The 57,671-nt window shown below is 68.4% G+C and carries 40 protein-coding genes (1 of these 40 only partly in view); 22 read left to right on the top strand and 18 right to left on the bottom strand.

The genetic code is table 11. The features are described from left to right. The first annotated feature begins 13 nt into the window (after positions 1-13). From rplJ to rpoC, 4 genes are all read left to right on the top strand, one after another. Positions 14-532, top strand: coding sequence for a 50S ribosomal protein L10 (gene rplJ / locus FBQ73_RS19235; protein ID WP_138401091.1), 519 nt, complete (start codon positions 14-16; stop codon positions 530-532). Between the two features lie 69 nt (positions 533-601). Then, complete coding sequence (gene rplL, locus FBQ73_RS19230; protein ID WP_138401090.1) at positions 602-973, top strand: 50S ribosomal protein L7/L12; 372 nt, start codon at positions 602-604, stop codon at positions 971-973. 284 nt (positions 974-1,257) lie between these two features. Continuing rightward, positions 1,258-5,334 carry a DNA-directed RNA polymerase subunit beta gene (gene rpoB / locus FBQ73_RS19225; protein ID WP_138401089.1) on the top strand — a complete coding sequence of 1,359 codons (4,077 nt, stop codon included), beginning with the start codon at positions 1,258-1,260 and terminating at the stop codon, positions 5,332-5,334. A gap of 136 nt (positions 5,335-5,470) precedes the next feature. After that, positions 5,471-9,655 (top strand): DNA-directed RNA polymerase subunit beta', encoded by a 4,185-nt coding sequence (gene rpoC, locus FBQ73_RS19220; protein WP_138401088.1) that lies wholly within the window; start codon positions 5,471-5,473, stop codon positions 9,653-9,655. A 126-nt stretch (positions 9,656-9,781) separates the two neighbouring features. On the opposite strand, the gene FBQ73_RS19215 is transcribed toward rpoC, so the two are convergent. The 7 genes from FBQ73_RS19215 to FBQ73_RS19185 all read right to left on the bottom strand — a co-directional run bounded on the left by FBQ73_RS19215 (position 9,782) and on the right by FBQ73_RS19185 (position 17,219). After that, a complete protein-coding gene (locus FBQ73_RS19215; RefSeq protein WP_170218974.1) occupies positions 9,782-10,285 on the bottom strand; it encodes an ureidoglycolate lyase in 504 nt (167 codons plus the stop codon). Between the two features lie 10 nt (positions 10,286-10,295). Next, positions 10,296-11,552, bottom strand: a complete 1,257-nt coding sequence (locus FBQ73_RS19210; RefSeq protein ID WP_138401120.1) for a Zn-dependent hydrolase — start codon at positions 11,550-11,552, stop codon at positions 10,296-10,298. 11 nt (positions 11,553-11,563) lie between these two features. Beyond that, positions 11,564-12,544 carry an ABC transporter ATP-binding protein gene (locus FBQ73_RS19205; protein WP_138401086.1) on the bottom strand — a complete coding sequence of 327 codons (981 nt, stop codon included), beginning with the start codon at positions 12,542-12,544 and terminating at the stop codon, positions 11,564-11,566. After that, positions 12,541-13,635 (bottom strand): ABC transporter ATP-binding protein, encoded by a 1,095-nt coding sequence (locus tag FBQ73_RS19200; protein WP_210236830.1) that lies wholly within the window; start codon positions 13,633-13,635, stop codon positions 12,541-12,543. Before FBQ73_RS19200 ends, FBQ73_RS19205 begins: the two co-directional genes overlap by 4 nt. Further along, entirely contained in the window at positions 13,632-14,519 is an 888-nt protein-coding gene (locus FBQ73_RS19195; protein ID WP_138401085.1) for an ABC transporter permease, read from the bottom strand. Before FBQ73_RS19195 ends, FBQ73_RS19200 begins: the two co-directional genes overlap by 4 nt. 4 nt (positions 14,520-14,523) lie before the next feature. Then, positions 14,524-15,468, bottom strand: a complete 945-nt coding sequence (locus tag FBQ73_RS19190; protein ID WP_138401084.1) for an ABC transporter permease — start codon at positions 15,466-15,468, stop codon at positions 14,524-14,526. A gap of 68 nt (positions 15,469-15,536) precedes the next feature. Continuing rightward, entirely contained in the window at positions 15,537-17,219 is a 1,683-nt protein-coding gene (locus FBQ73_RS19185) for an ABC transporter substrate-binding protein (RefSeq protein ID WP_138401083.1), read from the bottom strand. A 388-nt stretch (positions 17,220-17,607) separates the two neighbouring features. Here FBQ73_RS19185 and FBQ73_RS19180 point away from each other — a divergent pair, with 388 nt between their 5' ends. After that, positions 17,608-18,297 carry an aspartate/glutamate racemase family protein gene (locus FBQ73_RS19180; protein WP_210236829.1) on the top strand — a complete coding sequence of 230 codons (690 nt, stop codon included), beginning with the start codon at positions 17,608-17,610 and terminating at the stop codon, positions 18,295-18,297. A gap of 24 nt (positions 18,298-18,321) precedes the next feature. On the opposite strand, the gene uppP is transcribed toward FBQ73_RS19180, so the two are convergent. Then, positions 18,322-19,194, bottom strand: a complete 873-nt coding sequence (uppP, locus tag FBQ73_RS19175; RefSeq protein WP_138401081.1) for an undecaprenyl-diphosphatase UppP — start codon at positions 19,192-19,194, stop codon at positions 18,322-18,324. 468 nt (positions 19,195-19,662) lie between these two features. Between uppP and FBQ73_RS19170 the strand changes: the two genes are divergently transcribed. The 3 genes from FBQ73_RS19170 to FBQ73_RS19160 all read left to right on the top strand — a co-directional run bounded on the left by FBQ73_RS19170 (position 19,663) and on the right by FBQ73_RS19160 (position 24,724). Then, positions 19,663-20,691 (top strand): TerC family protein, encoded by a 1,029-nt coding sequence (locus FBQ73_RS19170; RefSeq protein WP_138401080.1) that lies wholly within the window; start codon positions 19,663-19,665, stop codon positions 20,689-20,691. A 211-nt stretch (positions 20,692-20,902) separates the two neighbouring features. Beyond that, positions 20,903-23,272 (top strand): tetratricopeptide repeat protein, encoded by a 2,370-nt coding sequence (locus FBQ73_RS19165; protein ID WP_170218973.1) that lies wholly within the window; start codon positions 20,903-20,905, stop codon positions 23,270-23,272. 177 nt (positions 23,273-23,449) lie between these two features. Then, the gene (locus tag FBQ73_RS19160) at positions 23,450-24,724 is read left to right on the top strand and encodes an MFS transporter (protein WP_246089780.1); all 1,275 of its coding nucleotides are present in this window, start codon (positions 23,450-23,452) and stop codon (positions 24,722-24,724) included. A gap of 30 nt (positions 24,725-24,754) precedes the next feature. On the opposite strand, the gene FBQ73_RS19155 is transcribed toward FBQ73_RS19160, so the two are convergent. The 7 genes from FBQ73_RS19155 to FBQ73_RS19130 form a co-directional block, all read right to left on the bottom strand. Beyond that, positions 24,755-25,441, bottom strand: a complete 687-nt coding sequence (locus FBQ73_RS19155; RefSeq protein WP_138401077.1) for a response regulator transcription factor — start codon at positions 25,439-25,441, stop codon at positions 24,755-24,757. A 52-nt stretch (positions 25,442-25,493) separates the two neighbouring features. After that, a complete protein-coding gene (locus tag FBQ73_RS19150) occupies positions 25,494-28,196 on the bottom strand; it encodes a sensor histidine kinase (RefSeq protein WP_138401076.1) in 2,703 nt (900 codons plus the stop codon). 152 nt (positions 28,197-28,348) lie between these two features. After that, the gene (locus FBQ73_RS19145) at positions 28,349-28,954 is read right to left on the bottom strand and encodes a K(+)-transporting ATPase subunit C (RefSeq protein WP_138401075.1); all 606 of its coding nucleotides are present in this window, start codon (positions 28,952-28,954) and stop codon (positions 28,349-28,351) included. A gap of 12 nt (positions 28,955-28,966) precedes the next feature. Beyond that, positions 28,967-31,081, bottom strand: coding sequence for a potassium-transporting ATPase subunit KdpB (gene kdpB, locus FBQ73_RS19140; protein WP_138401074.1), 2,115 nt, complete (start codon positions 31,079-31,081; stop codon positions 28,967-28,969). Positions 31,082-31,106: 25 nt separating this feature from the next. Then, positions 31,107-31,277: a hypothetical protein gene (locus FBQ73_RS22855; RefSeq protein ID WP_170218972.1), complete on the bottom strand. Its 171-nt coding sequence runs from the start codon at positions 31,275-31,277 to the stop codon at positions 31,107-31,109. 1 nt (position 31,278) lies between these two features. Further along, complete coding sequence (kdpA, locus tag FBQ73_RS19135; RefSeq protein WP_138401073.1) at positions 31,279-32,994, bottom strand: potassium-transporting ATPase subunit KdpA; 1,716 nt, start codon at positions 32,992-32,994, stop codon at positions 31,279-31,281. A gap of 11 nt (positions 32,995-33,005) precedes the next feature. Next, positions 33,006-33,095, bottom strand: a complete 90-nt coding sequence (locus FBQ73_RS19130) for a K(+)-transporting ATPase subunit F (RefSeq protein WP_041575709.1) — start codon at positions 33,093-33,095, stop codon at positions 33,006-33,008. 650 nt (positions 33,096-33,745) lie between these two features. Between FBQ73_RS19130 and FBQ73_RS19125 the strand changes: the two genes are divergently transcribed. The 3 genes from FBQ73_RS19125 (at position 33,746) to FBQ73_RS19115 (ending at position 37,087) form a co-directional block, all read left to right on the top strand. Next, positions 33,746-33,979 carry a hypothetical protein gene (locus tag FBQ73_RS19125; RefSeq protein WP_138401072.1) on the top strand — a complete coding sequence of 78 codons (234 nt, stop codon included), beginning with the start codon at positions 33,746-33,748 and terminating at the stop codon, positions 33,977-33,979. Next, a complete protein-coding gene (locus tag FBQ73_RS19120; RefSeq protein WP_138401071.1) occupies positions 33,976-35,400 on the top strand; it encodes an amidase in 1,425 nt (474 codons plus the stop codon). The genes FBQ73_RS19125 and FBQ73_RS19120 overlap by 4 nt, the downstream gene beginning before the upstream one ends. A 178-nt stretch (positions 35,401-35,578) precedes the next feature. Then, positions 35,579-37,087: an acyl-CoA synthetase gene (locus FBQ73_RS19115; protein ID WP_138401070.1), complete on the top strand. Its 1,509-nt coding sequence runs from the start codon at positions 35,579-35,581 to the stop codon at positions 37,085-37,087. Between the two features lie 21 nt (positions 37,088-37,108). Here FBQ73_RS19115 and FBQ73_RS19110 read toward each other — a convergent pair whose 3' ends face one another. Continuing rightward, positions 37,109-38,779 carry a GMC family oxidoreductase gene (locus FBQ73_RS19110; protein WP_138401069.1) on the bottom strand — a complete coding sequence of 557 codons (1,671 nt, stop codon included), beginning with the start codon at positions 38,777-38,779 and terminating at the stop codon, positions 37,109-37,111. 119 nt (positions 38,780-38,898) lie between these two features. Between FBQ73_RS19110 and FBQ73_RS19105 the strand changes: the two genes are divergently transcribed. Beyond that, positions 38,899-39,792 (top strand): LysR family transcriptional regulator, encoded by an 894-nt coding sequence (locus FBQ73_RS19105; protein ID WP_138401068.1) that lies wholly within the window; start codon positions 38,899-38,901, stop codon positions 39,790-39,792. Here the strand turns inward: FBQ73_RS19105 and FBQ73_RS19100 are convergent. Next, positions 39,779-40,684 (bottom strand): LysR family transcriptional regulator, encoded by a 906-nt coding sequence (locus tag FBQ73_RS19100; RefSeq protein WP_138401067.1) that lies wholly within the window; start codon positions 40,682-40,684, stop codon positions 39,779-39,781. The two genes, FBQ73_RS19105 and FBQ73_RS19100, sit on opposite strands and share 14 nt — an antisense overlap. 102 nt (positions 40,685-40,786) lie before the next feature. On the opposite strand from FBQ73_RS19100, the gene FBQ73_RS19095 reads away from it, so the two are divergent. Further along, complete coding sequence (locus tag FBQ73_RS19095; RefSeq protein ID WP_138401066.1) at positions 40,787-42,316, top strand: CoA-acylating methylmalonate-semialdehyde dehydrogenase; 1,530 nt, start codon at positions 40,787-40,789, stop codon at positions 42,314-42,316. Between the two features lie 46 nt (positions 42,317-42,362). Here the strand turns inward: FBQ73_RS19095 and FBQ73_RS19090 are convergent, their stop codons facing one another. Continuing rightward, a complete protein-coding gene (locus FBQ73_RS19090; protein ID WP_138401065.1) occupies positions 42,363-42,764 on the bottom strand; it encodes a VanZ family protein in 402 nt (133 codons plus the stop codon). A 475-nt stretch (positions 42,765-43,239) separates the two neighbouring features. Between FBQ73_RS19090 and FBQ73_RS19085 the strand changes: the two genes are divergently transcribed. The 9 genes from FBQ73_RS19085 to pbpC all read left to right on the top strand — a co-directional run. Next, entirely contained in the window at positions 43,240-44,958 is a 1,719-nt protein-coding gene (locus FBQ73_RS19085; RefSeq protein ID WP_138401064.1) for a SulP family inorganic anion transporter, read from the top strand. Between the two features lie 174 nt (positions 44,959-45,132). Then, entirely contained in the window at positions 45,133-46,116 is a 984-nt protein-coding gene (locus FBQ73_RS19080; RefSeq protein WP_138401063.1) for a phosphate acetyltransferase, read from the top strand. A gap of 2 nt (positions 46,117-46,118) precedes the next feature. Then, positions 46,119-47,330, top strand: a complete 1,212-nt coding sequence (locus tag FBQ73_RS19075; RefSeq protein ID WP_138401062.1) for an acetate/propionate family kinase — start codon at positions 46,119-46,121, stop codon at positions 47,328-47,330. 71 nt (positions 47,331-47,401) lie between these two features. Next, a complete protein-coding gene (locus tag FBQ73_RS19070; protein ID WP_246089779.1) occupies positions 47,402-49,687 on the top strand; it encodes a DUF3141 domain-containing protein in 2,286 nt (761 codons plus the stop codon). A 26-nt stretch (positions 49,688-49,713) separates the two neighbouring features. Next, positions 49,714-50,505 (top strand): enoyl-ACP reductase FabI, encoded by a 792-nt coding sequence (gene fabI, locus FBQ73_RS19065; RefSeq protein WP_138401118.1) that lies wholly within the window; start codon positions 49,714-49,716, stop codon positions 50,503-50,505. A 107-nt stretch (positions 50,506-50,612) separates the two neighbouring features. Then, positions 50,613-50,801, top strand: coding sequence for a hypothetical protein (locus FBQ73_RS19060; protein ID WP_138401061.1), 189 nt, complete (start codon positions 50,613-50,615; stop codon positions 50,799-50,801). A gap of 184 nt (positions 50,802-50,985) precedes the next feature. Further along, positions 50,986-51,591, top strand: a complete 606-nt coding sequence (locus tag FBQ73_RS19055) for a glycosyltransferase (RefSeq protein WP_246089778.1) — start codon at positions 50,986-50,988, stop codon at positions 51,589-51,591. A 386-nt stretch (positions 51,592-51,977) separates the two neighbouring features. Further along, positions 51,978-57,326: an alpha-2-macroglobulin gene (locus FBQ73_RS19050; protein WP_138401059.1), complete on the top strand. Its 5,349-nt coding sequence runs from the start codon at positions 51,978-51,980 to the stop codon at positions 57,324-57,326. Further along, positions 57,323-57,671: the beginning of a penicillin-binding protein 1C gene (gene pbpC, locus FBQ73_RS19045; protein ID WP_210236828.1), read on the top strand. 1,742 nt of this gene lie beyond the right edge of the window; only the first 349 of its 2,091 coding nucleotides appear in the window; its start codon is at positions 57,323-57,325; the stop codon falls past the right edge of the window. Before FBQ73_RS19050 ends, pbpC begins: the two co-directional genes overlap by 4 nt.

Raw genomic sequence — 57,671 nt, 5'->3', positions numbered from 1 at the left:
AAGAGAGCCAGACGTGGATCGAGCGCAAAAACAAGAGCTCGTCACGACGCTTACGGATGTGTTCAAGAGCACCTCCGTCGTCGTGGTCGCCCACTATTCCGGCCTCACCGTTGCCCAGCTGTCGCGCCTGCGCCGGCAGATGAAGGCAAGCGGTGCGACCGTGAAGGTGGCCAAGAACCGCCTCGCCAAGATCGCTCTGGAAGGCTCCGACGTCGCCCATGTGGCGTCCCTGCTCAAGGGACCGACCCTGATCGCCTATTCCAGCGATCCGGTGGCGGCGCCGAAGGTGGCTGTCGAATTCGCCAAGACGAATGACAAGTTCGTGATCCTTGGCGGAGCGATGGGCACTACGGCCCTGAACGTGGACGGAGTGAAGGCGCTTGCGACCCTTCCGTCCCTGGACGAACTGCGTGCCAAGCTCGTCGGCCTTATCCAGGCCCCGGCGACCAAGATCGCGCAGATCACCACCGCGCCGGCAGCCAAGCTCGCCCGCGTGTTCGGGGCCTATGCCAAGCAGGACGAAGCTGCGTGAGGATCGGGCCGCAGCTGGCGGCCTGGTCTCGCAAATCCAAAATCCGAACCTATCTTAAGGACTATTCCCATGGCTGACCTGACCAAGCTCGTCGACGAGCTCTCCTCCCTGACCGTTCTCGAGGCCGCCGAGCTGGCGAAGCTCCTCGAGGAGAAGTGGGGCGTTTCCGCCGCCGCCGCCGTGGCTGTTGCCGCTGCCCCGGCCGCTGCCGCTGCCGCCGTCGAGGAGCAGACCGAGTTCAATGTGATCCTCGTCGCCGCTGGCGAGAAGAAGATCGAAGTCATCAAGGAAGTGCGCGCCATCACCGGTCTCGGCCTCAAGGAAGCCAAGGACCTGGTGGAAGGCGCTCCCAAGCCCGTCAAGGAGGCTGTTGCCAAGGACGAGGCCGAGAAGCTCAAGGCCCAGCTCGAGAAGGCTGGCGCCAAGGTCGAGCTCAAGTGAGCTTTTGACGTTCGAGGGCCCGGTTTCGACCGGGACCCCGTCCATAGCATCGCTCCCGGACCTTTTGGGGGCGATGCATCGGAGACGACGGTTCTCCCGGCAGCCGCTGCGGGCAATGCCCCACGACTGCCGGGAGAGCCGTCATAGTGCTGAAGGGGGATGGCTTTTGCCCCCACCTCTTCGGGTTTGACGGTGGTGAGGTTCCGGTGCCGGCGCGGCGTGCCCTTGTCTCTACTGAGGCGAAGGGTGCCGGCCCGAGGGGACCAGGACGGACGAGGATCGAGATGGCGCAAACGTTCACCGGTCGCAAGCGGATCCGCAAGTTCTTCGGCAAGATCAAGGAAGTGGCCGAGATGCCGAACCTCATCGAGGTTCAGAAGGCATCCTACGACCAGTTCCTCCAGATCGAGGAACCCAAGGGCGGACGCGACGACGACGGCCTTCAGGCGGTGTTCAAGTCGGTGTTCCCCATCTCCGACTTTTCCGGCGCCTCCATGCTGGAGTTCGTGCGCTACGAGTTCGAGCCCCCCAAGTATGATGTGGACGAGTGCCGCCAGCGCGGCATGACGTTCGCTGCCCCGTTGAAGGTCACGCTGCGCCTCATCGTGTTCGATGTGGATCCCGAAACCGGTGCCAAGTCGGTGAAGGACATCAAGGAGCAGGACGTCTACACCGGCGATATCCCGCTCATGACCATGAACGGCACGTTCATCGTGAACGGCACCGAGCGCGTCATCGTTTCCCAGATGCACCGTTCGCCGGGCGTGTTCTTCGACCACGACAAGGGCAAGACCCACTCCTCGGGCAAGCTCCTGTTCGCCGCCCGCATCATCCCGTACCGCGGCTCCTGGCTCGACATCGAGTTCGATGCCAAGGACATCGTGTTCGCGCGCATCGACCGGCGCCGGAAGATTCCGGTGACGAGCCTGCTCTATGCCCTCGGCCTCGACAACGAGGAAATCCTCGCGACCTTCTACGAGAAGATCCCCTTCACGCGGGAGAAGGGCGGCTGGCGCATGCCGTTCGATCCCAAGCGCATGAAGGGCTATAAGGCCGTCGCCGACCTCGTCGACGCCGACACCGGCGAAGTCGTGCTCGAGGCCGGCAAGAAGCTGACCGTGCGCGCCGGTCGCCAGCTCGCCGAGAAGGGCCTCAAGGCCCTCAAGATCTCCAATGAGGAGATGATCGGCCAGTACATCGCCGAAGATCTGGTGGACCTTGCCTCGGGCGAGATCCACGCCGAGGCGGGGGAGGAAATCACCGAGAAGACGCTGAAGCTGCTCGAAGAGACCGGCTACAACGAAATTCCGGTGCTGGACATCGACCACGTCAACACCGGCGCCTATATCCGCAACACGCTGACGGCCGACAAGAACGTGACCCGCGAGGACGCGCTCTTCGACATCTACCGCGTGATGCGCCCGGGCGAGCCGCCGACCATCGATTCGGCGCAGGCCATGTTCCACTCGCTGTTCTTCGACAGCGAGCGCTACGACCTTTCCGCGGTCGGCCGCGTGAAGATGAACATGCGCCTCGACCTCGACTGCCCCGACACCGTTCGGGTGCTGCGCCGCGACGACATCCTCTCCGTCATCAGGACGCTGGTGGAGCTGCGCGACGGCAAGGGCGAGATCGACGACATCGACCACCTGGGCAACCGCCGCGTGCGCTCGGTGGGCGAGCTGATGGAGAACCAGTACCGCGTCGGCCTGCTGCGCATGGAGCGCGCCATCAAGGAACGCATGTCCTCCGTGGACATCGATACCGTGATGCCGCAGGACCTCATCAACGCCAAGCCGGTGGCGGCGGCGGTGCGCGAGTTCTTCGGCTCGTCCCAGCTCTCGCAGTTCATGGACCAGACCAACCCGCTGTCGGAGATCACCCACAAGCGCCGTCTCTCGGCGCTTGGCCCGGGCGGCCTGACCCGCGAGCGTGCCGGCTTCGAGGTGCGCGACGTGCACCCGACCCACTACGGCCGCATCTGCCCCATCGAGACGCCGGAAGGCCCGAACATCGGCCTCATCAACTCGCTGGCGACGTTTGCCCGCGTGAACAAGTACGGCTTCATCGAGGCACCCTACCGCCGCGTGGTGGACAGCAAGGTCACCGATGAGGTGGTCTATCTCTCCGCCATGGAGGAGGGGAAGTATTACGTCGCGCAGGCCAACATCCCGCTCGACGCCGACGGCCGCTTCGAGGAAGACCTGATCGTCTGCCGCCATGCGGGCGACGTGCTCCTGGTCGCCCCCGACCGGGTGGACTTCATGGACGTGTCCCCCAAGCAGCTGGTCTCGGTGGCCGCGGCGCTGATCCCGTTCCTTGAGAACGACGACGCCAACCGCGCGCTTATGGGCTCCAACATGCAGCGCCAGGCGGTGCCGTTGGTGCGCTCCCAGGCGCCGCTGGTGGGCACCGGCATGGAAGCCGTGGTGGCCCGGGATTCGGGCGCTGCCATCGCCGCCCGCCGCACCGGCGTCATCGACCAGGTGGACGCCACCCGTATCGTCATCCGCGCCACGGAAGAGGCCGATCCGTCCAAGTCGGGCGTCGACATCTACCGGCTGATGAAGTTCCAGCGTTCCAACCAGTCCACCTGCATCAACCAGCGTCCGCTGGTGCGCGTGGGTGACCAGGTGAAGAAGGGCGACATCATCGCCGACGGTCCCTCGACCGAACTCGGTGAGCTGGCGCTCGGCCGGAACGTGCTCGTCGCGTTCATGCCGTGGAACGGCTACAACTTCGAAGATTCCATCCTGCTCTCGGAGAACATCGCCAAGGAGGACGTGTTCACCTCGATCCACATCGAGGAATTCGAGGCGATGGCCCGCGACACCAAGCTCGGGCCGGAGGAAATCACCCGCGACATTCCCAACGTTTCGGAAGAGGCGCTGAAGAATCTCGACGAGGCCGGCATCGTCTACATCGGCGCGGAAGTGCGCGCCGGCGACATCCTCGTGGGCAAGATCACGCCCAAGGGCGAAAGCCCGATGACGCCGGAAGAAAAGCTGCTGCGCGCCATCTTCGGCGAGAAGGCCGCCGACGTGCGCGACACCTCGCTGCGCCTGCCGCCCGGCACCACCGGTACCATCGTGGAAGTGCGCGTGTTCAACCGCCACGGCGTGGACAAGGACGAGCGCGCCCTGGCCATCGAGCGCGAGGAAATCGAGCGCCTCGCCAAGGACCGCGACGACGAGCAGGCGATCCTGGACCGCAACGTCTACGGCCGCCTGATCGAGATCCTCGACGGCAAGACCGCCATCGCCGGGCCCAAGGGCTTCCGGAAGGAGACCGTGGTCACCCGCGAGATCCTCACCGAGTATCCCCGCTCGCAGTGGTGGCTGTTCGCGGTGGCCGACGACGCCATCATGGCGGAGCTGGAAGCCATCCGCGCCCAGTACGACGACTCTAAGAAGCGTCTGGAGCAGCGGTTCCTCGACAAGGTCGAGAAGCTGCAGCGCGGCGACGAGCTGCCCCCCGGCGTGATGAAGATGGTCAAGGTCTTCGTCGCGGTGAAGCGCAAGATCCAGCCCGGCGACAAGATGGCCGGCCGCCACGGCAACAAGGGCGTGGTCTCGCGCATCGTGCCCGTGGAGGACATGCCGTTCCTTGAGGACGGCACCAACGTGGACATCGTGCTGAACCCGCTGGGCGTGCCTTCGCGCATGAATGTCGGCCAGATCCTGGAGACCCATCTGGGCTGGGCCTGCGCGGGCCTCGGCCGGCAGGTGGCCGCGGCGATGGAAGCCTATTACGGCAAGCAGGACCTCAAGCCCCTGCGCGATCGCCTCGAAACCATCTACGGCAAGGAGGAGATCGACCAGCTCAAGGACGGGGAACTGCCCGAGCTGGGCGAGAACCTGCGCAAGGGCGTGCCCATGGCTACCCCGGTGTTCGACGGGGCGCACGAGGCCGACATCGAGCAGCAGCTGGAGAAGGCGGGCTTGGACGCCTCCGGCCAGTCCACGCTCTATGACGGGCGCACCGGCGAGCCGTTCGATCGTAAGGTCACGGTGGGCTACATCTACATGCTGAAGCTCCACCATCTGGTCGACGACAAGATCCACGCCCGCTCCATCGGCCCCTACTCGCTGGTTACCCAGCAGCCCCTGGGCGGCAAGGCGCAGTTCGGTGGACAGCGCTTCGGCGAAATGGAGGTGTGGGCCCTCGAAGCCTACGGCGCGGCCTACACCCTGCAGGAGATGCTGACGGTGAAGTCCGACGACGTGGCCGGCCGCACCAAGGTCTACGAGGCCATCGTGCGCGGCGAGGACACGTTCGAGAGCGGCATTCCCGAGAGCTTCAACGTGCTCGTGAAGGAAATGCGCTCGCTCGGCCTCAACGTCGACCTCGAAAACAGCTGACGGGATCGCGCGGCCCGCTCCGGCCGCGCCTGCCGCCCGTCCTTAAGGACTACATCCGCGCATCGCGGACCGCCTGACCGGCGCATCGGCCGGTCAGGGTCGAAGATAAAGGCCCACTTCGTTTGGGAGCCAGCTCATGAACCAGGAAGTCCTGAACGTCTTCAATCCGACCGTTCCGGCCCCGGCCTTCAACCAGATCCGCATCACCATTGCGAGCCCGGACAAGATCAAGTCCTGGTCGTATGGCGAGATCAAGAAGCCGGAAACCATCAACTACCGCACGTTCAAGCCCGAGCGTGACGGCTTGTTCTGCGCGCGCATCTTCGGTCCCATCAAGGACTACGAGTGCCTGTGCGGCAAGTACAAGCGGATGAAGTACAAGGGCATCATCTGCGAGAAGTGCGGCGTCGAGGTCACCTTGTCGCGCGTGCGCCGCGAGCGCATGGGCCACATCGAGCTTGCGGCCCCGGTGGCGCACATCTGGTTCCTGAAGTCCCTGCCGAGCCGCATCGGCCTGCTGCTCGACATGACGCTGAAGGACCTCGAGCGGATCCTGTACTTCGAATATTTCGTCGTCATCGAGCCGGGCACCACCAAGCTCAAGTACCGTCAGCTCCTCTCGGAGGACGAGTACCTGCGCGCCCAGGACGAGTTCGGCGAGACCAACTTCACCGCCATGATCGGCGCCGAGGCCATCCGCGAGATCCTGCGCGGCATGGACCTCGACAAGATCGCCGCCGACCTGCGCGTGGAGATCGCCGAGGCCACCACCGAGCTGAAGCCCAAGAAGCTCGCCAAGCGCCTGAAGATCGTGGAGGCCTTCCAGCTCTCCGGCAACAAGCCGGAGTGGATGATCCTCACCCACGTCCCGGTCATCCCGCCGGACCTGCGTCCGCTGGTGCCCCTCGACGGCGGCCGCTTCGCGACCTCGGACCTCAACGACCTCTACCGCCGCGTCATCAACCGCAACAACCGCCTGAAGCGGCTGATCGAGCTGCGCGCGCCGGACATCATCATCCGCAACGAGAAGCGCATGCTTCAGGAAGCGGTTGACGCGCTGTTCGACAACGGCCGTCGCGGCCGCGTCATCACCGGCGCCAACAAGCGCCCGCTGAAGTCGCTTGCCGACATGCTGAAGGGCAAGCAGGGCCGGTTCCGCCAGAACCTGCTCGGCAAGCGCGTGGACTATTCCGGCCGTTCGGTGATCGTGGTGGGTCCCGAGCTGAAGCTGCACCAGTGCGGCCTGCCCAAGAAGATGGCGCTGGAGCTGTTCAAGCCCTTCATCTATTCGCGGCTCGACGCCAAGGGCCACTCGGCCACGGTGAAGCAGGCCAAGAAGCTGGTGGAGAAGGAGCGTCCCGAGGTGTGGGACATCCTCGACGAGGTGATCCGCGAGCACCCGGTGATGCTGAACCGCGCGCCGACGCTCCACCGCCTCGGCATCCAGGCGTTCGAGCCGGTGCTCATCGAGGGCAAGGCGATCCAGCTTCACCCGCTGGTCTGCTCGGCCTTCAACGCCGACTTCGACGGCGACCAGATGGCCGTCCACGTCCCGCTCTCGCTGGAAGCCCAGCTGGAAGCGCGCGTGCTGATGATGTCCACCAACAACATCCTGCACCCGGCGAACGGCCAGCCCATCATCGTGCCGTCGCAGGACATCGTGCTTGGCCTCTACTACCTCTCCATCATGAAGGAGAAGGAGCCGGGCGAGGGGATGATGTTCGCCAACATGGCGGAGATCGACCACGCGCTGAACGCCAAGGCGATCACGCTCGCCACCAAGATCCGCGGCCGCTACATCGGCGTGGATGCCGAGGGCAAGCAGTATTCCAAGATCTATGAGACCTCGCCCGGTCGCATGAAGATCGGCGAGCTGCTGCCCAAGCACCCGAAGCTGTCCTACGACGTCGTCAACAAGCTGATGACGAAGAAGGAAATCTCCAACATGATCGATGCCGTGTACCGGCACTGCGGTCAGAAGGAGAGCGTGATCTTCTGCGACCGCATCATGGCGCTCGGCTTCTACAACGCGTTCCGCGCCGGCATCTCGTTCGGCAAGGACGACATGGTGGTGCCGAAGAAGAAGTGGGACCTGGTCGAGGAGACCCGCACCCTCACCAAGGAATACGAGCAGCAGTATAATGACGGCCTGATTACCCAGGGCGAGAAGTACAACAAGGTCGTGGACGCCTGGGGCAAGTGCTCCGATCGCGTCGCCGAGGAGATGATGAAGGAAATCTCTTCGGTCAAGAAGGACCCGAAGACCGGCCGCGAGAAGCAGATCAACTCGATCTACATGATGAGCCACTCCGGAGCGCGTGGGTCGCCCGCCCAGATGAAGCAGCTTGCCGGCATGCGCGGCCTCATGGCCAAGCCGTCGGGCGAGATCATCGAGAGCCCGATCATCTCGAACTTCAAGGAAGGCCTGACCGTGATGGAGTACTTCAACTCCACCCACGGCGCGCGTAAGGGCCTGGCCGACACCGCTCTGAAGACCGCCAACTCGGGTTACCTCACCCGCCGCCTCGTGGACGTGGCGCAGGATTCCATCATCACCGAGCGCGATTGCGGCTCGGAGAAGGGGATCCACATGCGCGCCATCATCGACGCGGGCCAGGTGGTGGCCTCGCTCGCCTCGCGCGTCCTCGGCCGCACCGCGGCGGAAGACATCGTGGAGCCGGCCACCGGCAACGTCATCGTGCCCCGCGGCACCATGATCGAGGAGTGGCACGTCGAGCGGATCAACAAGTCCGGCATCCAGGAGATCAAGATCCGCTCGGTCTTGACCTGCGAGACCCGGAACGGCGTGTGCGGCACCTGCTACGGGCGTGACCTGGCCCGCGGCACCCCGGTGAACATGGGCGAGGCGGTGGGCGTCATCGCCGCCCAGTCCATCGGCGAGCCGGGCACCCAGCTGACCATGCGCACCTTCCACATCGGCGGCGCGGCGACCCTCGCCGACTCGTCTTATGTGGAAAGCAACTTCGAGGGCGTCGTCCGCATCCGCAACCGCAACGTGGCGCGGAACTCGGAAGGCGATCTCGTGGTGATGGCCCGCAACCTCGCGGTGGTCATCGTCGACCATGACGGCACCGAGCGCGCGGTCAACCGCGTGCAGTACGGCGCCCGCCTCAAGGTGGACGAGGGCGACACCATCAAGCGCGGCCAGCGCATCGCCGAGTGGGACCCCTACACCCGCCCCATCCTCTCCGAGGTGGACGGCATCGTGGCGTTCGAGGACCTGACGGAAGGCTCCTCCATGAACGAGACGGTCGACGAGTCGACCGGCATCGCCAAGCGCGTGGTGACGGATTCGCGTTCCGGCCGTGGGCCGGAGCTGCGCCCCGCCATCCTGATCAAGGGCAAGGACGGCAAGATCATCAAGCTGCCGCGCGGCGGCGACGCCCGCTATGCCCTGCCGGTGGAGGCCATCATCTCGGTGGACCCCAACCAGACCATCAGTGCCGGCGACGCGGTGGCCCGCGTGCCCATGGAGAGCGCCAAGACCCGCGACATCACGGGCGGTCTGCCGCGCGTGGCGGAGCTGTTCGAGGCGCGTCGTCCCAAGGATGCGGCCATCATCGCCGAAATCTCCGGCACCATCCGGTTCGGCCGTGACTACAAGAACAAGCGCCGGCTCTCCATCGAGCCGGCGGATGGCGGGGATGCGGTGGAATACCTGATCCCCAAGGGCAAGCACATCCATCTCCAGGACGGCGACGTGGTGGAGAAGGGCGACTTCATCGTCGACGGCAACCCAGCGCCGCACGACATCCTGGCGATCAAGGGCGTGGAAGAGCTTGCCGCCTTCCTCGTCAACGAGATCCAGGAGGTCTACCGGCTTCAGGGCGTGCACATCAACGACAAGCACATCGAGGTGATTGTCCGGAACATGCTCCAGAAGGTCGAGATCGACGACAGCGGCGAGACCGACTTCCTGGACGGCGAGCAGGTGGACCGCATCGAGTTCATCGAGGCGAACGAGAAGGCCGCGGAAGAGGCGAAGAAGCCCGCCACCGGCCATCCCGTGCTGCTGGGCATCACCAAGGCGTCGCTCCAGACGCGCTCCTTCTTCTCGGCGGCCTCCTTCCAGGAGACCACCCGCGTCCTCACCGAGGCGGCGGTCAACGGCAAGGTGGATCCGCTGGAAGGCCTGAAGGAGAATGTCATCGTCGGCCGCCTCATCCCGGCCGGCACCGGCGCCCAGATGTCCCGCCTGCGCACCATCGCCAACAGCCGCGACGACCTCATCGTTGCGACCCGCGACGAGCAGAGCGAGGGCCATCCCCTGGTGGAAGGCCCCGTCGACGCGGCGGAGTGATCGGCGGGCCTGTGTGGCTTCGACGGAAAATGGAAAGGCCGCCCCTCGGGCGGCCTTTTCTTTTGGGTGCGGTGAGGCGGATGTTTCGCGCGTCGGCCTCGCCGTCGTGAACCGGGTCTTTTGGCCTCAGAGCGCGACGGTGAACGGGGCGATGTCGGCGAAGTCCTCGTCGTCCGGGCCGAAGTCGCGCCACATGAAGATGGCGAACGGGGCCGGGGCCTCCAACACCGTGAGCGGGGCGTGCCACACGCCCGGCTTCAGGGTGATGCCCTGGCCGGGGCCGGGTAGGAAGGCCATCGCGGCGGCAAGGTCGGGCGATCCGTCCGCAGCGTTCGGCGCCACTACCACCAGCCATGGGGTGAGGGCCATGGGCACGAAGCTTTGCGAAGTGAGCCGGTGCCGCTCGATGATGGTGACCGGCACCGGCCGCGCCAGGCTGGGCGCGGCGAGGATGAGGGAGAGGCTCGCCGGCGTGTGCGGCTTCAGGCTCGCCAGCGCGTCGTCGAAATAGGCGCGCGTCCCCACCTCCTGCGGCACGCGCAGCACGTCGCCGAAGGGCGCGAAGCCTTCCGCCGTCAAAGCCTGCGCCGTCAGCGGGCCGGTGCGGAGGGTGGAGGGGGCACAGCTCACGGCGTGAGTCTCACGCTTTTGCGGCATCGCCGGCCAATGCCAGCACGGCGTGGAGCAGAACGTTGGCGCCTGCCGCGCAATCGTCTTTGGTGGCGGATTCCAGCTCGTTGTGGCTCACCCCGTCCTTGCAGGGCACGAAGATCATGCCCGTGGGCACGATGGTGGCGAGGTGGAAGGAATCGTGCCCCGCGCCCGAGACCATGGGCCGGTGGCTGAGGCCCAGCTTCTGCGCCGCGGCGGCCACCGCGCCGGTGATGGCGGGATCGAAATGGGTGGGCTCCTTGCGCCAGATGGTGTCCAGCGCGACGCTCACCTTCCGCTTCTGCGCGATGCGCACCACCGCCGCCTGAAGGCCCTTGTCCAGGGCTTCGAGGATGCCGGCGTCCGGCGTGCGGAACTCGGCGGCGAAGGTGATCTCGCCGGGGATCACATTGCGCGACTGCCGGGCGAGGGTGATGTCCGCCACCGTTCCCACCGCGTTCGGCCCCAGCTCCACCGCCAGCTGTTCCACCGCGAGGACGATCTCGGACAAGGTGGCGAGGGCATCCTTGCGCAGGTGCATGGGGGTGGAGCCCGCATGGCTCTCGAAGCCGGTGATGCGCCCGTCGTACCAGATGATGCCCTGGCCATGCTCCACCACGCCGATGGTGAGGTTCTCCGCCTCCAGGATTGGTCCCTGCTCGATGTGCAGCTCCAGGAAGCCGCTGAATGTCTGGGTGCCCAGCGGCACCGCGCCGCGATAGCCGATGGCGTCGAGGGCTTCGCCGACGCTCACGCCCTCCGCATCGGTGCGGGCGAGGATTTCGGCCAGCGGCAGGTCGGCCACATGGCCGGCCGAGCCCATCATGGCCGGGGCGAAGCGCGAGCCTTCCTCATTGGTCCAGTTGACGACGCACAAAGGCGTGTCGGTCTCGATGCCGGCGTCGTTGAGGGCGCGCACCACCTCAAGGGCGGCCAGCGTGCCGAGCACGCCGTCAAACTTGCCGCCGGTGGGCTGGGTGTCGAGATGGGAGCCGATGCCGAGCGGCGCCTTTCCCGGGTCCTTGCCGGGGCGCAGGGCGAACATGTTGCCCAGCGTATCCACGCTCACGGTGCAGCCGGCGGCCTCGCAGGCGTCGCGGAACCAGTCGCGCACCTGCCGGTCTTCCTCGCTCAGGGTCAGGCGCTTGACGCCGCCCTTCGGCGTGCCGCCGAACTGCGCGGTTTCGAGGATGGTGCTCCAGAGGCGGTCGGCATTGATCTGGAGGTTGGACAGGGCGGGGGTCATAGGTTCGGTCATCAGCTCGCCGGGACGGGATTTTCAGCCAGCACGCACCTTACCGTCCGGCCGGGGGCAAGTTCCACGTCCGGAGGCAGGCGCTCCGTGCAACGCTGCTGTGCGTGGGCGCAGCGGGGCGCGAACGAGCAGGCCGCCGGCGCCTGGTCGAGGGACGGCGGGGTACCGGGAATGGTCTGCAGCCGCGCGCCGCGCCTGGCGCCGTGAACGGTGGAGGCCAGCAGCCCCTGGGGATAGGGATGGCGTGGCGTGCGCACGATGTCCCCGAGCGTGCCGGTCTCCACGATCTGGCCGGCATACATCACCGCCACCTTGTCGCAGATCTCGATGGCCACCCCGATGTCGTGGGTGACGAAGATGACCGACATGCCCATCTCCCGCTGCAATTCGCGCAGCAGCAGCAAGATCTGGATCTGCACCGTGGCGTCGAGCGCCGTGGTGGGCTCGTCGGCCAGCAGGATCTTGGGCTTGCAGGCCAGCGCGAGGGCGATCATGGCGCGCTGGCGCATGCCGCCGCTCATTTCGTGCGGATAGGCGTCGAGCCGCCGCTTGGCGGAGGGGATGCGCACCAGCTCCAGCATCTCCAGCGCCCGCGCCGTGGCGGTGGCGTGGCTTGCGCCCTCGTGCCGCTTCACCGATTCTGCGATCTGCTGGCCGATGGTGTAGACCGGGTCCAGCGCCAGCGCCGGCTCCTGGAAGATCATGGAGACGGTGCGCCCGCGGAAGGCGGACAGGGTGGCATCGTCCATGGCCAGCACATCCTGCCCGGCCACGGCGACGCTGCCGCTGATGACGGTGCGCTTCTTGGGCAGAAGCCGCATCAGCGCACGCATGGTCACGCTCTTGCCGGAGCCGGATTCCCCCAACAGGCCCAGCACCTCACCCTCGCCGAGGGAGAGCGAGACGCCGTTCACCGCATAGACGGTGCGCTCGCCGGTGAAGCGGATGGTGAGGTCGCGGATATCGACCAGAGGCGCGTTCATGGCGTGGCTCCCGCGATGTCGCCGGCCTTGGGGGCGAGGCTTTGGGGCGCGCGGCTGTGGCCGGAGCCGGGAATGACCATGTGGCAGGCGGCCGAATGGGCGCCGCCGGCCACCGGCGACAGGGCGGGGCAGACTTCGGCGCACACCGGCTCGAAGAAGGAACAGCGGGTGTGGAAGCGGCAGCCGGCCGGCGGATCGATGGGGTTGGGCGGATCGCCGGTGATGGGCGGCTCCTGCGTGCGCTGGTCGGGATCGAGGGCCGGCATGGCGGCGAGGAGCGCCCGCGTATAGGGATGCGCCGGGCCGTCCCACACTTCGTCCACCGGTCCCAGCTCCACCACCTGGCCCAGATACATCACCAGCACCCGGTCGGAGATGTAGCGCACCACGTTGAGGTCGTGGCTGATGAACAGATAGGTGAGGCCGAACTCGCGCTTGAGGTCGGTGAGCAGGTTCAGCACCTGAGCCTCCACCGACTTGTCCAGCGCCGAGACCGCCTCGTCCAGGATCACGAGGCGCGGCTTCAGGGCCAGGGCGCGGGCGATGTTGACGCGCTGGCGCTGGCCGCCGGAGACCTCGTGGGGATAGCGGTTGGCGAAGACTTCGGGGCGCAGGCCCACCTTGTCCATCAGCTCGCGGGCCAGCGCCCGCGCATCCCGATCGGCGATGCCATGCACCTTGGGGCCGAAGGCGATGGAATCCTCGATGGTGAGGCGGGGGTTGAGGGAGGCGTAGCTGTCCTGGAACACCATCTGCATGCCGCGCCGGAAGTCGCGCATGCCGAGGGTTCCGCCCACCGTCTCGCCGTCGAACAGGATTTCGCCGGCGTTGCGGGGCATGAGGTGCATGAGCAGGCGCGCGGTGGTGGACTTGCCGCAGCCGCTCTCGCCCACGATGCCCACCGTCTCCCCCTTGGCGATGGAGAAGGACACGTCGTCCACCGCCCGCACCGTCTTCTTCTCGGCGAGGAAGCCGCCGCCCACGGGGAAGTGCTTGGTGAGGTTCTTCACGTCGAGCAGCGGCTGGGCCGGCCCGCCGATGTCCGCCAGGGGCTCCAGGATCGGTTCGGGGAGGGGCTCGATGAGGGTCAATTGCGGATGTCCATGGCGCTGCGCAGCCCGTCGCTGAGCATGTTGAAGCAGATGGAGACGGCGAAGATCATCACCCCCGGCAGGGCGGCCACGCCCGGATTGACATAGATGGCGGTGCGCAGGGTGTTCAGCATCAGGCCCCATTCCGGCTCCGGCGGCTTGGTGCCGAGGCCGAGGAAGGACAGGCCCGAGGCCAGGATCATGGACACCGAGATCAGCCCGGTCGCATAGACGAAGATGGGGCCGAGCACGTTGCCCAGCATGTGCACCCGCATGATGGTGATGGCGCCGGCCCCGGAGGCGCGGGCCGCGTCCACGAAATCGAGGTTGCGCACCGAGGTGGTCACGCTCTCGGCCACGCGGGTGATCTGCGGCACGAACACCACCGTGAGCGAGACGATGGAATTGACCACGCCCGCCCCCAGCACCCCGGAGATGGCGATGGCCAGCAGCACCGAGGGGAAGGCGTAGAACACGTCGATGGTGCGCATGATGATGGTGTTCACCGCCCCGCCCAGATAGCCGGCGAGCAGGCCGAGGCTGGTGCCGATGCCGAAGGCGAGCACCACCGGCAGGATGCCGATGAGCAGCGAGAGCCGCCCGCCATAGATGAGGCGGGAGAGCATGTCGCGGCCCAGTTCGTCAGTGCCGAGAAGATAGCCCGGCGTGCCGATGTGGCGGAGACGGCGGATCATGGAGCCCTGATAGGGATCGGCAAGCCCGAGCCAGGGGGCGAAGATGGCGGCGAGCACGATGGCGAGCAGCACCGCCGCGCACACCATGCTCACCTTGTCGCGGGAAAAGCGGCGGCCCACGGTGGCCCAATAGCCGCGGGCCTTCTGCACCGGGGCGGCCTGGAGGGCGGCGTCGGATGTGGCGCTCATGTCCTCAGCTCCGCTTGATGCGCGGATCGATGGACGCCTGGGCGATATCGACCACGAGGTTGAGGAAGACGAAGAACAGCGCCAGCACCAGGATGGTGCCCTGCAAGAGGGGCAGGTCGCGCTGGAAGATCGCCGAATTGAGCAGGAAGCCCGTGCCCGGCCAGGAGAACACCGTCTCGATGAGGATGGAGCCGCCGAGCAGGTAGCCGAGCTGCAGGCCCATCACCGCCACGGCGGTGGGGGCGGCATTCTTCACCACGTGGCGGAATACCTGGGTTTCCTTGAGGCCCTTGGAGCGCAGCGCCTCCACGAAATCCTGCGAAAGGATGTCGCCGGTGAGCGCGCGCACGGTGCGCGTCACAATGCCCATGGGGATCACCGACATGGTGACGGCGGGCAGGATGAGATGGCGCATGTGCGCCCAGTCCCACGACCAGCCGCCCGGGCCCATGCCCACCGCCGGCAGCCAGTTCAGCCATACCGAGAAGATGATGACCAGTACCATGCCGAGCCAGTAGTGGGGCACGGACACGCCGGCCACCGCGATGGAGGTGGCGACCTTGTCCACCCAGGTATTGCGGAAATAGCCGGCGACCAGCCCGAAGAAGACGCCGAAGAAGAAGCCGATGAGGGAGGCCGTAACCGCGAGGATGAAGGTATTGCCCACCGCCTGCGTCACCTCCGCCAGCACCGGGCGTCCGGACGCGATGGAGGTGCCGAGATTGCCGTGCAGCGCCTGCCAGATCCACAGGCCGAACTGCACCGGCAGCGGCCGGTCGAAGCCGTAGGCGGCGCGCATCTGCGCCGCGAGTTCCGCCGAGGCATCGGCCGGGAGCACCGCAACCAGCGGATCGCCCGGCGTGATGTGGACCAGAAGGAAACACACCAGCGCGACGGCGATGACGATCGGGATCACATAGATGATCCGCCTCAGGATATAGACCAGCACGGGGCCACCTTGCGCAGGGGGAAGAAAACGCGGGGCGTATTCAACGCCCCGCGTTCCGGTTCAAGGCATCACTGCGAGATCGACACCGGCGAGAAGTCCACGAACCAGCTCTTGGGCTGCACGAAGCCCTTGATCTTCGGGCTCATGGCGCGGGGGCCCACGTCGTGCGCCACATAGAGGAAGGCGGCGTCGTCCACCGAGGCGGCATGCAGCTCGGCGAGCGCCGCGTCCCGTGCGGCGGGATCGAACGAGGTGCGGGCCTTCTTCACCAGCTCGTCGAACTTGGGATTGTTGTTGAAGCCCCAGTTGTTGGACACCGGCGGCGCCATGCCCGACTGCAGGAAGCGCACCATGGCGAAGAACGGGTCCATGGCCGCATAGGTCACGTTGATGGCGTTGGCGCCGTTGGCGGTCGGGTCCTTGGCGCCCTTGCGCCAGTTGGTGAACAGGGTGTTCCACTCGATCACGTCGAGCTGAACGTCGAAATAGCAGTCCGCCAGCGCCTGCTGGAGATATTCGTTCATGGGCAGGGGCAGCATCTGGCCCGAGCCGGAGGCGGAAGTCTGGGTCTTCACCTTCAGCTTCTTGTCGGGGCCGAAGCCGGCTTCCTTCATCAGCTTCTGGCCGGCCGCCACGTCATACTTGATCTGGAAGGTGGGATTGCCGCGCCAGGGATGGCCGGGCTCCACCGTGCCGGTGGCCGGCACCATGAGGCCGCCCAGCAGCCCGTCCTTCATGCCTGCCCGGTCGATGCACAGGTTTGCCGCCTTGCGCACGCGGATGTCGTTCCACGGCGAGCCTTCGATGCGGGAGAACTGCCACGGCCACACGTGGGGCTGCTCGTTGCTCTCGATCTTGAAGCCGCGGGACTTCAGCTGGGCGATGGCGTCGGGGGCGGGGGCCTCGATCCAGTCCACCTGGCCGGCCATGAGGGCGGCGGTGCGGGCGTTGGCCTCGGGCATGGGCAAAAGCAGCATCTTGTCGGTCTTGGGCACCCGCGCCTTGTCCCAATAGGCGTCGTTCTTCGCCAGCTCCAGGCGCTCGCGGGGCACGAAGGCAGTCATCTTCCAGGGGCCGGTGCCGGACGCATTGCGGGCGAAGGCGGTCCAGGCGGCGGCCGCCTTGGCCTTGGCATCGGCGCCGTCGGCGGCGTCATAGAATTTCTGCCACTGGGCGGGGCTCGCCATGAACAGGTTGGTGAGATTGTAGGGCAGGAAGCTGTCCGGCTCCTTGGTGGTCAGCTCCACCGTGAGGTCGTCGATCTTCTTCGCCGAGACCAGGGTGGGCATGCGCGAGGCGGTGACGCCCACCTGGCTGGCATCGAACTGGGGCGCCTCCTTGTCGAGCACCTTGCCCACGTTCCACACCACGGCATCCGCATTGAACGGCGAGCCGTCGTGGAAGGTGACGCCGGGGCGCAGCTTGAACACCCACTTGGTCTTGTCGGCGTCGTCCACCTTCCATTCGGTGGCAAGGCCCGGGATGAGCACGCTGGGCTTGGTGGCGGAGGACAGGTCCCAATTGACCAGCGCATCATACATGGTGACGCCGGTGAAGCGGTTGCCCTCGAAGCCCTGGTCGGGCTGGCCGAGGGTGCGCGGAATGTCGGCGGCGGTCATGCCGATGCGCAGGGTGGTCTCGGCACCGGCGATGCCCGGCGCGATGCACGCAAAGCTCGTGGCCAGCAGAAGGGCGGCGGTCTTCAGGGTGGGACGACCGGAGCGGATCCGCTTTTCAGTTTGCAGCATCATGGAGTCCTTTGCGGCGGGGTGCCCGATTCACGAGATGCCCAGTTCATTAGCAACCGCCGTGCCACCGCCGCCGCGCCGTCCGGAGTGAAGCTATCCCAACGGAATGATGGAAAAATTTGTCTTCAAATCATCCACGATTTGTCTTTGTGCTCAATTCAGGGGCAGAAACTGCATTCTGGTATGCGATCGCGACAGGCGCCGGGTCTGTGCTGCGGCTTTCCTCCCGGGGGTGGACCCCCTGCCAGGGAACAGCCGCGCGCCGAGGCCGCCTGCGCGGGACCATTCGACCGGTTCCGATTGCCGTCCGCTCCCTGCCGCACGTAGTGTCGCAGCCGACTGCCCCCTCGTGACCCCATCGTGACCCGGCGAGGCCCTCTTGAAGATCCTGGTGCTGAACGGAAACACCACCGCCGCCGTGACCGAGCGCATGATTGCGGCATTGAAGCCCATATGCCCGGAAAGTGTGCACCTTGTCGGGGCGACGGCGCCCTTCGGCCTGCCCTATGTGTCGACGCGCGCCGCCGTGGCGGTGGCCGCCCATGCGGTTCAGGAGGCGGTGCGCGCAGCGGTGGAGGGCGAGCATGTGGCGGGCCGCGCGCCCTTCGACGCCTGCTTCTATGCCTGCTTCGGCGAGCCCGGCATCGAGGCGCTCCGGGCCGAGCACACCTTTCCTGTGGCGGGCATGGCGGAAGCCAGCATCCTCACCGCCCTCCAACTCGGCGAACGCTTTGCCATCGTCACGGTGGGGGCTGCGTGGCCGGCCATGCTGCGCGACCTGATGCGGCGCACCGCTCTGGAGGCGCGCTGCGCCGGCATAAAGGTGGTGCCGGGCGATGCCCTCGCCGTCGCCACCGGCCGGGAGGAGGGGCTGAAGCTGGTGCGCGCGGCGGTAGACGAGGTGATCGCCCGCGCCGCGCCTGACGTGGTCATCGTCGCCGGGGCGGCGCTGGCGGGCTACGGGACCACCCTCGCCGGGCGGGTGCCGGTGCCGGTTCTCGATTCCCTCACCGCCGGCTTCGAGCAGACCCTCGCCCTGGCCCGGCTGGGGCTGGGGCTGGGGCTTGGGCGCGGAGACTGAAGCCGGCGGCCTCCGCGTTCGTCCTCAGGACATCAGCCCGGTCGCCACCGCGACCAGCAGGAACGTGCCCATGGCGATGCGGTAGAACACGAAGGGCCACGCTGAGAGCCGCTCCATCACCTTCATCAGGGTCCAGATGGCGACGAAGGCCGACAGGGAAGCTGTCAGCAGCCCCACGCCCAGCACGATCCAGCCCTGGGCATCCAGGCCCGCCTGATGCAGCACCAGCAGTTCCTTCACCCCGGCGGCGAAGATGGCCGGCAGGCCGAGCAGGAAGGAGAAGCGGGCGGCATCCTCGCGCTTCAGGCCGAGGAACATGGCCGCCGTCAGCGTCGAGCCCGAGCGCGAGACGCCGGGGATCAGCGCGCCCACCTGGGCGAGGCCGACGATGATGGCATCGCCCAGCTTGATCTGCTCGAACGAGCGGGTGTGGCGGCTGATGAGCTCGGCGACGGCCAGCAGCATGCCCATCACCAGGCTCGCGGCACCGATCACCCACAGGTCGCGGAAGGCGGAGCCGCAGGCGTTCAGCTTGTCCTTCAGCACTACGCCGGCGATGACGATGGGCAAGGTGCCGAGGATGATGCCCAGCACCGTGCGCGGGGCGTGGGCGCCATAATCCCCGGTGCGCACCGCCCGCAGCGAGCCGCAGGCCAGGTCGCGCAGGTCCGACCAGAAATAGGTCACCACGGCGAACAGGGCGGCAAGCTGCATGGCCGCCGAAAAGGCCGAGCCGGGATCCGGCCAGCCCAGCAGCGCCGGGACGATACGCATGTGGGCCGTGGAGGAAATGGGCAGCAGCTCGGTGATGCCCTGAATCACGCCGAGAACCGCGACCTTGGTGGTGCCGAGGGCGACGAAACCCGTGTCCACCCCGCTCGTGCAGACGCTGGCCATGATGTCGGTTTCCAATTGCAGATGAAGACGAGGATGGTCCGCCTGCCGCCGCCCCCATCGCGTGGCGCAGAGGGAAGTGGCGTCGAGGTCTTTGACTAACCGGTTCGCGTGCGCACCGGAACCGGACGGGGTGCGCGTTGTCAGCGCAGTCGCGTAGGGGAATGCAGGAACCGCGCGGCTTTGCTGCCCCTGGGACACCGGACGCGCTGGCGCTGCGGCAGGTGCGCGTCACCTGCGTGTTACGGATATTTAATCTGCCTGGCCATCACCGTCAGGGATTTGAAAACGCGGGACAATCGCCGTCTCGCGGCGCGTTCTGCCGGACGCGCGACAGGTCGCGGACTGGTCAAATCCAAAAAAACGCCGATAGGACGGTCAGAACAGGCGTGTCGAGCCAAGCGCGATGACAGTTAAAATTCGTCTTCCCAAAGGTCATTACAGTCATGACCTGTCCCAAGGTCAGTCTCAATGGCGACTATAGACACGGTGCTGCGCGAGGAGATTTTCTTCATCGACCTGCTGCTGAGCGGCGACAATGCCATCGTCATCGCGCTGGCGTGCCAGGGCCTGCCGGCACAGCAGGTGCCCAAGGCGGTCGCCCTTGGCGCGGCGGGGGCAATCTTCTTCCGGCTGGTCATCGCGACGGTGGCCGGAACGCTGCTGACCATTCCGCTGCTGAAGATCGTCGGCGGGGCGCTGCTCCTCGTCATCGCCATCAACCTGCTGGCCGGGGAACATCTGCGGCGGCGCGAGGGTGACGCCGGCCCCGGTTTCGACCCGATCCGCAACGATGCCGGCTTCATGGGGGCGGTCTTCGTCATCCTGATCGTGGACGCCATCATGAGCCTCGACAATGTGGTGGCGCTTGCCGCCGTGTCGGAAGGCAATCTGCTTTATCTCATCGGCGGGTTGCTGTTCAGCGTGCCGCTGATCTTCTTCGGAAGCCTCGTCGTCACCAAGGCGATGAAGCATTTTCCGACCATCATCCTTGTTGGTACTGCGTTCCTGGGCTGGGTGGCGGGCGGCATGCTCGTGTCCGATCCCGTGTGGTCCGGCTGGATCGTATCGCACGCCGAAGCCTTGTCGCTGCTGGTGCCGCTGGCCTGCGTGGTGTTCGTGGTGGTCGAGGGCCGGATCACGGCGCGGGCGCGGTCTGCCGCCGCAGCGGTTGCCGAGACAAACCTCACCGGCGCCACTCCTCCAAAGCCCGCCAGAGGGAGCGAAGCCGCGCCCCGCCGCGTGGAGGCACCGCCGTCGGCGTCCGCCCTCGAGCCGGCGAAGGCCGAGGCGCGCGCACCCGCGCAGCCCGCCACCCGCCTTCCGGCCTTTTCCGGGCCGGCCGTGCCCGGCGTGCTGCTGGCGCGGGATGATCGGGAGGCCGTCACCCCAGCCGCAGGCAACGGCGACCGGATCGTCCTCGTCGGCCTCGTCATCCTGTTCTGCGTGGTCGCGGTGGTGATGGCGGCCGTGGTGGCCGCCGGAAGCCGGCTCGGCTGATCCCGTCCCTGGTTCCCTGGTGCGCCGTCCCGTTCGACGCGGCGGGGGATGGCGCATGCCTACGGCCCGGCGCCGACCAAGGGCCGGGAGGGCTTCGCTCCGGCGCCGCGTTGGTGTAACCCCCACTGTCATGGACCCGCACGGGCGCCGCCGTTGCACTGCGCCAGCTGCGGAGCCTGGGCCTCGCAACGTGCAAGGGACGACGGATCTCATGGGGTTTCCACGGTTTGCCTGGAGCGTCGTCGCGGCTCTGACCGCCGGGATCTCGGCTGCCGTGCTGGTGCTGGCGGTCGGGCTGGCGCAAGGCGACGCGACGCGGCCGAGCGCGGAAGCCCCGGGGCCCGGCGGCATGGGTGCGCTGGCCTCCGCCGCGTCCGCCGACTATGTGGGATCGGCGGCCTGCGCCTCCTGCCATGCCGGCGAGGCGAAGGCCTGGCGCGCCTCCCAGCATGCCAAGGCCATGGCCATCGTCGGCCCGGAGACCGTGCTCGGGGACTTTGGTGACGTGACGGTGGAGCACCGGGGGTCAAAGGCGCGCTTCTACCGCGACGGCCCGCGCTACATGGTGGAAACCGAGGGCCGCGACGGCAAGACCGCCGCCTTCGAGGTGACCCACACCTTCGGCGTTGCGCCGCTCCAGCAATATCTCGTCACCTTCCCGGACGGGCGGCTCCAGGCGCTGCCGTTCGCCTTCGACACCCGCCCGAAGGACAAGGGCGGCCAGCGCTGGTTCCACCTTAATCCCGACCAGCCCATGCCGTCGTCCGATCCGCTGCACTGGACGAGGTCCCAGCAGAACTGGAACTTCATGTGCGCGGAATGCCATTCCACCGATGTCCGCAAGGGCTATGACGCGGCGACCGACACCTATCACACCACCTTTTCCGAGATCAGTGTGGGCTGCGAGAGCTGCCACGGCGCCGGGGCCGGGCACGCGGCATGGGCGGCCAAGGGCGCCGATCCAAAGGTGGCGGGCAAGGGCTTTGGCACCGTCGCGGCGCCCCGCCCGACGCCCGACTGGACGCCCGATCCCTCAACCGGCAGCCCGGCCCGCGGCGTCGCCCGCCAGCCGGGGGATGAGGTGGAGACCTGCGCCCGCTGCCATGCCCGGCGCGGAACCCTCTCCGAGGACTGGCACCCCGGCCGCCCCCTCACCGATACCCACATGCCCTCCCTGCTGTCCGAAGGCCTGTTCGAGGACGACGGGCAGATGCGGGACGAGGTGTTCAACGACCACCTGTTCAAGCAGAGCCTGATGTACGCCAAGGGCGTGGTGTGCAGCGACTGCCACGATCCCCATTCCGCCAAGCTCAAGGCGGACGGCGCGCAGATGTGCGCGCAGTGCCACCTGCCGGAGCGCTTCGCCACGCCGGCCCACACCGGCCATCCGCCCGGCAAATCGGGGGAAAAGACCCCCGACTGCATCTCCTGCCACATGCCGGCGCGCACCTACATGGTGGTGGACCCGCGCCACGACCATTCCTTCCGCATCCCGCGCCCCGATCTCTCGGTGGCCTTCGGCACCCCCAATGCCTGCACTGACTGCCACGCCGACAAGCCGGCAAGCTGGGCGGCCGCGGCGGTGGAGCGCTGGCACGGACCGAACCGCAAGGGCCACCAGACCTGGACCGAGGCGGTGCATCGCGCCCGTGCCGGGGAGCCGGCCGCCCGCGACATGCTACTGAAGCTCGCCGCCGAACCCACGGTCCCGGGCATCGCCAAGGCGACCATCCTCAGCGAGCTGCGCCGTTTTCCCTCCCTCGCCACGGAGACGGCGGCCACGAAGGCGCTGGCGGACCCCGACCCCATGGTGCGGATCGCGGCGCTGCGCAGCCTCGCGGGCGCGCCGCTGGAGACCCGCTGGCGGCGGGCCTCCGATCTGCTCGCCGACCCGGTGGCGGCGGTGCGCATGGAGGCGGCGATACTGGTGGCGGACCAGCCTTTGGCCGGCCTGCCCGAGGGCGAGAAGACCCGCCTCGAAGCCGCCTTCGCGGCCTATGAGGCGGCCCAGCGGCTGAATGCGGACCGGCCCGAGGGGCGGGCCAACCTTGCCAATTTCCTGCTGCGCCGGGGCCAGCCCGCCGCAGCCGAGGCCCAATTGCGCGCCGGCCTCGCGCTGGAGCCGGAAGCAACGCCGCTGGCGGTCAACCTGGCCGACCTCTATCGCGCCCAGGGCCGCGAGGCCGAGGCCGAACAGGTGCTGCGGCAGGCCATCGCGGTGGCGCCGCAGGCCGCCGCCCCGCGTTATGCCCTGGGCCTCGCCCTCATCCGGCAGCGGCGCTATGCCGATGCTCTCGAGCAACTCGCCGCCGCCGCGAAGCTGGCGCCCGAGGACGCGCGCTATGCCTATGTGCTGGCGGTCGCCCTCCAGTCCACCGGTCAGGCGGCCGAGGCGCGGCAGGTCGTGGCCGAGGCGCTGAAGCGCAATCCCTACGACCCGCAGCTCCTCACCCTCGCCTTGCAGGACGCCATGCAGGCCCGGGATGCGGCGCGCGCCGGCCCCCTGGCGCAGAAGCTGTCCGAGATGAACCCGGACGATCCCGAGATCGCCCGCCTCGCGGCCCGCCTGCGTCGGCCCTGAACGTCCGCCTCCCGAAGCCGGATCCAGAAGCCGCCCCCCGGCGTTCTGGCCGGCAGGGCGCAGCGTGGTGCTGGCCCGTTTCGGGTGTCGGCGGTAATCCTTGAGGGGCGGCGGCCGGCACCGGGGGCTTCGGGAGCATTCATGTTCACCATCGGCCCGCAAGGGACAGGAGCTGCTGTGCCTGATGCGGCCCTGCGGACCGGGGATCAGCCGGCCTCGCGCCGGGCGAGGTTCGGTCTCGACGCGCTCAACTTCTTCCTCGCCGACGTGCGCGACGGCCTCGGACCCTATCTTGCCATCTATCTCATCGCCGTGCGCGGCCCCGAGCATGGCTGGAACGAGGCCACCACGGGCCTCGTCATGACCATTGCCGGCATCGTTGGGCTCGCGGCGCAGACCCCGGCCGGCGCCCTCATCGACGCCAGCAGCCGCAAGCGCAGCATCGTGATCGCGGCGGCGCTGGCCGTCACCCTGGCCTGTCTCGCGCTGCCCTTCGTCACCAATTTCTACGTGGTGGCCGGCACCCAGGCCATCGCCGCGCTCGCTGGCACGATCTTTCCGCCGGCGCTCGCGGCCATCACTCTCGGGCTGGTGGGGCCGAAGGCGTTTTCCCGGCGCATCGGCCGCAACGAGGCCTTCAACCACCTGGGCAATGCGGTCTCGGCCGGGATCGCCGCGGGGACCGCCATCCTGTTCGGGCCGGTGGTGGTGTTCTGGCTCATGGCGGTGCTCGCCGGTCTCAGCATCCTGGCGGCATTGATCGTGCCCGGCCGCCAGATCGATGACACGCTGGCGCGCGGGCTTACCCACGACGAGCGGCAGGGGGAGCGGCCATCCGGCCTTTCGACATTGCTGGGCAATCGTCCGCTGCTGCTGTTCGCCCTGCTGTGCTTCCTGTTTCACCTCTCCAACGCGGCCATGCTGCCCTCGGTGGGCCAGTTGCTGACCAAGGTGGTGGGCCAGGAGGAGGCGACCTCGCTGATCGCGCTCTGCATCGTCGCCGCCCAATGTGTGATGGTGCCCATGGCGGCCATGGTCGGCACGAAAGCCGACGGGTGGGGCCGCAAGCCCATCTTCCTCACCGCCTTCGCGGTGCTGGCGCTGCGTGGCGCGCTCTATACCCTGTCCAACGATCCGTTCTGGCTGTTCGCGGTGCAGTGCCTCGATGGCGTGGGCGCGGGCATCTATGGCGCGCTGTTCCCGGTGGTCGTGGCCGATCTCACCCAGGGCACCGGACGCTTCAACGTCAGCCAGGGCGCCGTCGCCACCGCGCAGGGGCTGGGCGCGGCGCTGTCCACCACGCTGGCGGGGGTGACCATCGTGACGCTGGGCTATTCGGCTGCGTTCCTGACGCTGGCCGCCATCGCCCTCGGAGGGTTCCTGCTCTACCTCGCGGCCATGCCCGAAACCTTGAACTTCGCCGCCCGCAAGGTTTCGTCCCGTACACGGTGAGGACGCCGCCGGGGATGACAGATCCCATGCTCAGTCCGGCTCGGCCAGCCGGTAGCCGACGCCGGTCTCGGTGCGGATGTAGCGGGGCTGCTCGGGGTTGTCCTCCAGCTTCTGCCGCAGCTGGCGCACATAGACCCGCAGATACTGCACGTCATAAGCCTGCCCCCACACCCGTTGCAGGATGAAGGCGTGGGTCAGCACCCGGCCGGCGTGCTGCACCATGAGGCGCAGGATGTCGTATTCCTTGGGCGAGAGCTTCACCTCCCGCTCCTTCAGCCGGACGATGCGGCGCACCAGGTCCACCGACAGGTCGCCGACCTTGAACAGGGGCTTTTCCCCCTGCTGTTGCAGCCGGTGGCGCAGCGCGACGCGCAGGCGGGCGATCAGCTCATTCATGCCGAACGGCTTGGTGACATAATCGTCGGCTCCGCCCTCCAGCGCCTCGACGATGCCGGCCTCGTCGGTGCGGCTGGAGAGGATCACCACCGGCATGTCCAGTCCCTCGGCGCGCCAGCGGGCCAGGAGATCGCGGCCCGGCATGTCGGGCAGGCCGAGGTCGAGGATGATGAGGTCCGGCCGCGCCTCGCTCACGCGGGCGATGGCCTCGGCGGCGGTGGCGGCACTGGTCACATCATAGCCCTGGGTGGAGAGCCCGGCATTGAGCAGTTTGCGGATGGCCGGCTCGTCATCCACCACGAGGAGCTTCACGCCGTTCATGATGCGTCCCTCATCGTGCGCTTCTCATCGTGTGCTTCTCATCATGTGCTTCTCATGGCAACGCCTTCAGCGCGCGGGCCTGGGGCGGCACCGGCATGCGGATGGTGAAAGCGGCCCCGCGCCGGTCGGGCCGCCCGTCGGCGGTGAGGGTGCCACCCATGGCCTCCAGGAAGCCGCGGCTGATGCCGAGGCCGAGGCCGGTGCCGGCTCGCACCTGGTCCCCCTTGCGGACGCGATAGAATTTGTCGAACACCCGCTCGCGGTCCTCCTCGGCGATGCCCGGCCCCTCGTCCAGCACCGCGAGGGTGACGAAGGCACCGTCGGACCAACCCTCGATGCGCACCAGCGAGCCCTCGGGCGCATATTTTGCGGCATTGTCGAGGAGGTTGAACAGGGCCTGCTCGAACAATACCGGATCGATGCTCAGCATGGGCAGGTCCGGGGCAAGCTCGATCTCAAGCCGGTGATGGCGCAGGATCGCTTGGGCGCGGTTCAGCGCGCTGCCCACCACCTCGCTCACGTCGCAAAGCCCGGCATTGGGGATGATGGCGCCGGATTCCAGCCGGGTCATGTCCAGAAGGTTGGCGATGAAGCGGTTGAGCCGCTCGGCTTCTTCCTCGACAGTGGAGAGCAGGTCCGAGCGCGCGTCCTCGGTCAGCGCGGAGAAGAAGCTGCGCAGGGTGCCCGCCGCGCCCATGATGGAGGCGAGCGGCGTCTTCAGGTCGTGGGAGATGGAGGTGAGAAGGGCCGTGCGCAGCCGGTCGGTGGCGGCGTCCAGCTTCGCCTTTTCCACGTCGGCGACGAGGTTCACCCGCTCCACGGCGAGCGCCGCCTGGTCGGCCAGCGCATCCATCAGCCGCCGCTGCTCGGGGGTGAGGAGCGGTCCCTCCTTGTCGCGGTCGATGCCGATGACCCCCACGGCGCCGCGCCCGGTCTGCATGGGCATGAACAGGCGCTTGGCCCCCGGCAGCGTGTCGGCGCCGCGCCCGGCCCAGCGGTTGTTCTCGAACGCCCAGCGGGCGGCGGCAAGGTCGGCGGCATCGATGGTGTCTTCTGGAGGGTAAGCGGCCTTCACCGCCAGGGTGTCGGCATCGGGCAGCACGATCACCACCCGCACGTTGAGCATGGAGGCGATCTGGAAGGCGGTGGCCCACAACAGGTCGTCGAGGGTGCCCGCGCCGGCGAGCTTCTTCGAGAAGAGATAGAGGTCTTCCGCCGTCTTGGCCCGCGCCCGCGCCGCCAGCGCCTGGGCACGCACCCGCGCCGTGAGGTTCGAGGCGATGATGGCCACCACCAGGAAGAAGAACAGGGCGACCACGTTCTCCGGATCGGTGATGGTGAAGGTGTAGAGCGGCGGGATGAAAAAGAAATTGAACGCCAGCATGGCGGCGACGGAGGTGACCAGCGCCGGCGCCAGCCCCAGGCGCACCGCGCTGACCAGGACAGCGGTGAGGAACACCAGCGCGATGTTCTGGAGCGCCAGGATCTTCTGGAGGCCGAAGCCAACAAATGTCGCCAGCGCGACGATGAGAAGGCTGGCGAGATAGGGCCACGTCTCCCGCCGGGCGGTGGGCACGGCCGCCGCTGAGCGGCCGGGCGCGGTGGTTTCCTTTTCTCCGGCGATGACATGAACCGAGATGTTGCCGGAGCGGCGCACCAGATCGTGCACCACCGAGCCGTTGAGGATCTCGAACCAGCGGGAGCGGTCCGACTTGCCGATGACGATATGGGTCACGTTGGCGGAGCGGGCATAGGTGAGCACATCGTCGGCGACGCGGGTGCCGCCGGGGATGGTCACGGCCTCCCCGCCCATGCGCTCCGCCAGCCGCAGGAAGTCGGCGACGCGGTCGCGCTCGGCGGTGTCGAGCCGCAGCGCACGCTCGGTCTCCACATAGAGCGCCACCCACGGCGCCCGCAGCCGGTCGGCGAGGCGCTTGGTGTAGCGCACCAGCGCTGCGCTGCGCGGGTCTTCGCTGAGGCAGACCAGCACCCGCTCCCCCGCCGCCCACGGGCCGGATATGGCATGCGCCCGCATGTGGGAGAGCAGTTGCTCGTCCACCCGCTCGGCGGTGCGGCGCAGGGCGAGTTCCCGCAGGGCGGTGAGGTTGCCGTGGGAAAAATAGTTCTCCACCGCTCGCCGCGCCGTCTCGGGCACGTAGACCTTGCCCTCCTTCAGGCGCTGGAGGAGGTCGCCGGGGGTGATGTCGATGACCTCGATGTCGTCGGCGCGGTCGATGATGGCGTCGGGCACCGTCTCGCGCACCCGCACGCGGGTGATCTGCGCCACCACGTCGTTGAGGCTCTCCACATGCTGGATGTTCAGGGTCGTATAGACATCGATGCCCGCCGCCAGCAGTTCCTCCACGTCCATGTAGCGCTTGGCGTGGCGGCTCTCGGGGGCGTTGGTGTGGGCCAGTTCGTCCACCAGCACCAAAGCGGGGCGGCGGGCGAGGATGGCGTCGAGGTCCATCTCCTCGATCATCCGCCCCTTGTAGGGGATGCTCCGGCGCGGGATCACCTCAAGGCCGGCCACCAGCGCTTCGGTCTCGCGCCGGCCGTGGGTCTCCACCACGCCGATCACCACGTCCGCGCCGTCGTTGCGGCGGGCATGGCCGGAGACGAGCATCTCGTAGGTCTTGCCGACGCCGGGGGCTGCGCCAAGGAAGATCTTCAGGCGGCCGCGCGTCTCCTGCTCGGCGGCCGCGAGCAGGGCATCGGGCGAAGGCCGCACGGGGGCGGCACGGTCGTCGGGCATGGCCTCCTCCGGGAGCCGGGCGCGCGCCCGGATCCTTTGCCTGTACCATCGGCCCCGGTCCTCGACCGGTGCCGAGCGGGTTCGCTCAAGCGCCGCGCGGGCTTGGCCAAAGGCCCGTGAGCCAAGCTCACGAGCCTTTGGCTATCGGTCTGTCACTGCGGGCGCGCCTTGTCGAGGGCGAGGTTCAGGGCGAGCACGTTCACGCGCGGCTCGCCGAGGAGGCCGAGGGTGCGGTCCTCCATATTCTCCTCCACCAGCCGGCGCACCACGCCCTCGTTGACGCCGCGCGCCTTGGCCACCCGCGGCACCTGGAACAGGGCCGCCTGCGGCGAGATGTGGGGATCAAGCCCGCTGCCGGAGGTGGTGACGAGGTCAACCGGCACCGGGTCGCGCGGGTTCTCGGCCCTGAGGGTCTCAAGATCCGCCTTCACCCGGTCGGCCAGGGCCGGATTGGTGGGGCCGAGGTTCGAGCCCATGGAGTTCGCAGCATTATAGGGCGCGGGAACTGTCTTGGTGGCGTCGGCCGGGTCGGCGCCGGTGGTGGCGGAGGGCCGGCCGTGGAAATAGCGCTCGGAGGCGAAGTTCTGGCCGATCAGCGCCGAGCCGATCACGGCGCCGTCGCGGGTGATGAGGCTGCCGTTGGCCTGCCTCGGGAAGAGCACCTGCGCCGCCCCGGTCATGGCAAGCGGGTAGGCAAGTCCGGTGAACGCCGTCAGGGCGATGAGCACGACGAACGCGGGGCGAAGTTCTTTCAGCATGGTCGTGTGTCCTCAAACGAGGTGGAGGGCCGTGACCGCAAGGTCGATGGCCTTGATGCCAACGAACGGCACGAGGATGCCGCCGAGGCCGTAGATCAGGAGATTGCGCTTCAGCAGCGCCGCCGCCCCGATGGGCCGGAAGGCGACGCCCTTCAGCGCCAGCGGGATGAGGGCGATGATGATGAGCGCGTTGAAGATGATGGCCGACAGGATGGCGCTCTGGGGCGAATGGAGCGCCATCACGTTCAGCGTGCCGAGCTGCGGGTAGAAGGCCACGAACATGGCGGGGATGATGGCGAAATACTTCGCCACATCATTGGCGATGGAGAAGGTGGTGAGCGAGCCGCGCGTCATCAGCAGCGCCTTGCCGATCTCCACGATCTCGATGAGCTTGGTGGGGTCGCTGTCGAGGTCCACCATGTTGCCGGCCTCGCGGGCCGCAACCGTGCCGGTGTTCATGGCCACCCCCACGTCGGCCTGGGCCAGAGCGGGCGCATCGTTGGTGCCGTCGCCGCACATGGCCACCAGCTTGCCCTTGGCCTGTTCGTCGCGGATGAGGCGCAGCTTGGCTTCCGGGGTCGCCTGGGCGAGGAAGTCGTCCACTCCCGCCTCGGCGGCGATGGCGGCGGCAGTGAGCGCGTTGTCTCCGGTGATCATCACCGTGCGGATGCCCATGCGCCGCAGCTCGGCGAAGCGCTCGCGGATGCCGCCCTTCACGATGTCCTTCAGGTGGATGACGCCGAGCAGCCGCCCGTCCCGCGCCACCGCCAGAGGCGTGCCGCCGGACTTGGCGATCTCCTCGGCGATGGCATTGATCTCGCGGATGGACTCCTGGCTCACCAGCGTCCGCACATTCTGCACCGCGCCGGAGGCGGTGACGGTGCTGGCACCCGCCTGGACATAGGTGAGGATGGCATCCACCGCGCCCTTGCGGACCGAGCTTCCGTCCACGTCCACGCCGCTCATGCGGGTCTGCGCGGTGAACGGCACGAAATGGGCGTTCAGGCTCGCCATGTCGCGACCGCGGATGGCGTATTTCTCCTTGGCCAGCACCACGATGGAGCGGCCTTCCGGGGTCTCGTCGGCCAGCGATGCGAGCTGGGCGGCATCCGCCAGGTCCTGCTCGCTGACGCCCCGCACCGGGTGGAAGGCGGAGGCCTGCCGGTTGCCCAGCGTGATGGTGCCGGTCTTGTCGAGCAGCAGGGTGTCCACGTCGCCCGCCGCCTCCACTGCGCGGCCCGACATGGCGAGCACGTTGAAGCGCACCAGCCGGTCCATGCCGGCGATACCGATGGCCGAGAGCAGTGCCCCGATGGTGGTGGGAATGAGGGTGACGAACAGCGCCACCAGCACCACCACGGAGATGGAGCCTCCCGCGTAGTAGGCAAAGCTCGGGATCGACGCGGTGGCGAAGATGAAGATCAGCGTCATGCCCGCGAGAAGGATGTTGAGGGCGATCTCGTTGGGCGTCTTCTGCCGCTCGGCGCCTTCCACCAGCGCGATCATGCGGTCGAGGAAGGTGGCGCCCGCCGCCGCCGTGATGCGCACCTTGAGATGATCGGAGACCACCGTGGTGCCGCCGGTCACCGCCGAGCGGTCGCCGCCGGATTCGCGGATCACCGGGGCGCTTTCGCCGGTGATGGCGGCTTCGTTGACCGAGGCGACGCCTTCCACCACCTCGCCGTCGGAGGGAATGATGTCGCCGGCTTCCACCAGCACCACGTCGCCCACCTTCAGGGACGTGCCGGGCACGGTGCGGAAGGCATCGCCCTCGCCGGTGAGGAGCTTCGCCACCGTCTCGGTGCGGGTGCGGCGCAGCGATTCCGCCTGCGCCTTGCCGCGGCCTTCCGCCACCGCCTCGGCGAAATTGGCGAACAGCACGGTGAACCACAGCCACAGGATGATCTGGAAGGAAAAGCCCAGGCTGCCGCCCGAGGCAGAGAGGCCGGTGCCGGAGGTGATGAGGTCGCGCACGAACAGCACGGTGGTGAGGAGGGCGACCACCTCCACCACGAACATCACCGGGTTCTTCACCATCGCGCGCGGGTCGAGCTTGCGGAACGAGGCGCCGACGGCGGGCAGGAGGATGGCGGGGTCGAGCAGGCTTACGGAATGGGATCTGGCCATGGAGGCACTCCCGGGGGAAGAGGAATCAGTGGGCTGAGAGGTTCAGCGCCAGCGCGATGACGGCCTGGATGGCGGCCGCGAGCACGAGGGCGGCGACCGACACGATCAGGATGAGTTCGGACGCCGACAGCGGCATGCGGCGCTCTCTCGGCTCCCGCCCGGCACGTGGCCGGGCGGGCGGGGGGTGGTGCTCCATGTCAGCCTCCCGCGCCGAAGCTCTGCCCCGCCGCCGCCGCCAGATGCTCGACGATGGGACCCAGCGACAGGGCCGGGAAGAAGGTGAGCCCGCCCACGATCAGGATGACGCCCACCAGAAGCCCCACGAACAGGCCGCCGGTGGTGGGGAAGGTGCCTGCCGAGGCCGGCACGGTCTTCTTCGCCGCCAGCGCCCCCGCCAGCGCCATGGCCGGCACGATCATGAGGAAGCGGCCGACGAACATGGAGGAGGCCAGTGTCAGGTTGTAGAAGAAGGTATTCCCGGTGAGCCCGCCGAAGGCCGAGCCGTTGTTGGCGGTGGCCGAGGTGAAGGCGTAGAGGATCTCCGAGAAGCCGTGCGGTCCCGGATTGGCGATGGACGCAACGGCCGACGGCAATACTGTCGCCACCGCCGTCCAGCCCAGCATCATCAGGGGCAGGATGAGGATGGCGAGCATGGCCATCTTCACTTCCTTGGCCTCGATCTTCTTGCCCACATATTCCGGCGTGCGGCCCACCATCAGGCCGGCCACGAACATGGTGATCACCACGAACAGCAGCATGCCGTACAGGCCCGCGCCAACACCGCCGACGATGATCTCGCCCAGCTCCATGTTGATGAGCGGGATCATGCCGCCCAGCGCCGTGAAGCTGTCGTGCATGGCATTCACCGCGCCGCAGGAGGCCGCCGTGGTGATGACCGCGAACAAGGCGGATGCGACGATGCCGAAGCGCAGTTCCTTGCCCTCCATGTTGCCGCCGGAGAGGCCAAGGGCGTTGAGCGCCGGCGTGCCGGCAGCCTCCGCCCAGTAGGTCACCGCAACGCCGGCGACGAACAGCACGCCCATGGCGCCGAGGATCGCCCAGCCCTGCTTCTCGTTGCCCACCATGCGGCCGAACACGTTGGTGAGGGCCGCACCCAGCGCGAAGATGGAGACCATCTGCAGGAAGTTGGAGAGCGCGGTGGGGTTCTCGAACGGGTGGGCGGCATTGGCGTTGAAGAAGCCGCCACCGTTGGTACCCAGCATCTTGATGGCCACCTGCGAGGCCACAGGTCCCAGCGCAAGGGTCTGCTTGCCCCCGTCCAGGGTCGCGGCGTCCACATAGGGGCCCAGCGTCTGGGGGATGCCCTGCCACACCAGGAACAGTGTAAACACCACGCAGATGGGCAGCAGCACATAGAGGGTGCAACGGGTGATATCCACCCAGAAATTGCCCACCGTCTGCGCCGAGGCGCGGGAAAAGCCGCGGATCAGCGCCATGCCCAGCACGATGCCGGTGGCGGCGGACAGGAAGTTCTGGTGGGTGAGCCCCAGCATCTGCACGAGGTAGCCCATCGTGCTTTCACCACCGTAATTCTGCCAGTTGGTGTTGGTGATGAAGCTGATGGCGGTGTTGAAGGCGAGGTCGGGCGCCACCGCCGCCATGCCCTGCGGATTGAAGGGCAGGAGGTCCTGCACCCGCATGAGCGCGTAGAGCAGGAGGAAGCCGCCCGCATGGAACAGCAGCATGGCGATGGTGTAGGTGAGCCAGTGCTGCTCCCGGCTCGCATCCACGCCGCCGAGGCGGAAGACGAGCGTCTCCACGGGCTTGAGGACGGGGGAGAGAAACGTGCGTTCGCCCGCGAATACGCGGGTCATGTAACCGCCGAGCGGCCGCGTCAGCACAAGCACGACGAGGCAGAACAGGGCGATCTGGATCAGGCCGTTGGATGTCATGGGAGGATGCCTCAGAACCGCTCGGGATTGAGGAGCGCGAAGGTGAGGTAGAAGAGAAGCCCTGCGGTCACGAGACCGCCGAGCGCATAATCAAAGACCATGGGAGTTCTCCTCGATGCGCCGCGTCGGCGCACAAGACTTGATCCGGCGGCAGCGAGAGGCCGCCCCGGATTTCGGCGTGGAAGATCTTTCGCTCAGAGCCGCTCGCAGAGGTGGCCGTAGCCGATGGCGACGGCGAAGAAGCCGAGGCCCAGCGCGAGCATCAGAAGGTCCAGCATGAGTTTGGCTTTCCGGTCCGTTCCGTGTTTCGGGGGAGGGCGCGGCGCCGGCTGGCGGAGCGCTCGCCTCACGGGCCTGAAGCTGGCCCTAACGGGATCAAGATTCGAGAGGGATGCCGTAGCGGCGGTATAGGAATCTCATAAAGATCGCGGGGGGTGGGTGGCGGCGCCTTGAGGCGATAGAGCACCGTCGCCGTCCGGCTTGACCGGACGGCCCATGGCTCGGCCGGGACAATGCGTCGGAGGCTGAAAAGCGGCGAGATGGGCCCTCCGGTCTAGCCGGAGGGTGACGGGGTGGAAGACGTGCCCAGCCCTCCCCCGCAAGCGGGAGAGGGGGCGACGGCGCTTCGGCTCGAACCGCGATCACTACCCCGCCCGCCGCCTTCTCCGCGCCCGATGCAGCCTCTACACTTGCAGCGAATCCCGCCCAAGCGCCGTCCGCGCCCGTCACACGCTGCCCCGGAACCCCGCCCATGACCCAAGACGACATCGCTGCTTGCGTGAGCGCGGACAACGGCATCACGCTGACCGAGACGGAGGCGCGGGCGGTTTCCGCGCTCGCCGGCGATCTCAATGCCCGCGTGGCGGCCGGGGCCGACCAGCGCCTCGCCTTCGATGCCGCGCCCTGGAGCTTTTCCACCCTGTGCGCCGAAATCGCCGCTGCCCTGACGACCAGCGAAAAGACCAACTCGGGGGCGGGCGAATGAGCGGCTTTTTCACCCTCGGCCTGGTCGAGATGGCCGATGCGGTCGCCGATGGCTCGGTGTCGTCGGAAGCCCTCGCCGAGGAGGCGCTGAAGCGGCTCGAGACCCTCGGCCCGCGCTATAATGCGGTGATGCAGATCGAGCCCGAGCGGGCGCGTGAAGCGGCGCGCGGCATCGATCTGGCGCGGGCGCGGGGCGAAAAGCTGGGGCCGCTTGCCGGCGTGCCTCTGGCCCACAAGGACCTGCTCTATCGCGTCGGCCGCGTCGCCACCGGCGGCTCGCTGATCCGCAAGGATTTCGTGCCGGACGTGACCGCCAGCGTGCTGGAGCGGCTGGATGCATCGGGCGCGCTGGATCTGGGCTCCCTGCACCTCGCCGAATTCGCGCTCTCGCCCACCGGCTTCAATATCCATTACGGCCACGGCCTCAGCCCGTGGAACACCGCCTATGGGGCCGGGGGCTCCTCCTCCGGCTCCGGGGCGGTGGTGGCGGCCCGCATCGTGCCGGGGGCGCTGGGATCGGACACCGGCGGCTCCATCCGCCATCCCTCGGCCATGTGCGGGGTGACCGGCCTGAAGCCCACCCACGGCCTCGTTCCCCTTTACGGCGCCATGCCGCTGGCGCCGAGCCTCGACAGCATCGGCCCGCTGACCCGCACCGCCCGCGACGCGGCGCGCATGATGACCGTCCTCGCCGGCACAGACCCGCGCGACGCCGCCACCCTGCCGGCCCCCCGCCTCGATTTCGAGGGCGGCCTTAAGGGGGACCTCAAGGGCCTCACCATCGCCGTGCCCTCCGGCTATTACCGCGAGCTGGCGACGCCGGAGATCGCGGCGCTCATGGACGACAGCCGGGCCGTGCTGAAGGAGGCGGGCGCGCGCCTCATCGAGACCAGCCCGCCCGACATGGCGCTGGTGAACGCGCTGATGCAGGTGGTGATGCTGGTGGAAATCTCCACCCTCCACCGCCGCTGGCTCACCGAGCGGCCGCAGGACTACAGCCCGCAGGTGCGCGCCCGCATGCTGCCTGGCCTCGCTTTGCCGGCCACCCGCTATGCCGAGGCCCTGATGATGCGCGCCAGCGTCACGCGGGAGTGGCTGGCCGCCACCATCGGCGGGGCGGACATGGCGCATATTCCGACCCTCCCCGTTCCGGTGCCCAGCATCGCCGAGACCACCGCCGGCCCGCCGGAGGACATCGCCGCCGTGGTGGGGCGCCTCGCCGCCTTCACCCGTGGCATCAATTATCTCGGCCTGCCGAGCCTGTCGGTGCCGTGCGGCTTCACCGCCAATGGCCTGCCGGCCGCCTTCCAGCTGGTGGGCCGGCCCTATGCCGAGCCGGGGCTGCTGAAGGCTGGCGACGCCTATCAGCGCCGCACCGATTTTCACACCCTGCTGCCCCCCGGCTGCGGCCCGCTGGCGTGATACCAATGGCCTGTGAGCTTGACTCATTGGCCGTTGGTCAAGCCCGCGCGGCGCCTGAGCGTACCCACTTGGCATCGGTCAAAGACCGAGGCCGATGGTATAAGCGCAAGGGGCACGCCGTCCGTCGCGGCGGCGCGCCCTCTCGCCAGCACGGCCGAAGCTGGTCCATGATCGCGCCATGAGCGACGCCCTGCCTGACACCCCCTTCAATCTCGCCCGCTATTGCCTCGACCAGGGGGCGGACGCGGCCAAGCCCGCCCTGCTGGTGGCGGAGGGTCCTAGGGGGCGCATCGTCGAGACCTGGACCTATGGCGAGATGCGCGCGGCGGTGGCGCGCATGGCCGGGGGATTTGGCGCCTTTGGCCTGCCGCGCGGGTCGCGGGTGCTGCTGCGGGTCGGCAACACCTCCCACTTCCCGCTGCTGTTCTTCGGGGCCATCGCGGCGGGGCTCGCGCCCATCCCCACCTCCACCCTGCTCACCCAGGACGAGGTGGACCTCATCCTCGCCGATTCCGGGGCGCGTCTGGTGGTGGGCGACGGCTCCGGCGCCATGCCGTCCGATCCGGGCGCGGCGCGGGTGCTCGGGCGGGGTGAGATCGCTGAACTCGAACAAGCCGATCCTGCCGAAGTTTCCGATACGAAGGCGGACGATCTGGCCTTCCTCGTCTACACCTCGGGCACCAGCGGGCGGCCGAAGGGCGTGGCCCATGCCCAGCGGGTGGTGCTCGGCCGAAGGCCCATGCGGGAGGGCTGGCTCGGGCTTTCAGCGAGCGATTTTCTGTTCCACGCCGGGGCCTTCAACTGGACCTACACCCTGGGCGCGGGGCTGATGGACCCATGGTCTGCGGGCGCCACCAGCATCGTCCATCTGGGCGAGCGCCCGCCCGAAGCCTGGCCCGACCTGCTGGAGGCGACGGGGGCCACCCTGTTCGCCGCCGTGCCCGGCCTCTACCGCCGTATCCTGAAATATGGGTCCGTCACCCCCAGCCGTTTTCCCGCGCTACGCCATGGGCTTACCGCCGGCGAGGCGCTGAAGCCGACCCTGCATCGCGCGTGGCTCGAGGCCACCGGCCGGCCGCTCTATGAGGCGCTGGGCATGAGCGAAATCTCCACCTACATCTCCTCCGGCCCAAGCGTACCAACGCGTCCCGGCAGTCCCGGCAAGCCGCAGGCGGGCCGGCGCGTGTGTGTTCTGCCACCGGATGCGGCCGACCAGCCGCTGCCGGAAGGGGAGACGGGCGTCCTCGCCGTCCACCGCTCCGACCCCGGCCTGATGCTCGGCTATTGGGGCCTGCCGGAGGAGACCGCGGCGGTGATGCGCGGCGACTGGTTCCTCACCGGCGACCTCGCCCGCTTCGATGCGGACGGCTACCTCTGGTACGAGGGCCGCTCCGATGACCAGATGAACGCCTTCGGCTATCGCGTGGCGCCGGAGGAGGTGGAGCGGGCGCTCGCCGATCACCCATCCGTCGCCGAGGCGGCGGTGGTGGAGGTGAAGTCCGGCGAGGTGTCGCTGATCACCGCCTTCGTGGTGCTGCACGAGGGGGCGGTGGGCGATGCGGACGCGCTCGCCCATCACGCCGCCCGGCACCTTGCCGACTACAAGCGCCCGCGCGCCTATGTCTTCGTGCCGGAGCTGCCGCACACGCCCTCGGGCAAGGTGTTGCGCCTTGCCCTGAGGACGTGAGCGGATTGCCTCGGGCTGGCCTCACGCCGCCGCGGTGGCGGAGGAGGCGCCCAGCGCCGCATCCTCGATGGCGAGGCGGGCCCCCTTCTCAGCGATCATGGCGGTGGGGGTATTGGTGTTGCCCGAGGTGATTGTGGGCATCACCGAGGCGTCGATGACGCGCAGCCCCTCGATGCCATAGACGCGCAGCCGCTCGTCCACCACCGCCATGGGATCGTCCGGACGGCCCATCTTCGCCGTGCCCACGGGATGGAAGATGGTGGTGCCGATGTCGCCCGCCGCCTTGGCGAGGGACGCATCGTCCTCGCCCACCAAGGGGCCGGGCAGATATTCCTCCGGCTGGTAGGGGCTAAGGGCCTGCTGGCGCATGAGGCGGCGGGTGACGCGGATGGCGTCCGCCGCCACCTGACGGTCCTCGTCGGTGGCGAGATAATTGGGGGCGATCTGCGGGGCGGCATCCAGCGCCCGCGAGGTGAGGCGCACCACGCCGCGCGAGGTGGGCCGCAGGTTGCAGGCCGCGACCGTGATGGCCGGGAAGCGGTGCAGCGGCTCGCCGAATTTGTCGAGCGACAGCGGCTGCACGTGGAACTGGATGTTGGCCCGCTCCTGCCTCGGATCGGAGCGGGTGAAGATGCCGAGCTGGGACGGCGCCATGGTGAGCGGCCCGCGCCGGCGCAGGGCATAGTCCACTCCCATCAGCGCGCGGCGGGGCAGGGAATAATAGGTTTCGTTCAAGGTGCGGATGCCGTTCACCTTGTAGATGGCCCGCTGCTGCAGGTGATCCTGAAGGTTTCGGCCCACCCCCGGCCGGTCGCGCACGGTCTCGATGCCGAGCGCGGAGAGCCATTCGCCCGGCCCGATGCCGGAGCGGTGCAGCACCTGCGTGGAGCCGATGGAGCCGGCGGACAGGATCACCTCGCCACGGCTGCGGGCCTCCACCAGCCGGCCGTTCTGCTGGTAGCGCACGCCCACCGCGCGGCCGTTCTCGATGACGAGACGGTCCACCAGCACGCCGGTTTCCAGTCGCAGGTTGGGGCGGGACAAGGCAGGTTTCAGAAAGCCGCGGGCCGAGGACCAGCGCCGGCCGAGCTTCTGGTTCACGTGGAAATAGCCGACGCCCTCGTTGTCGCCGGTGTTGAAATCGGGCACCGAGCGGATGCCCATCTCGCCCGCCGCCTGCGCCACCTTGTCGAGCACCGGCCAGGCGATGCGTGGCGCCTCGATGCGCCAGCCGCCACCGGTGCCGTGGATATCGCTGGCGCCGAGGAAATGGTCCTCCAGCGATTTGAAGGCGGGCAGCACATCGTCCCAGCCCCAGCCGGCGAGGCCCAATTGGCGCCAGTGGTCGTAGTCCGCCGCCTGGCCGCGCATGGAGATCATGGCGTTGATGGCCGAGCAGCCGCCGATGACCTTGCCGCGCGGATAGGCCAGCGAGCGCCCGTTCAGCCCCGGCTCGGGGTCGGTTCTGAACATCCAGTCCGCGCGTGGATTGCCGATGGCGAACAGGTAGCCCACCGGAATGTGGAACCAGATCCAGTTGTCGTGGCCGCCCGCTTCGAGGATCAGCACGCGCTTGCGCGCATCCGCCGACAGCCGATTGGCGACGATGCAGCCGGCGGTGCCAGCGCCCACGACGATATAGTCGTAATCTCCCTCCAGCCGTTCGGCGGCCTTTTCGTTCTGGCGCTGCATCTGGCGTTCCTCCTCGCGCTGGGTTGTGCCTTGATCCCAGCTTGCAGATTTGCACTCAAGGCCGATAAAGTCGGATCCATTCTGCAAAATTGCAGCAATTGGCGAGAGATCCCGAGGCCATGGATTGGGACGATTTGCGCATCTTCCTCCAGCTGGCGCGCACCGGCCGGATGGCGGGGGCCGGGCGCGCTTTGGGCCTCGACGATACCACGGTGGGCCGCCGCGTCGCCCGGCTGGAGAAGGAGGTGGGGGCGCCCCTCGTTGCCCGCGCCGGCCGCCGCACCGTCATCACCGAGCAGGGCCAGAAGCTGGCTCAGGCGGCGGAGGAGATGGAATCCATCGTCCTGCGCAAGATCGTCGGGCTCGGCGAGGCCGGCATGCAGGTGGCGGGGCGGGTGCGCATCGGCGCGCCGGAAGGGCTGGGGGTGGGCTATCTGGCCTCTCGCCTCGCGGCGCTGTCGGCGGAGAATCCGAAGCTGGAGACAGAACTGGTCGCCCTGCCGCGCGCCTATTCGCTGGCGAGCCGCGAGGTGGACATCGCCATCACCCTGGATCGACCCCTCGCCGGCCAGTTGAGCGTGAAGAAACTCACGGACTACACCCTCGAACTCTTTGGCACGCAGGCCTATTTCGACCGCAGGGGCCGGCCCGGCACGGCGGCGGAGCTTCAGGGTCATGTCTTCGCGGGCTATATCCCGGAGCTGCTGTTCACCCGCGCGCTGGATTTCTCCACCCTTGAGGCGGGGGTGGAGGTGACGCCGGTCATCCGCTCCACCAGCGTCATCGCGCAGGTGAACGCGGTGGTGAGCGGGGCGGCGCTGGGCGTGCTGCCGGCGTTTCTGGCGGCCGCCCATCCCGAGCTTCAGGTGCTGCTGGATCGCGTCTTTCGCCTGACCCGCAGCTATTGGGTTTCGGTGCATGACGACCTCAAGCACCTCAACCGGGTGCGGGCGGTGCTGGAGGCCATCACCACCACCATCCGTGCCGACCGCGCCATTTTCATGAGACGATGAAGCGGGCGCGCGCCTCGCGGAAGCGCTGGGTGAGAACATCCCGCAGCACCGTGATGCGCCGCACCTGCGCGGTGTCGGGATGGGCGAGGAGGAAATAGGAGCGGCGAAAGCCGATGCCGGGCAGGATCCGCACCAGCGCATCCGGGCCTTGCGCCTCCAGATGCCGGCCGGCGGCGAAATCGTGCAGCACGCCGATGCCGGCCCCCGCCCGCACCGCCTCCATCTGGCCCATGACGCTGGCGCAGCGAAACCGGCTGCGCCCGTACTTTTCCAGCACGCCGGAATAATCCAGCGCCGAGGCATAGGCGAGGTCCTCCACCCCCGTCACCACAACGTGGCCGGCGAGGTCTTCCACGCTCGCCGGAGTGCCGTGGCGCTCCAGATAGGCGCGGGCGGCATAGACCGAGAGCGTGTAGTCGATCAGCCGGGAGACCAGCAGCCGGCCTTCCGTGGGCCGGTCGAGTACGATGGCCAGGTCCGCCTCCCGCCGCGACAAAGAGAAGGTGCGCGGCAGCGGCACCAGCTCCACCACGAGGTCCGGATAAAGGGCAGCCAGCGCCCCCAGCTCCGCGGCGAGGAAGTAGTTGCCGAGCCCATCCGGCGCGCCGATGCGCACGGTGCCGGAGACATCGGCTGCCGCGTCGCGGAAGCTCTCGGCGATGCCCAGCATCTCCGCTTCCACCCGCTCGGCCGCCGGTAGTAGCCGTTCTCCAGCGTCGGTGGGTACGCAGCCGGCGGGGCGGCGATCGAACAATGGGGCGCCGAGGGCCTCTTCCAGCGCATCGAGCCGGCGGGCCACGGTGGCATGGTTGAGCCCCAGCCGCCGCGACGCCGCCAGAAGCTGCCCCTGCCGCGCCACGGCAAGGAAGACGCGCAGATGGTCCCAATCCATACTTCAAATTCCGCACAACAGATGCTCGAATGATAGCATTGATGATCATCTTTTGAAGTGGGAAGACGGGGCACCTTCCTGCCGCTTCAAGAGGCCCAAACCATGCCGCTCGCCGCCGCCCAGCCTGTTGCAGGCCCGCTCGCCATCCCGCATTTCATTGCCGGCCGGCAGGTCCCCGGCACCAGCGGACGCACCGCGCCGGTGTACAATCCAGCCACGGGGGTGCAGTCGGGCGAGGTGGCGCTGGCCTCCGAGGCGGAAGTGCGCGCGGCGGTGGAGGCGGCCAATGCCGCCGCGCCCGGCTGGGCGGCCACCACGCCCCTGCGCCGCGCCCGCATTCTCAACGCCTTCCTACGCATTCTGGAAGAGCGCATCGACACCCTGGCGGAAGTCATCTCCGCCGAGCACGGCAAGGTGTTCTCCGACGCCAAGGGCGAGATCCAGCGCGGCATGGAGGTGGTGGAATTCGCCACCGGCGCGCCGCAGCTGCTCAAGGGCGAGATCACCGAGGACGTGGGCACCAGGGTGGACAGCCACGCCGTGCGCCAGCCGCTGGGGGTGGTGGCCGGCATCACGCCGTTCAACTTCCCGGCCATGGTGCCCATGTGGATGTTCCCGGTGGCGCTGGCGTGCGGCAACTGCTTCATCCTGAAGCCGTCCGAGCGCGATCCCTCCGCCTCCCTGCTGCTGGCGGAGTGGCTGAAGGAAGCGGGCCTGCCGGACGGTGTCTTCACCGTGGTGCAGGGCGACAAGGTGGCGGTGGACGCGCTGCTGAACGATCCGGGCGTGGAGGCCATCAGCTTCGTCGGCTCCACTCCCATCGCCCGCTACATCTACGAGAGGGCGGCGCGCACCGGAAAGCGCTGCCAGGCGCTGGGCGGCGCCAAGAACCACATGATCATCATGCCCGACGCCGACATGGACCAGGCCGTGGACGCCCTCATGGGCGCCGCCTACGGCTCGGCCGGTGAGCGCTGCATGGCGGTCTCGGTGGCGGTGCCGGTGGGCGAGGGCACCGCCGAGGCGCTGATGGAGAAGCTGGAGCCGCGGGTGCGCGCCCTCAAGGTCGGCCCCGGTACCGATCCCGAGGCGGAGATGGGCCCGCTGGTGACGAAGCAGCACCTCGACAAGGTGTCGGGCTATGTGGACAGCGGCGTCGCGGAAGGGGCGAAGCTGGTGGTGGACGGGCGCGGCCTCAGGCTCCAGGGCTATGAGGGCGGCTATTTCATCGGCGGCACCCTGTTCGACCACGTGACGAGCGATATGCGCATCTACAAGGAGGAGATCTTCGGACCCGTCCTCGCCGTGGTGCGCGCCGACAGCTATGCCACGGCGGCGCGCCTCATCAACACCCACGAGTTCGGCAACGGCACCGCCATCTTCACCCGCGACGGCGATGCGGCGCGCGAGTTCGCGCACCAGATCAAGGTGGGCATGGTCGGCATCAACGTGCCGATCCCGGTGCCCATGGCGTTCCACTCCTTCGGCGGCTGGAAGGCTTCCCTGTTCGGCGACCACCATATGCATGGGCCGGAGGGCGTGCGCTTCTATACGCGCCTGAAGACCATCACCACCCGCTGGCCCACCGGCATCCGCGCCGGCGCCGACTTCGTCATGCCCACGATGAAGTGAGCGGGCAGGGAGGGGCCGCGCGGGGGCGGCCCCTCCGCTCCGCTGGTCAGGGTGTGCGGCCGAGGCAGCGCATCAGGAGAGGCCGGGCCACGGTGCGCACAGCGATGATCCCGGCGAGGGCGCCAAGACTGCTCGCCATCCAGTTGTCGACCCCCGGCGAGCGCCCTGGAATGGCGATCTGGGCAAGCTCGAACAGCCCGGAGGCCAGGCAGAAGGGCAGGGCGAGACGAAAGAGGGATGCCGCCGGAAAGGCGAAGGCGGTCACCGCTGCCGTGCCCAGATAGGCGATAAAATGCTCAAGGTTGCCGGAATAGCCGGTGTGCGGCCTCTCGCTTCCCGGCAGCAGGGACAAAATGACGATCACCAGCCACAGCAGCCCGGCGAGCCCCGTCAGGAGGCGATTCCTGTGGCGCAGGAGGGTGCGCAAGGCCGGGGCGGCTGTGGTCATCGCGCGTCGATCATGGGGACTTCAGTCATTTGGCTGCTGCCTCGGAGCCGGATCGGTCCGGATGCCCCACCATAACGACACCGGCTCAAATCTCGAACCGGGACGCCGGGCGAGTTGGTCCCTTCCCGGCGGGTGCCTGCGCAAAGGTGCTCTCGGCGTGCGCGTCTGGCGGTTGCGGCGGAAATCTGCGCTGTCCTCAGTTTGGGGGATGCGGCGACCTGCAGCCTGACGAATGATGATCCCGCGCTGCACGAGACCTTCCGGGCGGCGTCGGCCGGGCCGCTTTCCCCGCACGCGGCTCGGCCGGGATTTTCCTCCAAGTTTGCCTCATGCCCCGCGCGCCAGCGCGGGGCGCTCCTTTGGAGCTGCACCAAGCCGGCTATCTGCCTCGCCCTTCCTGATTTAACATTCGCGCGCCTATGCCGCCCCGAATCCCGGAGCGTCCGCGCGGCATGGCGAGGCGAGGAGCGGGATCGTGCGTGAAGCCCTGAAGCGCTGGGCACCCGGGCTTTCCGCCCTCCTCGCCTATCGACGGGTGGATCTCGGCGCCGACCTCAGGGCCGGCCTCGCGGTGGCGGCAGTGGCGATCCCGGTGGGCATCGCCTATGCCGAGCTTGCCGGCTTCCGGCCGGAGGTCGGGCTTTATTCCTGCGTCTTCCCCCTTGTGGCCTATGCCATCTTCGGCTCGTCCCGCCAGCTGGTGCTGGGGCCCGATGCCGCCACCTGCGCCGTCATAGCCTCCGCCGTGGCGCCGCTGGCAGCGGGAGACGGGGCGGCCTATGCGACGCTCTCGGCGGAACTGGCGCTGCTGACCGGCATCATCTGCATCCTGGCAAGGTTCCTGCGCCTCGGCGTGCTGGCTGATTTCCTGTCCAAGCCCATCCTCATCGGCTTCCTGAACGGCATCGCCATCACCATCGTGCTGGGCCAGCTCGCCAAGATCACGCGGATCGAGGGCACGGGCGGCCATGTCCTGCATGCAACCTTCAATCTCATCCTGCGTCTCGGCGAGACCCATCCGCCCACCCTGCTGCTGGCACTCGGCGCGTTCGGCCTCATGATCGTGAGCGGGCGGCTGCTGCCGGCCTTTCCTGCGGCGGTGCTGGCCATGGCCGGCGCGGCGCTGGCGGTATTCCTGCTGGGCCTCGACCTCGAGGGGGTGAAGACGCTGGGCGTGGTGCCGGCGGGGCTTCCGGGAATCATGCTGGTGCGGCTTGATCCCGACGCGCTGGCCGCGCTCGTGCCCGCTGCCGGCGGTCTCGCTTTGGTGAGCTTCACCAGCATGATGCTCACGTCCCGCTCCTTCGCCTCGAAGAACGGCTACGAAGTGGATCCGGACAAGGACTTCGCCGCCCTCGGGGCCGCCAACGTGGTTTCGGCCCTCACCTATGGCTTCGCCATCAGTGGCGCGGATTCGCGCACCGCCATGTCCGATGCTGCCGGTGGCCGCACCCACGCTGCGGCGTTGTTCGCGGCCCTCGCGGTGGCGCTGGTGCTTATGTTCCTCACCGCGCCGCTGCGCTACGTGCCGGTGGCGGCGCTGGGTGCGGTGCTGGTGATGGCGGGCCTCTCGCTGGTGGACCTTGCCACCCTGCGCCTCATCGCCCGCGCCGACCGGGCAGAGGCGGCCATCTCCATTCTCGCCACGCTGGGGGTGGTGGTGCTGGGGGCGACCCAGGGCATCCTGGTGGCCGTGGTGCTGGCGCTGCTGCGGTTCCTGCGCATGAGCGCGCGGCCCCGGGTGGAAATCCTCGGCCGGGTGGCCGGCATGCCGGGCTTCCACGCTTTGTCGCGGCACCAGAACGCGACGGCCCCCCATGGTCTCGTCATTTTCCGCTTCAACGGTCCGCTCGTCTTCTTCAATGCCGGCCATTTTCGTCACACGCTTCTGGCGGCCACCACTGCGGAAGAGGGGGCGCCGAAGGCTGTCATTCTCGATCTGTTGCCGGTGACGGAGACGGATGTGACCGGCCTGTTCACCCTGAAGGAGGTATCGGAGATCCTGGGCCAGCGCGGCATTGCGCTCGTCGGAGCCGGCCGGCAGACCGAGTGGCGCAACTGGATGGTAACCCACGGCTTCAATCCCGATGGTATCGTCATCCATCCCACCTTGCGCCATGCCGTGAAGGCGCTGGCGGCAGTGGATACGGACCAGTCCGATCCAGACGAAGAAGACGATACCAAAGCGTCATAAAATCCATGATTGATTTGTGTCATGGAAGACGAGAGCCTGAATTGGGCATAGCCTCGGGCTCAATTCGGCTTGAACCTGACCCGGTCGTGAATTTTCCTCCACCTGTCGCGCTTTGGATCGCCGGGGAGAGGACGATCGTGTACCGGCCAGGCGGGACGACAGGGAGAAATCTTGATGCCGGCCTCCATCGCCCTAGAGCCGTCCATTCCTCACGCCCAGGCGCCGCGTCACGAGAAGTATGATCGCCTCATCGCTGCCGCGCAGGCCTTGCCTCGGCTGAGGGTGGCAGTCGTTCATCCGTGCGATGAGGCCTCCCTCGGCGCGGCGCTGGAGGCGGCCGAGCTTGGCCTCATCGAGCCCATCCTGGTCGGCCCGCCGGGGAAGATCGCGGCGGCCGCGAGCGCTGCCAAGCTGGACATTTCCGCTGTGCGGCAGGTGAACGCCGCCCACAGCCACGATGCCGCCGCCAAGGCGGTGGAACTGGTACGCTGCGGTGAGGCCGACGCCCTGATGAAGGGCAGCCTCCACACCGACGAACTGATGGGCGCGGTGGTGGCCCGCGATACCGGCCTGCGTACCGCGCGGCGCATCAGTCATTGCTTCGTGATGGATGTGCCCAGTCACCCGGATGCCTTGATCATCACGGATGCGGCCATCAACATCTCCCCCTCGCTGGAAGACAAGAGCCATATCGTCCAGAACGCCATCGACCTTGCCCATGCGATGAAGTTCGAGGAGGCGCGCGTCGCCGTGCTCTCGGCCATGGAGACGGTGAACCCCAACGTGCCCTCCACCATCGAGGCGGCGGCCCTGTGCAAGATGGCTGATCGCGGCCAGATCACCGGCGGGATCGTGGATGGGCCGCTGGCCCTCGACAACGCCATCGACCTCGGCTCGGCGGCCATCAAGCACATCACCTCCCCGGTGGCGGGGCGGGCCAACATTCTGGTGGTGCCGGACCTTGAGGCCGGCAACATGCTGGCGAAAAGCCTCACCTTCCTGGCCGGCGCCGATGCCGCCGGGATCGTGCTCGGGGCGCGGGTGCCCATCATCCTCACCAGCCGGGCGGATTCCAAGACCACGCGGCTCGCCTCGTGCGCCGTGGCGGCTCTGCTGGCCGAGGCGCAGCGCGCGATCGCCAAGGCGGTGGAGGTCTGAGCATGGCGAAGGTGCAGCTTGTCCTGAATGCCGGCTCCTCCAGCCTCAAGTTCCAGGTGTTCGTGGACGACGGGGCGGATGTGCCCAATCGCCTCTATCGCGGCCTGTTCGAGGGCCTTGGCACCGATCCGCGCTTCCGGGTGAAGGACCATGAGGGCGAAGTGGTGGGCGAGGAGCGCTGGCTTCAAAATGCCGCTTTCGGCTTCGAGGAGGCGCTGGCCTATCTCTCCGATTGGCTTGCCGCCCATCGCGGCGGCCACCAGCTCGCCGCCGTGGGCCATCGCGTGGTGCATGGCGGACCCAACTATACTCACGCGGTGCGGCTGACGCCGGAGATCATCGCCGAGCTGGACAAGTTCTCCCCGCTGGCGCCGCTGCACCAGCCGCGCAGCCTGGAGCCCATCCGCATCATCGCGCGGCGGGTGCCGGGCCTGCCGCAGGTGGCGGCCTTCGACACCGCCTTCCACCGCACCCAGCCGGAGATCGCCCAGGCCTTCGCCATCCCGCAGTCCCTCACCGACGCGGGGGTGAAGCGCTACGGCTTCCACGGCCTGTCCTATGCCTATCTCGCCACCCAGTTTCCGCACGTGGACGAGCGCCTCGTCCACGGCAGGGTGGTGGCGGCGCACCTCGGCTCGGGCGCGAGCCTTGGTGCCCTGCTGGCATCGAAGAGCATCGCCACCACCATGGGCTTTTCCGCCCTGGATGGGCTGGTGATGGGCACACGCTGCGGTACCATCGATGCGGGAGTGGTGTTCTATCTCCAACGCGAACTGGGCATGAGCGCGCTGGAGGCCGAGCATTTCCTCTATACCAAATGCGGCCTGCTCGGCGTCTCCGGCATCTCCAACGACATGCGCGAACTGCGCGAGAAGGCGGAGGCGGAGCCGAGCGCGCAGCGGGCCATCGACCTGTTCATCTATCGCATCAATCGGGAGTTCGGCTCGCTGGTGGCGGCGCTGGGCGGCCTCGACGCCCTCGTCTTCACCGCCGGTATCGGCGAGAACGATGCCGCCACCCGCGCCGAGGTGATCGAGGCCGCCCGCTGGGCCGGCTTCGAGCTGGACCCGGAAGCCAACCGCTCCGGCGCGACCCGCATCACCAGGGGCAGCGGCCCGCAGGCCTATGTGATCCCCACTGACGAGGAATGGACCATCGTGCGCGAGATGCGCGCGGTGCTGGCGGAGAGCCGGCAGGATGCCGGCCAGATCTGAGCGGCTTAAGCCCAAGGCCTGAAGCCGCTTCGTGGTTTCATGAAACGCGGCGGCTCTCGAAGGAGACGCACATGGACCCGTTGGACATGATGAAAGTGTACGGCCGGGTGGCGGAGATCTACCGCCTGCGCCTCGGCGAGGCGGTCTCGGCCTATGGCGCCGCCATGCGGGGCGCGGCAAGCGCGTTTGCGGCCGCCGGCCGGCCCCAGGATCCCGTTTCCGCTTGGCGCGACACGGTCTCCTACACGTTCGATGCGGCCCAGCGCTCCCTCATCTTCTGGGACACCATGCGCCAGCGCGGCAACAACTGGATCGCCCACGAGAAGGCCGGCAAGCCACCGCTGCTCGCCTTCGACTATGAGACGATCGCCGATGCGCGCAGCTTCGCGCGCCCCGCCAACTACGCCCTGGTGCGCATTCTGCCCCCCGAGGGGGTGACGCTCGATCCCGACAAGCGGCCGTTCCTGATCATCGATCCGCGCGCCGGCCATGGGCCTGGCATCGGCGGCTTCAAGGCGGATTCGGAAGTCGGCTTCGCGCTGAAGGCCGGGCACGCGGTCTACATGGTCATCTTCTTCCCTGAGCCGGTGCCGGGGCAGACGCTGGCGGACGTTTCGCTGGCGGAGGCCGAGTTCGTGCGCATCGTGCGCGAGCGCCATCCCACCTGCGACAAGCCGGTGGTGATGGGCAATTGCCAGGGTGGCTGGGCCGCCATGCTGGTGGCGGCGCTGGATCCCGACAATGTGGGTCCCATCGTGGTGAACGGCGCGCCCATGTCCTACTGGGCCGGCAACGACGCCGAGAACCCCATGCGCTACGCCGGCGGCGTGCTCGGCGGCGCGTGGACGGCCTCGCTGGCCGCGGACCTCGGTGGCGGGGTCTTCGACGGCGCCTATCTGGTGGACAATTTCGAGTATCTGAACCCGGCCAACACCTATTTCGGCAAGTATTACACCCTCTATTCCCGCATCGACACCGAGCCGGCGCGCTTCCTGGAATTCGAGCGCTGGTGGGGCGGCTACTTCCTGATGAACCGGGAAGAGATCAAGTGGATCGTCGAGAATCTGTTCGTCGGCAACAAGCTTGCCGCCGGCAAGGCGGAATGGGCGCCGGGCAAGTCCTTCGACCTGAAGGCGGTGCGCTCGCCCATCATCATCTTCGCCTCGCTGGGCGACAACATCACCCCGCCGCAGCAGGCCATCAACTGGGTCGCCGACCTCTATCCCACCACGCAGGCCCTCAAGAGTGCCGGGCAGGTGGTGGTAGGCCTGATGCACGAAAGCGTCGGCCATCTGGGCATCTTCGTCTCGGGTGCGGTGGCCAAGCGCGAGCATGCGCAGATCGTCGACCTCATCGACTATGTGGAGGCGCTGGCGCCGGGCCTCTATGGCATGACCATCGAGGAGGATCATTCCGGCGGCGAGGTGAAATACGACGTGACGCTCACCGAGCGCCGGGTGGAAGACCTCGACCTGCTGCAGAAATACAGCCGGAACGACGAGATCCCGTTCGAGGTGGTGGCGAATGTCTCGCAGGTCAACGCGCGGGCCTATGAGACTTTCGTGCATCCCGTTCTCTCGGCGGTGGTGACGCCGGAGATGGGGCGGGTGCTGCGGGCGGTGCATCCACTGCGGGCGGCACGCTGGGGCCTCTCCGACCTCAATCCGTTGCTCGCGGCCCTGGCGCCCTTCGCCGAATTTGCCCGTGGCCAGCGCACCCCGCGCAACGAGGACGGCCCGCACGTGGCCGCCGAGCATTTCCTGGCCACCGCCATCACCGCCGGCTTCGACCTCTACCGGCAACTGCGCGACGCCACCGTGGAGACGGAATTCTTCCGCCTCTACGGCACCCTCGCCATGCTGGACCCCGACCTCACGGCGCCGACGACGCCCGCCATCGTGGAGCAGCCGCCGGTTGAGGTGGCGTCCGCCCTTGCCAACCTGCGCGAGGGCGGCTTCACCGATGCGGCGGTGCGCGTGGCGCTGCTGGCCCAGAAGCGCGGCGGCGGCCAGCAGAGGCTCTCCATCCTGAAGCAGATCCGCGAGCTGGTGGGGCAGGAGGTGGGCCTCCTCGCGCTGCCGGCCGACGACGGGCAGGCGATCATCCGGCGGCAGTCCATCATCGTCGAGCATGCGCCCGACGAGGCCCTCGCCACGCTTCCGGCGCTGCTTCCCACGCCCGAGGCGCGTGCCCACCTGCTGACGTTGCTCGACCGGCTGCTTGCGAACATCGCCTTCGGGCCGGATGTGAACGACGTGGTCGCCGATGTGAAGCGCGTGCTGGCCGAGGGCCCGGCGCGGCAGGGCGCCGAGGGTCAGGTCATTCCTTTTCCTTCCTACGCAGGGCAGGCCGTATGAGCGCGCAGGAGACGACGACGGGTTCCATGTCGCAGCCGGACTGGGACCTGCTGGGAGCGGCGCTGAAGGGCCGCAAGGCCCTGGTGCTGGGCATCGCCAACGAGCATTCCATCGCCTATGGCTGCGCCCGGGTGTTCCGCCGGCTCGGCGCGGAGCTGGCGATCACATACCTCAACGAGAAGGCGCGGCCCCATGTGGAGCCGCTGGCGCAGGAGTTGGGCGCCAGCATCTTCGCCCCCTGCGACGTGAGCCGGGAGGGGGAGCTGGAAGCCGTCTTCGCCCGCATCGGGAAGGAGTGGGGCGGCCTCGACATCGCGCTGCATTCCATTGCCTTCGCGCCCAAGGATGACCTTCAGGGCCGGCTGGTGGATTCCTCGGCGGAGGGGTTCAAGGTGGCCATGGACATTTCCTGCCACTCCTTCATCCGCATGGCGAAGCTCGCCGAACCGCTGATGACGGGTGGCGGCACGCTCATGGCCATGAGCTATCACGGCGCCGAAAAGGTGGTGCCCAACTACAATCTCATGGGACCGGTGAAGGCGGCGCTGGAAAGCACGGTGCGCTATCTTGCCTACGAACTCGGCCAAAAGGACATCCGTGTCCATGCCGTCTCGCCCGGCCCGCTGAAGACCCGCGCCGCCTCGGGCCTGAAGGATTTCGACGTGCTCCTGTCCGAGGCGACCCAGCGCGCGCCCATCGGGGAACTGGTGGACATCGACGACGTGGGCCTCACCACGGCCTTCCTCGCCACCCCCTTCGCGCGGCGGCTGACCGGCATGACCGTCTATGTGGACGGCGGCCTCTCCATCATGGCCTGACCCCCTTTCGGCGGGCCTGCTGCACTGCGGCGGGCCGTCTTGATCGTGATCCTCAAGGCGATCATACTGGCCTTATTGTTTCGGCCATTTGCGTTGAGGTTTTTGCCATGCCTTTGAAGGAAGAGGATATTCAGCCCGGCAAGTGCTACAAGACCAAGGGCATCGAGAATTATAAAGTGATTGCCATGACCCGTGGCATCGTCACCTACCAGACTTGGACTTCGCCCCTGCGTATCAACGTGGGCGTCAAGCAGTTCGCCGACGCGGTCTACAAGGTGGTGCCCTGCCCCAAATAGCTAAGCCCTAGCCGTCCTGCGGGTGCCGCTCCGAGCCGTTGCGCGCGGACTCAAGGTATTTGCGCACGGCTCCAGGCTAGCCCGCGTCAATCCGCATCGCTTGAGGTCGCCACAAGCATCCGCTTTGGTGCAATGCGGCATCGACGGCGCGCGGATGCGGCGGTATAGCTGGCGGGAACGCTCAATGAGAACGTTTCCCGTGCTGTCCGTCGTCATTGCAACGCACAATTCCGAGCGCCAGCTCGTGCCGGTCCTGTCGGCCCTCGTTCAGGGCGTGACGGCGGGCGTGCTGCGTGACGTGACCCTGGTGGATTCAGGTTCCACCGATGGCACCGCCACCATTGCCGATGCCGCCGGCTGTGCCTTCCTTTCCTCCGTGGCCGACGTGGGTGTTCGCCTGCGCCAGGGCGCCGCCCATTCGCGCGGCCGCTGGGTGTTGTTCCTGTCCGATTGCTCCATCCTGGAGGAAGGCTGGGCGCGGGAGGTGATGACCTTCATCGAGACCTGCGAGCGGCGCGGACAGGCCGAGCGCATCGCCGCCACCTTCCGCCTCGCCGTGGATGGCTACGGCATCGGCCCGCGCATCGGTGAAGCGCTGGCCGTGGCGCGGCTGGCATTGTTCGGCCTGCCGGCGCCCGGGCAAGGGCTTCTCATCTCCCGTAGCTATTACGAGCGGCTCGGCGGCCACCCTTCCGGCGCCCGGGCGGAACGGCGCCTGATCGCGCGGATCGGCCGGCGCCGCATCCACCTGCTGCGCCCACATGTGCTGATGCCGGCGAAGGACGTCTGAAGGCCGAAGCGCTTCCGCCCCTGAAATTTCCGGGCGGTTCCGAACATCCCCCTTGGCGAGCCGCCCCGGTTGCGCATAGATGGCGGCGCGGGGTCGGGCCAGCTTCTCTTGGGGAGGCGGGCACCGGTCGGTCATATCTCGTAAGGGGGCCGGTCGAACGATCAGCGGGCTTTGGAGCCGGATCCGTTCAGGTTGAATTGGCCTGCACGGTGGGTCCGACTCCGACTTCAGGACAGGGTGCGGTTTTCGAATCGGGTTGCGCTGCAATCCGAGGGGACCGTGATCCGGGTGACCGACCGGGCACAACGCCTGATCGCCGCCCTACTTGAAGGCCGCGGCGCACGCCTCGCCTCCCATAACGGTGCTGCGCACCGAGGGAGCGGTCCATGGACCTTCGCCGTTTTTTCCTGCGCCGTGAGTTTTCGCGTTCCGATTCGCTTCGCGGAATATCCCTGCGCCGGCGCCTCCTGACGCTCGGCCGCGTCGCCTGCCTTGCCGTCGCGGTATCGGCCCCTGCAACTCTGGCATTCGGGCAGGTGCCGCGCCCGCCGGCGACGGTGCCGGGCGGCGCGCCTTCGGCCCAGCCCCAGCCGCCCGTGCCGCCGCGTCCCGCCAGCCTCAAGACCTTCCAGCGCTCGGATCTGGTGAGCGCCGCGCGCCGCTATGAGCGCGTGCTGCGGCGGGAGGTGACCGCGCCCAGCCAGCCCCTCGACAAGGTGCGCCGTGACGCCGCCCAGGCTTTCCAGCGCAACGATGCCCGCGCCGCCGCCGAGCTGTATGCCAGCCTCGCCGTCGCCCAGGCGCAGGATGCGGGGGTGTGGCTGCGCCTTGCCCGCTCGCTGGCCGCCATCAAGGCGACCGACACCGAGGACGCGTCCGCCTTCGTCGACAATGCCATGGGCGCCGCCTTCATCGCCTATCGCCGGGCGCAGACCCGGGCGGAGGAGGGCGAGGCCCTGTCCTTCATCGGCCGCGTCTATGCCGATCGGCGCCTGTGGAACGCCGCCATCGATACCATGAAGACGGCCCTCGACCTGCGCGACAACGCCGCCGACCGCACTTTCCTCGACAAGCTGAAGGAGGAGCACGGGTTCCGGCTGGTGGACTATTCGGTGGAATCGGACGCCGCCGCCCCGCGCGCTTGCGTGCAATTCTCCGAGGATCTGGTGCCCGGCACCGATTTCGCCGCCTTCGTACAGGTGGGAGGACTGGACAAGCCGGCCATCACCGGCGAGGCCCGACAGATCTGCGTCGAGGGCCTGAAGCACGGCGAGCGCTACACGCTGGCGGTGCGCCCCGGCATTCCCGCCGTCACCGGCGAGCGGCTGCGCAAGTCCACCGAACTCACCATCTATGTGCGCGACCGTTCGCCCACCGTGCGCTTCACCGGCCGCAACTATGTGCTGCCGCGCACCGGGCAGAAGGGCATTCCGCTGGTTTCGGTGAACACCAGCGCGGTGAAGGTCGACATCCTGCGCATCGGCGACCGGGGCCTTGTGCCAACCGCCATCCAGGGCGAATTCCGGCAGGGCATCGAGGCCTATACGCGTGAGCGGCTGGCCGACGGTAGCGCCATCGCCGTCTATTCCGGCGTGCTGGAGGTGGACAATCCGCTGAACGCCGATGTCACCACCGCCATGCCCGTCGCCGAGGCCGTGGGGCGGCTTGAGCCCGGCGTCTATGTGATGACCGCCGAGCCGCAGAAGACCGCCGGCGACGACGATTATTCCACCAGGGCAACCCAGTGGTTCATCGTCTCCGATCTCGGCCTCACCGCCCTGTCGGGACAGGACGGCGTCCATGTGCTGCTGCGCTCTCTGGGCAGCGCCGAGCCGGTGGCCGGGGCGGAGGTGCGCCTCATCGCCCGCTCCAACGAGGTTCTGGGCACGGCCAAGAGCGATGCCAACGGCTATGTGCGCTTCGATGCCGGCCTCTCCCGCGGCCCCGCCGGCCTCGGGCCGGAGGTGGTGACGGCGCGCACGGAGGGCGGCGATTATGCCTTCCTGTCGCTGAAGGAGACCGCCTTCGACCTCACCGACCGCGGCGTGTCCGGCCGCGATGCGCCGGGGGGGCTGGATGCCTTCCTCGCCACCGAGCGCGGCGTCTACCGGTCCGGCGAGAGCGTGCATCTCACCGTGCTGCTGCGGGACGCGCAGGGCAATGCCGCACCCGGCGTGCCCCTGACCCTCCAGCTTTTCCGGCCCGACGGGGTCGCCGACCGGCGCCTCGTGGTGGCGGACCAGGGCGCGGGCGGGCGCACGGCGGACTTCACCCTGCTCACGGGCGCCATGACCGGCACCTGGCGGGCCAAGGCGCTCACCGATCCCAAGGCGCCGGCCGTGGGCGAGGTGACCTTCCTGGTGGAAGACTATGTGCCCGACCGGGTGGAATTCGACCTCTCCGCCCGTGAGACGCGCCTGCCGCGCAACCGGCCGGCCGAGGTGCTGGTGGACGGGCGCTTTCTGTTCGGCGCCCCCGCTTCCGGCCTCGACGTGGAGGCGGAGAGTGAACTGCGCGCCGCCGCCGAGCGCCCCGGCTTTGCCGGCTATCGCTTCGGCAATGGGGATGACCAAGTGCTGGCCGAGCGCCAGCCGCTGGCGGATACGCCCACCACCGACGCGCGCGGCCGCGCCAGCCTGCGGCTCATCGCCTCCGAACTGCCGCGCACGGCCCGGCCGCTGGAGATGGAAGCCTTCGTGCGCCTTGTGGAGGCGGGCGGGCGCGCGGTCCAGCGCACCATCGTGCTGCCGGTGGCGCCGGCAGGCAGCCAGATCGGCGTGAAGCCGCTGTTCGCCGATCGGGTGCGGGAAGGGGAAGTGGCCAATTTCGACGTGGTGGTCGCCGGCACCGACGACAAGCTCCTCGCGGCCCCCGGCCTCTCCTGGAAGCTCTCGCGCATCGAGACGCGCTACCAGTGGTATCGCGTCAGCGGCTCGTGGGACTATGAGCCGGTGAAGACCGTGACCCGCGTGGCGGAAGGCCGGCTCGACACCAAGGCGGACGGTCCCGCGCGCCTCGCCGTGCCCACTGAGTATGGCCGCTACCGCCTCGACATCATCGGCGACGGCCTGCCGCTCACCAGCCTGCCGTTCGAGGCGGGATTTGCCGGCGAGGGCAGCGCCGACACGCCCGACCGGCTGGAGCTGACGCTGGACCGCGCCGCCTATGCCTCCGGCGACACGCTGGATGCCACCCTCACCGCCCGCGCCGCCGGCACCGCCAGCGTGCTGGTGCTCAACGAGGGCCTTCTGGAGCAGAAGTTCCTCACTGTTTCGCCCGGCGCTAACAAGGTGAGCTTCAAGGTGGGCGCAGGTTGGGGGCCGGGGGCCTATGTGGTGGCCTTCATGCACCGGCCGCTCGACGTGGGGGCGAGCCGCATGCCCGGCCGCGCCATCGGCCTCTCCTGGTTCTCCGTGAACAAGGAGGCGCGCACCCTGAAGGTGGAACTGACGCCGCCCGCCCAGATCCGCCCCAACACTAGCCTTACCGTGCCGGTGCGCGTCAGCGGCCTCAGCGCGGGCGAGAAGGCTTATGTGACGGTGGCGGCGGTGGATGTGGGCATCCTCAACCTCACCGGCTACAAGCCGCCGGCGCCCGATGCGGTGGTGTTCGGCCAGCGCCGGCTGGCCTCCGACATCCGCGATTTCTACGGCGCGCTTATCGACGGCATGCAGGGCGCCGCCGGTCGGCTGCGCTCGGGCGGCGACGGCGGCGAGACCGCCATGCTCGCGAGCCCGCCGAACGGGCCGCCGCTGGCGCTGTTCTCCGGCCTCGTGGAAGTCGGGGCGGACGGCACCGCCTCGGTCGCCTTCCCCATCCCCGCCTTTGACGGCACCGCGCGGGTGATGGCCATCGCCTGGAGCGCCGGCAAGCTCGGACATGCCTCCGCCGACGTGGTGGTGCGCGACAAGGTGGTGATGCTCGCCACCCTGCCGCGCTTCCTCGCCTCCGGCGACCGCTCCAGCCTGAACCTCGACCTCACCAATGTGGAGGCGCCCGACGGCGAGTATCGCCTTGATGTCTCCGCCACCGGTGCGGCCACCGTCACCCAGCCGGCAGGCCCGGTGACGCTGGCGGCCAAGCAGCGCCAGTCCCTGCGGCTCGCGCTGGAAGGCAAGAGCGTGGGACCCGCCACCGTCACCGCGCGGCTGACGGGGCAGGGGCTCGACATCACCCGCAGCTTCGAGATGAACGTGCGCCCGGCCTATCCGGACATCGAGCGGCGTACCGTGCGCACGCTCGCGCCGGGCGAGAGCATCACGCTGTCGCGCGACCTCTTCGCCGACCTGTTGCCGGGGACCGGCAGCGTGGCGGTGAGCGCCATGCCTTCCAGCACCATCGACGTGCCGGCCCTGCTGGCCGCCCTCGACCGCTACCCCTATGGCTGCACCGAGCAGATCACCAGCCGGGCGCTGCCGCTCCTGTCCTACAACGAGCTGAGCGTGCTGGCGGGCCGCGCCACCGACCCGGAGGCGGACCAGCGCATCCGCGACGCCATCGTGCGGATCATGGCCCGGCAGGGCTCGGACGGCTCGTTCGGCCTGTGGTCGGCGGGTGGCACCGACACCTGGCTCGACGCCTATGTGGTGGATTTCCTGAGCCGCGCCAAGGAGAAGGGCTTTGCCGTGCCGGAGGTGGCCTTCTCATTGGCCCTCGACCGGCTGCGCAACGTGGTCAACCTCGCCGGCGCCGACATGCGCGCGGAGACCGAGAACCTCGCCTATGCGCTCTATGTACTGGCCCGCAACGGCCGCGCGCCCCTGGGCGATCTGCGCTATCTGGCCGATACAAGGCTGAAGGACCTCGGCACCCCCCTCGCCAAGGGACAGGTGGGCGCGGCGCTCGCCCTGCTCGGGGATCGCACCCGGGCGGAACGGGCCTTCAACGTGGCCATCGAGGGCCTGCCCGCCAATCCCGGTGCGCCGGTGGCGGGCCGGCCCGATTTCGGCTCGGTGCTGCGCGATGCGGCGGCCCTCACCGTGCTCGCCCGCGAGGCGGGCCTGGAGAAGCTGGCCGACGTGGCGCTTGCCCGCGTGGATGCGGCGCGGGTACGCACCGAGCGCACCTCCACGCAGGAAAACGCCTGGCTGCTGCTCGCCGCCCGCTCGCTCGCGGCCAGCGCCGCCAACATGGGGCTTGAGGTGGATGGAGGTCTGGTGCGCGGCCCGTTCGGCCGCAAGCTTTCTCGCGCCGATCTGGAGCGCGGGCCGGTGACCCTGCGCAATGCCGGCGCCGAGGCGGTGAAGGTGGTGATCGGCATCAATGGCGCCCCCGTGGCGCCGGAGCCACCGGTGGCGAAGGGCTTCACCCTGGAGCGGCGCTACTTCACCCTCGACGGCAAGGCCGCCGACCCCTCCAAGGCGGTGCAGAACCAGCGCTTCGCGGTGGTGCTCTCGTTCAGCGAGACCCAGAGCGCGCTGGCCGACGTGCTGCTGGTGGACTATCTGCCCGCCGGCTTCGAGATCGAGAATCCGAGCCTCGTCCAGGGCGGCGACGGCGGCTTCACCTGGCTGGATGAGACCAGCGAGGCGGGCCACGTGGAGTTCCGCGACGACCGCTTCGTCGCCTCGGTGACCCGGCAGGAGGGTGATGGCGCCTTCGTCGTCGCCTACACGGTGCGGGCGGTTTCGCCCGGGCGCTATGCCCATCCCCCCGCCATGGTGGAGGACATGTACCGCCCCGACCGCTTCGCCCGCACCGCCGCCGGCACGCTGGAGGTGGCCCCCGCCCGATGAGCGCGACCCAGCCATCCGGGCCATCGCCCGCCGCTCCCGCCCGCCGCCGTCTGCGGCGGGTGGCGGCCGGCCTTGTGTTGGGGGCGGGGGTGCTGGTGGGCGGCGGCTTCGCGGGGCTGCATCATCTGCGCGCCAACGCTCCGCCTGCGCCGCAGGTGAAGGTCTCGGCCGAGGTGGTGGATCGCGAGGGCCGGCTGCTGCGGCCCTTCGCGCTGCCCGATGGCCGCTGGCGCCTCGCCGCCACGGTGGAGGACGTGGACCCGCGCCTCATCACCATGATCCTCGCCTATGAGGATCGCCGGTTCGAGCAACATGGCGGCGTCGATGCCTTGGCGCTGCTGCGGG

The sequence above is a fragment of the Xanthobacter autotrophicus genome (genome assembly GCF_005871085.1).
GTDB classification, from domain to species: domain Bacteria; phylum Pseudomonadota; class Alphaproteobacteria; order Rhizobiales; family Xanthobacteraceae; genus Xanthobacter; species Xanthobacter autotrophicus.
This window is presented reverse-complemented; position numbering and strand designations above follow the sequence as displayed.

What these genes read in the sequence shown, in the direction of transcription:
- FBQ73_RS19100 (WP_138401067.1), bottom strand. Translation starts at nt 40,684, where the DNA reads ATGGATTGGGACCATCTGCGCGTCTTCCTTGCCGTGGCGCGGCAGGGG.
- FBQ73_RS19210 (WP_138401120.1), bottom strand. Translation starts at nt 11,552, where the DNA reads ATGACCCCCGCCCTGTCCAACCTCCAGATCAATGCCGACCGCCTCTGG.
- FBQ73_RS19195 (WP_138401085.1), bottom strand. Translation starts at nt 14,519, where the DNA reads ATGAGCGCCACATCCGACGCCGCCCTCCAGGCCGCCCCGGTGCAGAAG.
- FBQ73_RS19090 (WP_138401065.1), bottom strand. Translation starts at nt 42,764, where the DNA reads ATGACCACAGCCGCCCCGGCCTTGCGCACCCTCCTGCGCCACAGGAAT.
- uppP (WP_138401081.1), bottom strand. Translation starts at nt 19,194, where the DNA reads ATGGCCAGCGTCTGCACGAGCGGGGTGGACACGGGTTTCGTCGCCCTC.
- FBQ73_RS19170 (WP_138401080.1), top strand. Translation starts at nt 19,663, where the DNA reads ATGGCGACTATAGACACGGTGCTGCGCGAGGAGATTTTCTTCATCGAC.
- FBQ73_RS19105 (WP_138401068.1), top strand. Translation starts at nt 38,899, where the DNA reads ATGGATTGGGACGATTTGCGCATCTTCCTCCAGCTGGCGCGCACCGGC.
- FBQ73_RS19050 (WP_138401059.1), top strand. Translation starts at nt 51,978, where the DNA reads ATGGACCTTCGCCGTTTTTTCCTGCGCCGTGAGTTTTCGCGTTCCGAT.
- FBQ73_RS19060 (WP_138401061.1), top strand. Translation starts at nt 50,613, where the DNA reads ATGCCTTTGAAGGAAGAGGATATTCAGCCCGGCAAGTGCTACAAGACC.
- kdpA (WP_138401073.1), bottom strand. Translation starts at nt 32,994, where the DNA reads ATGACATCCAACGGCCTGATCCAGATCGCCCTGTTCTGCCTCGTCGTG.
- FBQ73_RS19205 (WP_138401086.1), bottom strand. Translation starts at nt 12,544, where the DNA reads ATGAACGCGCCTCTGGTCGATATCCGCGACCTCACCATCCGCTTCACC.
- FBQ73_RS19150 (WP_138401076.1), bottom strand. Translation starts at nt 28,196, where the DNA reads ATGCCCGACGACCGTGCCGCCCCCGTGCGGCCTTCGCCCGATGCCCTG.
- FBQ73_RS19185 (WP_138401083.1), bottom strand. Translation starts at nt 17,219, where the DNA reads ATGATGCTGCAAACTGAAAAGCGGATCCGCTCCGGTCGTCCCACCCTG.
- FBQ73_RS19095 (WP_138401066.1), top strand. Translation starts at nt 40,787, where the DNA reads ATGCCGCTCGCCGCCGCCCAGCCTGTTGCAGGCCCGCTCGCCATCCCG.
- FBQ73_RS19145 (WP_138401075.1), bottom strand. Translation starts at nt 28,954, where the DNA reads ATGCTGAAAGAACTTCGCCCCGCGTTCGTCGTGCTCATCGCCCTGACG.
- FBQ73_RS22855 (WP_170218972.1), bottom strand. Translation starts at nt 31,277, where the DNA reads ATGGAGCACCACCCCCCGCCCGCCCGGCCACGTGCCGGGCGGGAGCCG.
- FBQ73_RS19155 (WP_138401077.1), bottom strand. Translation starts at nt 25,441, where the DNA reads ATGAACGGCGTGAAGCTCCTCGTGGTGGATGACGAGCCGGCCATCCGC.
- FBQ73_RS19070 (WP_246089779.1), top strand. Translation starts at nt 47,402, where the DNA reads ATGGACCCGTTGGACATGATGAAAGTGTACGGCCGGGTGGCGGAGATC.
- rpoB (WP_138401089.1), top strand. Translation starts at nt 1,258, where the DNA reads ATGGCGCAAACGTTCACCGGTCGCAAGCGGATCCGCAAGTTCTTCGGC.
- FBQ73_RS19125 (WP_138401072.1), top strand. Translation starts at nt 33,746, where the DNA reads ATGACCCAAGACGACATCGCTGCTTGCGTGAGCGCGGACAACGGCATC.
- rplL (WP_138401090.1), top strand. Translation starts at nt 602, where the DNA reads ATGGCTGACCTGACCAAGCTCGTCGACGAGCTCTCCTCCCTGACCGTT.
- FBQ73_RS19130 (WP_041575709.1), bottom strand. Translation starts at nt 33,095, where the DNA reads ATGGTCTTTGATTATGCGCTCGGCGGTCTCGTGACCGCAGGGCTTCTC.
- fabI (WP_138401118.1), top strand. Translation starts at nt 49,714, where the DNA reads ATGTCGCAGCCGGACTGGGACCTGCTGGGAGCGGCGCTGAAGGGCCGC.
- FBQ73_RS19120 (WP_138401071.1), top strand. Translation starts at nt 33,976, where the DNA reads ATGAGCGGCTTTTTCACCCTCGGCCTGGTCGAGATGGCCGATGCGGTC.
- FBQ73_RS19080 (WP_138401063.1), top strand. Translation starts at nt 45,133, where the DNA reads ATGCCGGCCTCCATCGCCCTAGAGCCGTCCATTCCTCACGCCCAGGCG.
- kdpB (WP_138401074.1), bottom strand. Translation starts at nt 31,081, where the DNA reads ATGGCCAGATCCCATTCCGTAAGCCTGCTCGACCCCGCCATCCTCCTG.
- FBQ73_RS19110 (WP_138401069.1), bottom strand. Translation starts at nt 38,779, where the DNA reads ATGCAGCGCCAGAACGAAAAGGCCGCCGAACGGCTGGAGGGAGATTAC.
- FBQ73_RS19115 (WP_138401070.1), top strand. Translation starts at nt 35,579, where the DNA reads ATGAGCGACGCCCTGCCTGACACCCCCTTCAATCTCGCCCGCTATTGC.
- FBQ73_RS19055 (WP_246089778.1), top strand. Translation starts at nt 50,986, where the DNA reads ATGAGAACGTTTCCCGTGCTGTCCGTCGTCATTGCAACGCACAATTCC.
- rpoC (WP_138401088.1), top strand. Translation starts at nt 5,471, where the DNA reads ATGAACCAGGAAGTCCTGAACGTCTTCAATCCGACCGTTCCGGCCCCG.
- FBQ73_RS19075 (WP_138401062.1), top strand. Translation starts at nt 46,119, where the DNA reads ATGGCGAAGGTGCAGCTTGTCCTGAATGCCGGCTCCTCCAGCCTCAAG.
- FBQ73_RS19165 (WP_170218973.1), top strand. Translation starts at nt 20,903, where the DNA reads ATGGGGTTTCCACGGTTTGCCTGGAGCGTCGTCGCGGCTCTGACCGCC.